This window comes from Streptomyces sp. NPDC059874, assembly GCF_042731135.1.
Classification (GTDB): Bacteria; Actinomycetota; Actinomycetes; order Streptomycetales; family Streptomycetaceae; genus Streptomyces.
This window is the reverse complement of the sequence record NZ_JBHWJY010000004.1, coordinates 165,557-206,984: the sequence shown is the minus strand read 5'-3', so window position 1 is coordinate 206,984 and position 41,428 is coordinate 165,557. Positions and strand designations below refer to the sequence as shown.

At 72.3% G+C, this 41,428-nt stretch carries 36 protein-coding genes (1 of these 36 only partly in view); 18 read left to right on the top strand and 18 right to left on the bottom strand.

The annotated features are described in order from the left end of the window. Positions 1–66: 66 nt before the first annotated feature. The 6 genes from ACFV9H_RS04285 to ACFV9H_RS04260 are packed head-to-tail and all read right to left on the bottom strand — an operon-like array spanning position 67 to position 6,478. Entirely contained in the window at positions 67–1,254 is a 1,188-nt protein-coding gene (locus ACFV9H_RS04285) for an acyl-CoA dehydrogenase family protein (protein WP_385393059.1), read from the bottom strand. 54 nt (positions 1,255–1,308) lie between these two features. Continuing rightward, positions 1,309–2,478: an acyl-CoA dehydrogenase family protein gene (locus tag ACFV9H_RS04280; RefSeq protein ID WP_385393056.1), complete on the bottom strand. Its 1,170-nt coding sequence runs from the start codon at positions 2,476–2,478 to the stop codon at positions 1,309–1,311. Positions 2,479–2,522: 44 nt separating this feature from the next. Continuing rightward, positions 2,523–4,592 carry an acetate--CoA ligase family protein gene (locus tag ACFV9H_RS04275; RefSeq protein WP_385393053.1) on the bottom strand — a complete coding sequence of 690 codons (2,070 nt, stop codon included), beginning with the start codon at positions 4,590–4,592 and terminating at the stop codon, positions 2,523–2,525. Position 4,593: 1 nt separating this feature from the next. Beyond that, positions 4,594–4,785 carry a ferredoxin gene (locus tag ACFV9H_RS04270; RefSeq protein ID WP_385393051.1) on the bottom strand — a complete coding sequence of 64 codons (192 nt, stop codon included), beginning with the start codon at positions 4,783–4,785 and terminating at the stop codon, positions 4,594–4,596. Further along, the gene (locus ACFV9H_RS04265) at positions 4,782–6,080 is read right to left on the bottom strand and encodes an NADH-ubiquinone oxidoreductase-F iron-sulfur binding region domain-containing protein (protein WP_385393048.1); all 1,299 of its coding nucleotides are present in this window, start codon (positions 6,078–6,080) and stop codon (positions 4,782–4,784) included. Before ACFV9H_RS04265 ends, ACFV9H_RS04270 begins: the two co-directional genes overlap by 4 nt. After that, positions 6,077–6,478, bottom strand: a complete 402-nt coding sequence (locus tag ACFV9H_RS04260; RefSeq protein WP_385393046.1) for a hypothetical protein — start codon at positions 6,476–6,478, stop codon at positions 6,077–6,079. The genes ACFV9H_RS04265 and ACFV9H_RS04260 overlap by 4 nt, the downstream gene beginning before the upstream one ends. Before the next feature lie 426 nt (positions 6,479–6,904). Between ACFV9H_RS04260 and ACFV9H_RS04255 the strand changes: the two genes are divergently transcribed. The 10 genes from ACFV9H_RS04255 (at position 6,905) to ACFV9H_RS04210 (ending at position 17,478) form a co-directional block, all read left to right on the top strand. Next, entirely contained in the window at positions 6,905–8,077 is a 1,173-nt protein-coding gene (locus tag ACFV9H_RS04255; RefSeq protein WP_385393044.1) for an aromatic ring-hydroxylating dioxygenase subunit alpha, read from the top strand. 92 nt (positions 8,078–8,169) lie between these two features. Further along, positions 8,170–9,300: a spermidine/putrescine ABC transporter substrate-binding protein gene (locus ACFV9H_RS04250; RefSeq protein WP_385393041.1), complete on the top strand. Its 1,131-nt coding sequence runs from the start codon at positions 8,170–8,172 to the stop codon at positions 9,298–9,300. Between the two features lies 1 nt (position 9,301). Then, positions 9,302–10,207 carry an ABC transporter permease gene (locus tag ACFV9H_RS04245; protein WP_385393039.1) on the top strand — a complete coding sequence of 302 codons (906 nt, stop codon included), beginning with the start codon at positions 9,302–9,304 and terminating at the stop codon, positions 10,205–10,207. Further along, entirely contained in the window at positions 10,204–11,064 is an 861-nt protein-coding gene (locus tag ACFV9H_RS04240; RefSeq protein WP_385393037.1) for an ABC transporter permease, read from the top strand. Before ACFV9H_RS04245 ends, ACFV9H_RS04240 begins: the two co-directional genes overlap by 4 nt. 5 nt (positions 11,065–11,069) lie before the next feature. Next, entirely contained in the window at positions 11,070–12,164 is a 1,095-nt protein-coding gene (locus ACFV9H_RS04235) for an ABC transporter ATP-binding protein (protein ID WP_385393035.1), read from the top strand. A gap of 33 nt (positions 12,165–12,197) precedes the next feature. Next, the gene (locus ACFV9H_RS04230) at positions 12,198–13,514 is read left to right on the top strand and encodes a flavin monoamine oxidase family protein (protein WP_385393033.1); all 1,317 of its coding nucleotides are present in this window, start codon (positions 12,198–12,200) and stop codon (positions 13,512–13,514) included. A 55-nt stretch (positions 13,515–13,569) separates the two neighbouring features. Then, on the top strand, positions 13,570–14,907 hold the full coding sequence (locus ACFV9H_RS04225) for an aldehyde dehydrogenase family protein (protein ID WP_385393098.1): 1,338 nt from the start codon (positions 13,570–13,572) through the stop codon (positions 14,905–14,907). A 67-nt stretch (positions 14,908–14,974) separates the two neighbouring features. Continuing rightward, positions 14,975–15,187 carry a hypothetical protein gene (locus ACFV9H_RS04220; RefSeq protein ID WP_385393030.1) on the top strand — a complete coding sequence of 71 codons (213 nt, stop codon included), beginning with the start codon at positions 14,975–14,977 and terminating at the stop codon, positions 15,185–15,187. A gap of 170 nt (positions 15,188–15,357) precedes the next feature. Then, complete coding sequence (locus ACFV9H_RS04215) at positions 15,358–16,551, top strand: glutamate--cysteine ligase (RefSeq protein ID WP_385393027.1); 1,194 nt, start codon at positions 15,358–15,360, stop codon at positions 16,549–16,551. An 87-nt stretch (positions 16,552–16,638) separates the two neighbouring features. Then, the gene (locus ACFV9H_RS04210; protein WP_385393025.1) at positions 16,639–17,478 is read left to right on the top strand and encodes a class II glutamine amidotransferase; all 840 of its coding nucleotides are present in this window, start codon (positions 16,639–16,641) and stop codon (positions 17,476–17,478) included. Between the two features lie 9 nt (positions 17,479–17,487). Here ACFV9H_RS04210 and ACFV9H_RS04205 read toward each other — a convergent pair whose 3' ends face one another. Continuing rightward, positions 17,488–17,850, bottom strand: a complete 363-nt coding sequence (locus tag ACFV9H_RS04205) for a hypothetical protein (protein ID WP_385393023.1) — start codon at positions 17,848–17,850, stop codon at positions 17,488–17,490. A 219-nt stretch (positions 17,851–18,069) separates the two neighbouring features. Here ACFV9H_RS04205 and ACFV9H_RS04200 point away from each other — a divergent pair, with 219 nt between their 5' ends. Then, entirely contained in the window at positions 18,070–18,519 is a 450-nt protein-coding gene (locus ACFV9H_RS04200) for an SRPBCC family protein (protein WP_385393020.1), read from the top strand. Positions 18,520–18,628: 109 nt separating this feature from the next. Here the strand turns inward: ACFV9H_RS04200 and ACFV9H_RS04195 are convergent, their stop codons facing one another. After that, a complete protein-coding gene (locus tag ACFV9H_RS04195; RefSeq protein WP_385393018.1) occupies positions 18,629–18,979 on the bottom strand; it encodes a cofilin family protein in 351 nt (116 codons plus the stop codon). 242 nt (positions 18,980–19,221) lie between these two features. On the opposite strand from ACFV9H_RS04195, the gene ACFV9H_RS04190 reads away from it, so the two are divergent. Beyond that, complete coding sequence (locus ACFV9H_RS04190; protein WP_385393096.1) at positions 19,222–20,511, top strand: AI-2E family transporter; 1,290 nt, start codon at positions 19,222–19,224, stop codon at positions 20,509–20,511. A gap of 33 nt (positions 20,512–20,544) precedes the next feature. Here the strand turns inward: ACFV9H_RS04190 and ACFV9H_RS04185 are convergent, their stop codons facing one another. From ACFV9H_RS04185 to ACFV9H_RS04155, 7 genes are all read right to left on the bottom strand, one after another. Next, positions 20,545–21,345 carry an SDR family NAD(P)-dependent oxidoreductase gene (locus ACFV9H_RS04185; RefSeq protein WP_385393015.1) on the bottom strand — a complete coding sequence of 267 codons (801 nt, stop codon included), beginning with the start codon at positions 21,343–21,345 and terminating at the stop codon, positions 20,545–20,547. A 43-nt stretch (positions 21,346–21,388) separates the two neighbouring features. Next, on the bottom strand, positions 21,389–21,655 hold the full coding sequence (locus ACFV9H_RS04180; protein ID WP_385393012.1) for a DUF4235 domain-containing protein: 267 nt from the start codon (positions 21,653–21,655) through the stop codon (positions 21,389–21,391). 220 nt (positions 21,656–21,875) lie between these two features. Continuing rightward, positions 21,876–23,024, bottom strand: a complete 1,149-nt coding sequence (locus ACFV9H_RS04175; protein WP_385393010.1) for a substrate-binding domain-containing protein — start codon at positions 23,022–23,024, stop codon at positions 21,876–21,878. A 30-nt stretch (positions 23,025–23,054) separates the two neighbouring features. Then, complete coding sequence (locus ACFV9H_RS04170; RefSeq protein ID WP_385393007.1) at positions 23,055–24,098, bottom strand: ABC transporter permease; 1,044 nt, start codon at positions 24,096–24,098, stop codon at positions 23,055–23,057. Beyond that, positions 24,095–25,660 (bottom strand): sugar ABC transporter ATP-binding protein, encoded by a 1,566-nt coding sequence (locus ACFV9H_RS04165; protein WP_385393005.1) that lies wholly within the window; start codon positions 25,658–25,660, stop codon positions 24,095–24,097. The genes ACFV9H_RS04170 and ACFV9H_RS04165 overlap by 4 nt, the downstream gene beginning before the upstream one ends. A gap of 97 nt (positions 25,661–25,757) precedes the next feature. Then, positions 25,758–28,535, bottom strand: coding sequence for a SpoIIE family protein phosphatase (locus ACFV9H_RS04160; RefSeq protein ID WP_385393093.1), 2,778 nt, complete (start codon positions 28,533–28,535; stop codon positions 25,758–25,760). Positions 28,536–28,659: 124 nt separating this feature from the next. After that, positions 28,660–29,595, bottom strand: a complete 936-nt coding sequence (locus ACFV9H_RS04155; protein ID WP_385393003.1) for a cyclase family protein — start codon at positions 29,593–29,595, stop codon at positions 28,660–28,662. Positions 29,596–29,744: 149 nt separating this feature from the next. On the opposite strand from ACFV9H_RS04155, the gene ACFV9H_RS04150 reads away from it, so the two are divergent. Next, positions 29,745–30,902: a PP2C family protein-serine/threonine phosphatase gene (locus tag ACFV9H_RS04150; RefSeq protein WP_385393000.1), complete on the top strand. Its 1,158-nt coding sequence runs from the start codon at positions 29,745–29,747 to the stop codon at positions 30,900–30,902. A 30-nt stretch (positions 30,903–30,932) separates the two neighbouring features. On the opposite strand, the gene ACFV9H_RS04145 is transcribed toward ACFV9H_RS04150, so the two are convergent. Next, entirely contained in the window at positions 30,933–32,192 is a 1,260-nt protein-coding gene (locus ACFV9H_RS04145; protein ID WP_385392998.1) for a globin domain-containing protein, read from the bottom strand. 514 nt (positions 32,193–32,706) lie between these two features. Here ACFV9H_RS04145 and ACFV9H_RS04140 point away from each other — a divergent pair. The 3 genes from ACFV9H_RS04140 (at position 32,707) to ACFV9H_RS04130 (ending at position 36,279) form a co-directional block, all read left to right on the top strand. Next, positions 32,707–34,059, top strand: a complete 1,353-nt coding sequence (locus tag ACFV9H_RS04140; protein ID WP_385392996.1) for a uracil-xanthine permease family protein — start codon at positions 32,707–32,709, stop codon at positions 34,057–34,059. A 130-nt stretch (positions 34,060–34,189) separates the two neighbouring features. Continuing rightward, complete coding sequence (locus ACFV9H_RS04135; protein ID WP_385393090.1) at positions 34,190–35,572, top strand: amidohydrolase family protein; 1,383 nt, start codon at positions 34,190–34,192, stop codon at positions 35,570–35,572. Then, positions 35,569–36,279 carry a sulfite exporter TauE/SafE family protein gene (locus ACFV9H_RS04130; RefSeq protein WP_385392993.1) on the top strand — a complete coding sequence of 237 codons (711 nt, stop codon included), beginning with the start codon at positions 35,569–35,571 and terminating at the stop codon, positions 36,277–36,279. The genes ACFV9H_RS04135 and ACFV9H_RS04130 overlap by 4 nt, the downstream gene beginning before the upstream one ends. Here ACFV9H_RS04130 and ACFV9H_RS04125 read toward each other — a convergent pair. Together ACFV9H_RS04125 and ACFV9H_RS04120 are read right to left on the bottom strand one after the other, a co-directional pair. Then, the gene (locus ACFV9H_RS04125; RefSeq protein ID WP_385392990.1) at positions 36,263–37,339 is read right to left on the bottom strand and encodes a LacI family DNA-binding transcriptional regulator; all 1,077 of its coding nucleotides are present in this window, start codon (positions 37,337–37,339) and stop codon (positions 36,263–36,265) included. The genes ACFV9H_RS04130 and ACFV9H_RS04125 overlap by 17 nt on opposite strands. 199 nt (positions 37,340–37,538) lie before the next feature. Beyond that, positions 37,539–38,219 (bottom strand): helix-turn-helix transcriptional regulator, encoded by a 681-nt coding sequence (locus tag ACFV9H_RS04120; protein WP_385392987.1) that lies wholly within the window; start codon positions 38,217–38,219, stop codon positions 37,539–37,541. Between the two features lie 88 nt (positions 38,220–38,307). Between ACFV9H_RS04120 and ACFV9H_RS04115 the strand changes: the two genes are divergently transcribed. Continuing rightward, on the top strand, positions 38,308–38,739 hold the full coding sequence (locus tag ACFV9H_RS04115) for a hypothetical protein (RefSeq protein ID WP_385392984.1): 432 nt from the start codon (positions 38,308–38,310) through the stop codon (positions 38,737–38,739). A 391-nt stretch (positions 38,740–39,130) separates the two neighbouring features. Further along, on the top strand, positions 39,131–41,428 hold the 5' portion of the coding sequence (locus ACFV9H_RS04110) for a type I polyketide synthase (RefSeq protein WP_385392982.1). Its footprint extends 6,930 nt past the window's final position; only the first 2,298 of its 9,228 coding nucleotides appear in the window; it begins with the start codon at positions 39,131–39,133; its stop codon lies beyond the right edge, outside the window.

The window sequence follows — 41,428 nt, the reverse complement described above, 5'->3', positions numbered from 1 at the left end:
GGCCGGCGGCGGTCACGCGCCCGCCGCCGGCCGGCCGTCCACCACCGGTGGCCGGTGCGTCGTCGGTCACCGGGCCCCCGCGCCCTCGCCGGCCGGCATCCGCAGAACGCCCGTGCCCCGCTTGACGAGTTCGCCCGCGATGATCAGGCGCTGGATCTCGGAGGTGCCCTCCCAGATGCGGTCGACGCGCAGTTCGCGGTACAGCCGCTCGACGGGGTACGAGCGGTCGTAGCCGCGACCCCCGAAGATCTGCAGGCACCGGTCGATGACGCGGCCGGACGCCTCGCTCGCCGACAACTTGGCGATGGCGGCCTTGGCGTGCAGCGTCTTGCGGTCGACGAGCCCCTCGTCGACCTCCCAGGCGACCTGGTGGGTGTAGGCGCGGTTGACGGCGATGTCGACGGCGCAGTCGGCGAGCATGCCCTGGATCAGTTGGAAGTCGGCGATGGGGGAGCCGAACTGGCGGCGCTCCACCGCCCAGTCGCGGGCGAGCTCCAGGGCCCGTTCCGCCGCTCCGATCGTCCGGGCGGCGATCATCAGCCGTTCCTCGGTGAACCAGGAGCGGGTGATGTCGTAGCCGTCGCCCACCTCGCCGAGCACGGCGTCGTCCGGCACGTGCACCTCGGTGAACGTGAATTCGGGGTGCTCGTAGACGAACGTGTGCATCCAGCGCGGTACCCGGGTCATCTCCACGCCCGGCGTGTCCTTGTCGACGAGGAACAGGGTCGGTGCCCGCTCCTCCCCGGCCGCCGCGAGCACGATCATGAAGTCGGCGTGGTCGCCGACCGTGACGAACCACTTCTCGCCGTTCAGCACCCAGCCGCCGTCGGTCCGCGTCGCCGTCGTCCGGATGCTCTGCGGGTCCGAGCCGGCCTCGGGCTCGCTCACCGCGTAACAGTCGCGGCGCCGGCCCCGGATCACCGGCACGAGGTACCGGTCGCGCTGCTCGGGGGTGCAGTGGGACAGGGCGTTGGCGGGCCGCCACACCATGTCCCAGAGCGCGCCGGTGAGCCGGCCGAGCTCCGCCTGCACGATGACCTGCTCCAGGATGGTGAGGCCGGCGCCGCCCCACTCGGCGGGCATGTTGACGGCCTGCAGTCCGCTGTCGAGTACGGCGTCACGGATCTTGGTGTGGGCCTGCGGGGGCAGACCGTTGTTCTCCTCGCAGCCGAGTTCGTACTTCATGATGAACTCGGTGAGTTCGCGGGCAGCGCCCTGGAGCTCCTGCTGCCGTGCGGTGAGTCGGAAGTCCATGGGGTCCTCTGGGTCCTTTCGGTGGGTGGGGCAGGTGCGGTCGTACGGGCGGTCTCAGTGGGGGAGGGCCAGGACCCGGGTGCCGCGCTTGACGAGTTCGTTCGCGATGATCAGGCGCTGGATCTCGGAGGTGCCCTCCCAGATGCGGTCGACGCGCAGTTCCCGGTACATGCGCTCGACCGGGTACGAACGGTCGTAGCCGCGGCCCCCGAAGATCTGCACGCACCGGTCGATGACCCGCCCGGCGGCCTCGCTCGCGGCGAGCTTCGCCGTCGACGCCTTGGCGTGCAGGGTCTTGGGGTCGGTGTGCGGCTGATCGGCCTCCCATGCGACCTGGTGGGTGTAGGCGCGGTTGACGGCGATGTCGACGGCGCAGTCGGCGAGCATGCCCTGGATCAGCTGGAAGTCGGCGATGGGGGAGCCGAACTGGCGGCGCTCCACCGCCCAGTCGCGGGCGAGCTCCAGGGCCCGTTCCGCGGCCCCGACGGTCCGGGCGGCGATCATCAGCCGCTCGTCGGTGAACCACTCCTTGGTCAGCTCGTAGCCGTTGCCGACACCGCCGAGCACGTCCTCGTCGGGGACGAAGACGTCGTGGAAGGTGAACTCGGGGTGCCCGTTCACCGCGGAGTGCATGAACCGGGGGACCCGCGTCATCTCGACCCCCGGCGCCTGCTTGTCCACGAAGAACAGGGTCGCCGCCCGCTCGGGCCCCGCGTCGGCCTGCACCAGCAGGAAGTCCGCGATGTCACCGCAGGTCACGAACCACTTCTCGCCGTTCAGCAGCCAGCCGCCCTCGGTGCGGGTGGCGGTGCTCGTTCCCGAGCCGGGATCGGAGCCCGCACCCGGCTCGGTCACCGCGAACGCGTCGAACCGCTCGCCGCGGATGACGGGCAGCAGGTACTTCTGCCGCTGCGCCTCGGTGCCGTACGCCAGGACGTTCGCGGGCCGCCAGGGGATGTCCCAGAGGCAGTTGGTGACCTTGCCGAACTCCTCCTCGACGATGACCTGGTCCAGCAGCGACAGGCCGGCGCCACCCCACTCGGCGGGCATGTTGATGGCGTAGACGCCGGCGTCGATCGCGGCGCGGGTCAGCTCGCGGACCGTGTCGGCGGGCAGCGGGCCGCCGGCCACCTCGGACTCGTCCTCGTAGGTCATCAGGAGACGTGAGTAGGCGGCGGCGCGGGTCTTGAGTTCGGTCTGCTCGGGTGTGTAGCGGAAGTCCATGGTCCTCTTGATCTCCTTCGGGGGATGGGGGAAGGGGGTGGGCCTCAGCCCAGGACGGCCCGGGCGTCCAGGGCCAGCGCCCCGTCCGGGCGCACCAGCAGCGGGTTGACCTCCAGTTCGGCGATCTCCGGATGGGCGGCGGCGACCTCGGTGATCCGCTCGATCACGGCGGCCGCGGCGGCCACGTCCACCGCCGGCCGACCGCGTACGCCGTCCAGCAGGGCGCCGGACCGCAGCCCTCGCAGCAGCTCCGCGGCCCGCGCGGCCGGTACGGGCGCCAGGGCGAACGCCACGTCGCGCAGGGTCTCGGTGAGCACCCCGCCCAACCCGACCATGGCCACCGGCCCGAACCGCGGGTCCCGGTTCACCCCGACGATCAGCTCGACGCCGTCCGAGAGGTCGGCCATCGCCTCGACCGAGTAGGCGGGGGCACCGAGCCCGGCGTGCATCTCCCGGTACGCGGCGAGCAGCGCGGCCCGGTCGGGCAGGCGCAGGGCCACCCCGCCCGCGTCGGACTTGTGCAGCAGGTGCAGCGCCTTCAGCACGTACGGGCCCTCGAACTCCGCGGCCGCGGCGAGCAGTCCGGCCTCGTCGGTGACCTCGCGGGCGGCCGGGAACGGCACCCCCGCGGCGGCCAGCAGCGCCCGCACTCCGTGGTATCCGGGGTCCCCGAGCTCTACGGCCGGGGAGGGCAGCGGGACGATCCCGGGTGCGGGCCCGGCCGCCCGCCCCGTGATCGCCGCGAGGGCACGGGCGGCGTCCTCGGTCGAGGAGAACACCGGCACTCCGGCCTCGGCCAGCACCCGGCAGCTCGGCGACCGCGGGTACATCGACTGCACGACCAGGGGCTTCGCCGCGCCGGCGAGGTGCGTGACGATCTCCTTGGCGGCCCTGGTCTCGCCGTCCGCGAGTACGGAGCCACCGGCAGGGCCGCTGCCCAGGCCGCCTTCGGAGGCGGCGTACCCGCCGAAGTACCCGGTCATCAGGACGGCGTCGACCTCGTCGGCGGCGAGGAGCTCCCCGACCGTGTCCGCGTACGAGAGGGGCCGCTGTTCGCCCATTCCGGCCAGGTCCACGGGGTTGCCGACGGAGGACTGCTCCCACAGCACGGTCCGCAGTCCGTCCTGGGTCGCCGCGCCGAGTTCCGGCACGTCGAGCCCGGCGTCCTCGGCGGCGTCCGCGGCGATCGCTCCGTGGCCGCCGCCGTCGGTGAAGACCGCCGTACGCCGGCCGCTCGTACGGGCCCCCGCATTCAGCGCGGCCAGGACGACGGTCATCTCCCTCGGCGTGCGCACGAGTTCGACTCCGGCGTCGCGGCAGGCGGCCGCGACCACGTCGGCCGAGGTGGTGAGCGCCCCGGTGTGCGACTGGGCGCTGCGGGCCGACGCGGAGCCGCGCCCGGCGGTCAGCAGGACCACCGGCTTTCCCGCCGCGGCGGCGGCCCGGGCGAAGGCCCTGCCGTCGCCGAAGTCCTCGGCGTACACGGCGATCGCCGTGGTCGCCTCGTGGCCGGCGCAGTCCTCGACGAGGTCGACGAGGGTGACGTCGGCCTGGTTGCCGAGCGAGACGAACCGGGAGAAGCCCAGGCCGTGCGGAGCGCCGCGGAGTTGGAGTTCGAGGGCGAGGTTGCCGCTCTGGCTCAGCAGGGCGACACCGCCGGGCGCGAAGCGGTCCGAGGCGAGGTAGAGCTCGGTCGTGTTGTCGGCGATGCCCAGACAGTTGGGTCCGACGAGGACGGCTCCGGCTTCCCGGACGCGTGCGACGACCGCGCGTTGCCGGGCCAGTCCGGCCGGGCCGGCCTCGGCGAAGCCCGCGGTGATGCCGACGATCGCCTTCGCCCCGCAGGCCAGGGCGTCTTCGACGGCGGCCTCGAAGCCGCTGCCGGGGACGGAGATCACCACCAGCTCGACCGGTTCGCCGATGGCGGCGAGGGACGGGGCCGCGCGCCGGCCGAGGACGGTGCCGCCGCGCCGGTTCACCAGGTGCACCGGGCGGCGCCCGTCGGCGCGCAACGCTTGGGAGGCCACCGCGTGGCCGTACTTCGCCGGGTCGTCGCTGGCGCCGACCACGGCCACGGAACGGGGGTCGAAGAGCGCGGTCAGATCGCGTCCCATGTCACTTCTCCACTCGGAGCGCGGAGTTGGGGCAGCTCGCGGCGCAGGCGCTCGCCGCTTCCTCGGCGCCGGGCGGGACGGCGACGGCGATGACCTTCGCGTAGCCCCATTCGTCGAGTTCGACCAGGTGGGGTGCGTGCTCCTGGCACAGCCCGTAGCCCTGGCAGCGGGTGGAATCCAGCAGGAGTTTCACGGTGTCCCTTTCAGTACGGGCAAGCGGGTGAGGGACGCGGGTGCGTCGGCGACCTCCGGTACGGCCACCACCAGGCGGCGCCCGCGACCATCCCCGGGCGGGCCGGCGGCGCAGTCGGGGCACGGCCCGCGCAGGTGGGACCGGACGAGTTCGGGGAAGGTGCGCAGGAGGCTGCCGGCGGTGGCCGCGGCGGCGTCGAGCAGGCCGCACGCGCCGCGCCCGGGCAGGCCCTGCGACCACCGCTCCAACCGGTCCGGGGCCTCCGGTCCGGCGGTGCCCGCGGCGAGGGCGTGCACGGTGTCGCGGATCGCGGTGGTGCCCGACACGCAGACTCCGCACTGTCGTGCGCTCTCGTCGGCGAGGTGGCCGACGGCGTCGGCGGCGGTGCCCACCGGGCAGGCGTCGGCGGCGAGGAAGCGGATCGCCCCGCAGCCCAGCGCGGTGCCCGCCGCGGCGAGTGCGTCGGGTTCGAGCGGGAGGTCCAGGGCGCGGGCGTCGATCAGGCCGCCGAACAGCCCGCCCATGAGGGCCCCGGCGGCTTCGGGGGTGCCGTGCGCCGCCGCCAGGGTGCGCAGGGGGACGCCGTAGGGGACTTCGGTGAGCACGGGGTCCGCGTTCCCGCCGGACAGCGTCACCAGGGTGGAGCGGGCGATCGTCCGGCGCAGGTCGGGGTGTGCGGCGGTCAGGGCGATGCGGGCGAGGGTCTCGACGTTGGAGACCAGGGTCGGCGCGCCGCCGACGCCCCGCTCGAAGGGCCGGGGCGGCTTGGCGGTGGGCAGGGCCGGTCCGCCGTCGATCCGGCGGACGACCGCGCTCTCCTCACCGGCCACGTAGGTGCGGGCGGTCTCGACGACGTCGACGGGCAGGTGCGGCTCCCGTTCGGCGAGGGCCCCGCGGACGCGTGCGGCCGCTTCCGGGTCGGAGAGGTAGACGTAGCCCCGTACGGCGCCGGTGACCGCGGCGGCGTGGGCGAGGCCGTCGAGGACCAGATGGGGCCTGGCCCGCAGGAGCCAGCGGTCCTTGACCGAGCCGGGTTCGCCCTCCTCGCCGTTGGCCACCACCACCGGAGCTCCGCCGCGATCGCGGACGGCGCGCAGCTTGACGGCGGCGGGGAAGCCGGCCCCGCCGCGTCCGCGCAGACCGGATGCGGCGAGGTGGCGAAGCAGCGCTTCCGGGCCGGGGGTGTCGGCGTAGCCGCCGGTCGCGCGGTAGGCCTCGACGCTCTCCGTGACGCCGGGTGCCGCTCCGAGTACGGAGCCGGGACACCGTGGCGTCGGGAGTCGGATGGTGGTCATCGGCTTCTTCCTGTCCGGTCGTCGGTGCGCAGGCGCCGTACGGCGCGCTCGAGTGCGGCGCGGTCCTCGGCGGTGCGGTCGTATCCCGGTCCCGGGAGACCGATGAGCATGCGGTGGTGGTCGAGGACCACCTCGGCGGCGTGCAGGGCGGCCACGCGGCCTTCCTGTTCCGCGGCGGTGGCCGCGGTGGTCACCAGCTCGGTGACCTCGGCCAGGTAGCGGAGCCAGCGGTGCCGGCTGCCGTGCAGGACGAGGCGTTCCACGCGCCGCCGCTCGGCGGCGGCCAGCTCGGCCCGCTCCGTACGCGCCGAAGCGCGCAGGGCGGCGACCGCTGCGGGGAGCTCCCGCTCGGGCTCGGGGGTGAGCCCGAGCCAATCCAGACGCCGACGACCGCTCATGCGTGCCTCCGGGGAGGAGTGGGGGGTTGGTGGTGCACACGGTGCAGGCGATGACACACGGTGCAGAAGATGCATTTCGTGCATGCGGTGCAAGTGGTGAGGGTGTGAGGGTGGTGCGGGCCCGGGCGGATGCCGGGGCGGTGCCTTCCGGCTTCGGTCGGTCCCGGAAGCGGGACGAAACCTCGTACATGCCGGAGGGGCGACAGGCGGCACGCTCACTGACCGATCGGTCAGCCACGAATGACGCTAGCTGACCGATCGGTCAGCGCACAAGTCTTGACCCGGCGGAAACGAGCCAGCAATCTGACTGTCCAATCGGTCAGCGAGATTCCGGCGCCCGTCCGGACCGTCATGCCGTAACCGGTTCGGCCTCGACACCGACCGCGGACACCGATCACCTCACGGCAGGCACGGAGGAGTCATCCGATGCAGTCCAGAGCCCCCGAAACCCAGCTCGGCCCGCCCGGTCAGGACATTCCCGGCCCCGCGTTGCCGGCCCGCTACTACACCGACCCCGACACCGCCGCAGCGGAGACGCAGCACGTCTTCGCCCGGTCCTGGCAGCTCGTCTGCCACGAATCGGACCTGCCGGCCACCGGAGCCAGGCTCGCCGCCACGGTCGCGGGCCGCGAGGTCCTGGTGGTCCGCACCGAGGACGGTTCCCTGGCCGCCCACCTCAACGTGTGCCGCCATCGCGGAACGCGCCTGGTCAACGCCCCCGAACCGGCCGGCAAGGCGATCCGCTGCCCCTACCACGGCTGGACCTACCGCCTCGACGGAAGCCTGGTCGGCGCCCCGGAAGCCCGGCAGATCCCCTGCCTCGACAAGCCCAGACTCGGCCTGTTCCCGGCCCGCGTCGAATCCTTCCTCGGCTTCGTCTTCGTCAACCTCGACCCGGACGCCGTACCGCTCGCCAAGAGCTGCGCCGGACTCGCCGAGGCGGTCGGCCACTACGCCGACGCCGACCTGGTGCCGGTCGGCCGCGACCGGATCCACGACCTTGCCCGTGCCGAGGTACAGCAGGCCAACTGGAAAGTGGCGGTCGACAACTACCTGGAGGGCTACCACGTCCCGGTGGCCCACCCCGGACTGATGCGACTGCTCGACTACCAGGGCTACACCTGCGAACTGGAGGAGTCCTACGCCCTGTTCGCATCGCCGCTGCGGGACAAGCCGTCCTCGAACTGGGCCGAACGCCTCTACCAGCGGGTCGCCGCGCCCATGCCGGGTCTCGCCGAGGCGGACCGCCGGGTCTGGCGGTACGCCGTCATCTACCCGAACACCCTCATCGACTTCTACCCCGACCACGTGCTGGCCTGGACCGCGATCCCGACGGCGGTCGACCGCGTGGCGGTACCCGGAGCGTTCTACACGCGCCGCGGCACCGGTCTGCGCACCCGGCTGGCCCGGCGCCTGAACATCCACATCGGCTGGATCACCAACGACGAGGACGCCGAGCTGGTCGCCCGCGTACAGAAGGGGCTCACCACCCCCGGGTTCGAACCCGGGCCCCTGTCCCGCCGCGAATCTGCCGTCGGCTGGTTCGCCGCCCGTATCCGCGCCGACCTCGACACCGCTGCCGACGCCGCTCAGCCCTGAACCGCACCCGGCAGTAGCAACCCCCCACGCCTGACGCACCGTCGTCCGAGCCCCCGCCGTTCCCCACGGCCCCCCTACGGAGAGGACCCCCGATGTCCCCCGAGGCACACTCCCTGACCAGACGCTCCTTCCTCCGCGCCGGCAGCGCCGCCGCCCTCGGCCTCGCCGCGGCCGGCTGCGGATTCGCAGCCGATGACGATCCGGCCGGCAAGGCGACCGAAGACACGCCGATCGACGTCAAGGTCGACGGCGACCTGGTCTATTTCAACTGGGCCGACTTCGTCGATCCCGCCGTCTTCGAAGGCTTCGAGAAGGAGTACGGCGTCAAGGTCATCCAGTCGAACTTCGACTCCATGGAAGGCATGGCCGCCAAGCTCAACGCCGGAAACCGCTACGACATCGTCTTCCCCACGGCGAAGTGGTCGCAGCGCCTCGCCGCCGGCGGCAAGCTCCGCACGATCGACCACGGCCGACTGAAGAACGCCGAAGCCGTATTCGGCGGTTACGACTACTTCGCCAACCCCTGGTACGACCCCGGCTCCCGGCACACCGTCCCCTTCACCATGTACAAGACCGGCATCGGCTGGCGCCGGGACCGGCTCGGAGACCTGACAGGCTCCTGGGACGACCTGTGGAACGAGCAGGCCAAGGGCAAGGTCTTCGTCCTCGACGACCGCGACGAGGTGCTCGGCATGGGCGCGCTCAAGCTCGGCGTCGGCCTCAGCACCGAAGACCCGCACGAGCTCGCGAAGGTCACCGAGACCCTGCGCTCGCTCCGCCCCCGTCTGCGCGGCTTCTCCAGCGACAGCTACAACAACCTGCTCAACGGCAACGCCGACATGACCCAGGCATGGAGCGGGGACATGGCCGCCATGCTCGCCCAGGCGGAAGACCCCGCCGTGTTCGGCTTCGAAGTCGCCCAGGAGGGCGCCCCCGTCAACTCCGACTGCTACGCCATCCCCGCCAACGCGCAACACCCCGGCACCGCGATGCTCTTCATCGACTACATGCTCCGCCCGGAGAACGTGAAGAAGAACATCGAGTACATCGGCTACCCGATGCCCGTCCGCGGCAGCGAGGACACCTACACCGCGCTCGTGGAACCGTTCCCCCAGTGCCTGGTGACGGCGGACGACCTCAAGGACGACCACTACTTCCGCAACGCCACCGCGAAGGGCGAACAACGCCGCGACACCGCCTGGACCGACGTGAAGGCCGGCTGACATGGCCCGACGCGACCGATCCGCGGCCGCCCGTCGGCCGCGCGGCGGGCCGGCGGTCTCGGAGGCGGGGCTGTGGACCCGGCTCATGCTCCCCGGCACCCTTTGGATGACCGGATTCCTCCTCGCCTCCCTCCTGCTGGTGGCCACCCTCGCCTTCGGCACCACCGATCCGCTCGGAAACCCGCGTTTCGGGCTCAACTTCGAGAACTTCGCCGCACTCGCCGATCCGGCCTACCGCACCGTCCTCCTGCGCTCCCTGGGCTACGCGCTGATCACCTGCCTCATCTGCCTGGTCGTGGCCTACCCGGTCGCCTACGCCATCGCCCTGCGCGGCGGGCGGTTCAAGAACCTGCTGATCGCCGCGATCGTCGTGCCGTTCTTCGCCAACTACCTGGTGCGCATGTACGGCTGGTCCGTCGTCCTCTCCGACGACGGACCGCTGTTGGAGGCCCTGCGCACGATCGGCCTCGCCGACGACGGCACCAAGATCCTCCAAACCGGCCCGGGCGTCATCGCCGGACTTGCCTACGGCTTCATCGTCTTCATGATCATCCCGCTGTACGCGGCCATGGAACGCATGGACACCTCGCTCATCGAGGCCGGCCGCGACCTCTACGGCGGCCCCTTGCGGACCTTCCTGTTCGTCACAGTCCCCGCCACCCGCCAAGGCGCTGCCGCCGGCTGCGTCCTCGTGTTCCTGCCCGCCATGGGCGACTTCGTCAGCGCGCAGCTCATGGGAGGCCCCGACCAGATCATGATCGGCAACCTGATCCAGGACAAGTTCTTCCAGGGCCAGAACTGGCCGCTCGGCTCGGCCCTGACCATGCTGCTGATGGCGGTCCTGCTGCTCGGCATGCTCGGCTACCTGCGGCGCGCCCGCAAGGACGAAGCGGAGGCGGCCCGATGAAGCTCCGCCCTCGCCCCGGCACGGGCCGGCGCCCGCGCCCGCGCCGGGGAGCCGACCGCCGTCCCCGCTTCGCCATCGCCGTCACCGCGCTCTTCTTCGGGCTGCTCTACCTCCCCGTCGGCGTCGTCGTCCTGTTCTCCTTCAACGCTCGGAAATCCCTCACCGTCTTCGACGGCGTCAGCCTCCGCTGGTACACGGCGTTCCTCCACGACGACGTACTGATCGACTCGCTCGGCATGAGCCTGCAGGTGTCCCTGGTCGCCATGGCCGGCTCGCTCGTCCTCGGAGTGAGCCTGGCCCTGGGCCTGGTCCGGGCCCGCTCCCGACTCGGTTCGTTCGCCGGACTGGTCATGCTCGTCCCGCTGATCACACCGGAGATCGTCACCGGCGTCGCGGCGATGATGCTCTTCAAGGGCCTCGGCATCACCCTGTCCACGACCACCGTGATGCTCGCCGAGATCACCTTCTCCATCTCCTACGTGACGGTCATCCTGCGCTCCCGCATCGCCGCCCTCAACCCGGAGGTCGAGGAGGCCGCGATGGACCTCGGCGCCACCCGCCGGCAGGCCCTGTTCCTGGTGACCCTGCCCGCGCTGCTCCCCAGCATCCTGGCCTCCGGAGTGCTGATCTTCGCCCTGGTCTTCGACGACTTCGTCCTCGCGTACTTCACCACCGGCGTCGACCCGCAGCCCCTGTCCGTCCGCATCTACTCGGCGATCAGGTTCGGCGTCCAACCCACCATCAACGCCGTGGGCACGCTGATGCTGGCCGGCTCCGTCGCCCTGATCGTCCTCGCACTCGCCATCCCGCGCCTGTTCGGGCGCCGCGGCGGCCTCGACCTGCTTTCCGGGAAGTGATCCCCATGTACCCGACAGCCGTGCACCCGACCCCCGCCGTCCGCCTCGATCGCGTCAGCAAGCAGTACCCGGGCGCGGGCGGCACCTACGCCGTGCGCGAGGTCGAACTCGACGTGGCGCAGGGCGAGTTCTTCTCCCTCCTCGGCCCCTCCGGCTGCGGCAAGACCACCCTGCTGCGCATGACCGGCGGCTTCGCCGACCCCACGGAAGGCAGCGTCCTGCTCGACGGTGAGGACGTCACCGGCCGCCCGCCCAACAAGCGCAACGTCAACACCGTCTTCCAGAGCTACGCGCTCTTCGACCACCTCTCGCTCGCCGACAACGTGGCCTTCGGCCTCAAGCGCAAGGGCGTCGCCCGCGCGGAGATCCGCCAACGGGTCACCGAGATGCTCGACCTCGTACAGCTCGGGGGGCTGGCCGGCCGCAAGCCGCCCACGCTCTCCGGCGGCCAACGCCAGCGCGTCGCCCTCGCCCGGGCCCTGGTCAACCGGCCCCAAGTCCTGCTCTTGGACGAACCGCTGGCCGCCCTCGACCTGGGGCTCCGCCGCCAGATGCAGGTCGAGCTCAAGCAGATCCAGCGCGAGGTCGGCATCACCTTCGTCTTCGTCACCCACGACCAGGACGAGGCCCTGACCATGTCGGACCGCCTCGCCGTCATGAACGACGGCCGCATCGAGCAGTGCGGCACGCCCGAAGACGTGTACGAGCGCCCCACGAGCCGCTTCGTGGCCTCCTTCATGGGCACCTCCAACCTCGTCCCCGGCACCTACCGCTCCGGCCGGGTCGTCCTGGACGAGGGCCCGGCCCTGTCCGTCGGCGTCCGCACCGGTGTGGAGGACGGCAGCCGGGTCAGCCTCTCCATCCGCCCGGAGAAGATCTGGCTCTCCGACTTCGAGCCGGGCATGGCCACGATCGGCGGAGTCGTCCGCGAGACCGTCTACTCGGGCCCCACCACCACCTACCTCATCGAACTGGCCCCCGGCGTCACGGTGTCCGTCCTCGAGCAGAACACCATCCGCTCCCGCATGGAGGACCGCTGGAGCGGCGGCGAGCGGGTCGAGATCGCCTGGAAGCCCGAGCACTGCCTCGTCCTGGACTGACCGGACCGAACGGACCGAACGGAGGAACACCCGATGAACCACGACGTCATCGTGCTCGGCGCCGGACTCGCCGGCCTCACCGCCGCACGCGACCTCGCCGCAGGCGGAGCCGACGTCCTCGTCCTCGAGGCCCGCGACCGGGTCGGCGGACGCGTCGAGCAGACCGAACTCGCCGACGGCCGACTCGTCCAGCTCGGCGGCGAGGTCGTCGGCCGGGGACACACCGCCTACACGGCCCTGACCGCGGAACTGGGCCTCACCCTGGTCCCCAGCTACGTCGCCGAGCCCGGCGCGCTCACCCGCGACACCCCCGAAGGAACGTCCGCCGGAGACCCGCCCCACTGGTTCGGTCCCGGCGACGGCGCCTGCCACCAGAAGGTCACCGCCGCCTTCACCGAGCTCGCCCGGACCGTCGATCCGGCCGACCCCTGGTCCCACCCCGACGCCACCGCCCTCGACCGGCTCTCCGTCGGCGACTGGCTACGCTCCCAGGGCGCCGGCCCCGCCGTCGTACGCCTCTGGGAAATAGGCCAACTCGCCCTCGCGGACGGCTCGTACGAACGCACCTCCCTCCTCGCCGCCCTGCGCAAGCACGCCGCCGTACCCGGCCCCGGCCACTACGACTACGAGGCCTGGGAGGGCCTGCGGGTCGCCGAGGGCTCCGCAACGGTCGCGCTGCGCATGGCCGAGGATCTCGGCGCGCGCATCCGCACCGGCGTACCGGTCGAGGCGATCGCGGTACGGCAGCCGAGAGGATGCGCCGTGCGGATCGCGGGCGGTGAGACCCTCACCGCGGCCGCCGTCGTCAGCGCCCTCCCCGCCGGCCCGTTCCGGTCGGTCGCCGTCACCGGCGTCTCCGAGGCGCGCCTGGCCTCGCTCCACCGCCAACGCCACGCCCTCGCCGCCAAGTTCGTCGCCGCCTACGACACACCCTTCTGGCGGGCCCGGGGCCGGAGCGGACTCTCCGAATGCGAAGGGGTCCTCGGCAGCACCTGGCCGCAGAGCGACGGCATCCTCTCCGCCCTCGTCCCCCCGGAACGCTACGGCGTTCTGCTCGGCACTCCCGGCCCGCTGCGCACCCCCGAGCTGCTGGCCGCCATCGCCCGCCTCTACGGCGAGGAGGCCCACCGGCCGCTCGCCACCCACCTGCGCCTGTGGGGCACCGACCCCTGGACCCAGGGATACGTCACCCAGTGGACCCCCGGCGACGTCACGGCTGTCGGCCCCCTGCACGGCACCCACGAACCCCCCTTCTACGTCTGCGGATCCGACCAGTGGGTGGCCGGCTACATGGAAGGCGCCGTACGCACCGGACGCGCCGCCGCCGAGGAGGCACTGCGCCGTGGCTGACGCCCTGCACAACCACATCGGGGGAGTGGACCGCCCCGCCGCGTCGGGCGCGTCCATGGCCCTCACCGACCCCGCCACCGGCCGGGTGCACCGCCACGCCCCGCGCTCCGGCCCCGCCGACGCCGACGCGGCCTGCTTCGCGGCGGCAGCGGCGTACGCGCACTGGTCCACCACCACCCCGGCGGTCCGGCAGCGCGCGCTGCTCGGCATCGCCGACGCCATCGAGGCACACGCGGAGGCCTTCGTGGCCGCCGAAACCGGCGACACCGGCAAGCCTTCGGACCAGTTCCGCGACGAGGAACTGCCCGCGATCATCGACACCGTCCGCTACTTCGCCGGAGCCGCCCGGAACCTCCCGGGCGCCGCCGCGGCCGAGTACACCGAGGGCCGTACCTCACTGCTGCGCCGCGAACCGGTCGGCGTCTGCGCCCAGATAACCCCCTGGAACTACCCGCTGATGATGGCCGCGTGGAAGATCGCCCCGGCGATCGCCGCCGGAAACACCACCGTGCTCAAGCCCGCCGACACCACCCCCTCCTCGTCCGTGCTGCTGGCCCGGATCGCGGCGCGGCACCTACCGCCGGGCGTACTCAACGTCGTCTGCGGCGACCGCGACACCGGCCGGGCCCTCACCGTCCACCCGGCCGTCGCCCTGATCGCCGTCACCGGCAGCGTCCGCGCGGGCCAGGAGATCGCCGCGGCCGCCGCGGCCGGCCTCAAACGGGTCCACCTGGAGCTCGGCGGCAACGCCCCCGTCATCGTCCACGAGGACGTGGACGTCGAGCCCACCGCCGCCGCACTCGCCGCGGTCGCCTACTACAACGCCGGCCAGGACTGCACCGCACCCACCCGGCTCCTGGTCCACCGCCGGATCCACGACGCTTTCCTCGCGGCCTTCGCCACCGCGGCGGGCAGGCTCCGCACCGGCACCGACTTCGGCCCGCTCAACAGCGCCGCCCAACTCGCCTCGGTACGGGCCCTGCTGGACCGCCTGCCGCCCCACGCCGAGATCGTCACCGGAGCCGGCCGGCTCCCGCGCCCCGGCTTCTTCCACGAGCCGACGGTGGTCGCCGGCGTGCGCCAGGAGGACGAGATCGTGCAGGAGGAGATCTTCGGCCCCGTCGTGACGGTGCAGCCCTTCGCGGACGAGGCCGAGGCGCTGTACCTCGCCAACGGCGTGCGCTTCGGCCTGGCCGCGAGCGTGTGGACCACCGACCACGACCGCGCGATGCGCGCCACCCGAGCCCTCCACACCGGCATCGTCTGGGTGAACACCCACGGCACCACCGTCTCCGAGATGCCCCACGGCGGGGTCAAACACTCCGGCTACGGCAGCGATCTCTCCCTGTCCGGCCTCCTGGACTACACCCAGGTCAAGCACGTCATGCTGTGACCGTTTCGGCGGACGGGAGCCGGGCAGCCGCCACGCGGGGGTCGGAACGGGAACGAGGAGGGCCACCATGGACGAGCAGGGCGGAGCAGGAGGAATGCCGCACCACCACGGATCGGAGGCCCGGAGCCACGAGCCGCGCGGCGATCGCCACGACGACGAGAAGACGGCCGCCGCCGACACGGACGAGGCCAGCCGTCTCGACCGGCCGCAGCAGCCCGAGAAGCTGACAGGCAAGGAGAGCGGGAAAGGGACACACTGGGTGAGCCCGAAGGACGAGTGAAACGAGCGGGCCCCGCGCGCCGCGAACAGGCTGAAGCCGCCGCGTGACTGTACGCACACCCCCTTCCACGAAGCCGTCGGGGAGCCGTAGCCGGGCGTGTCGCAGCAGCCCACCGGGGTAGCCGCACACCAGCACCCCTAGACCTGCCTGTTCTCACGAAGGGACCGCACATGACGGCGACGGTGTCAGCGGCGGCCGGCGGCATCGCGGGGGACGGCCCGGCACGTCGCAAGGAGCCCGTGCGGTCCGTACGCATGCCCGATCGGACCCTGCTGACCATGGGGGTCGAGGAGGAGTTCCTCCTCGTCGACCGCGGCAGCCGCGCGCCGGCGGGCCGCGCACCGCAGGTCATCGCGGCCACGCGCGGAATCCTCGGCGGGCAGGTGCAGCAGGAGTTCTACACCACGCAGGTGGAGACCTGCACCCGCCCCACGTCGGACAGTGCCGAACTGCGGGCGGAACTCGCCCGGCTGCGGGCCATCGTGAGCCGTGCGAGTGCGGACGCCTGCTGCCTGCTGGTGGCTTCGGGCACCCCGGTGCTCCCGCCGGAACAGCCACTGGAGGTCACGCACGACCCGCGCTACCAGCGGATGGCCGCCCGCTACGCACACGTCCTCGGCGACCGCCGCCAAGTGGTCTGCGGCTGCCACGTCCACATCGGCATGCCCGACCGGGCCCGGGCCCTGGCCCTGTCGAGCCACATGCGCCCCTGGCTGCCGGTCCTCCAGTCCCTCGCCGCCAACTCGCCGTTCAATCGGGGCACGGATTCCGGGTACGCGAGCTGGCGATGGGTCGAGCACGCCCTCTGGCCCACCGTCGGGCCCGCACCGGTCCTCGACGAGGCCCGGTACGAACGCACGGTGGAAACCCTGCTGCGCACCGGCCGGCTCATGGACCGGCGGATGATCTATTGGTTCGCGCGGCCCTCCGAACACGTGCCCACCCTGGAGATCCGCGTCGCCGACGTGAACTCCGACCTCGACGTGCCGGTGCTGCTGGCCGTCCTCGTACGGGGACTCGCCACGGTCCTCTGCCGGGACGTCGAAGCAGGTCTCCAGCCGACGCCGGTCGGATCGAGGGCGCTGCACACCGCACACCGCCTCGCGGCCCTCCACGGCCTGGCGGGGGACGGACTCGACCTGCGCAGCGGCCTGCGGGTGCCCGCCTGGGACCTGGTCGGCGCGCTCGTGGAGCGGGCCGCCCCGGGTCTGGAAGGGGCCGGAGACATGCCGATGACGGTCACCCTCCTCGACCGCCTGCGGGCCAACGGCGGCGGCGCCGACCGCCAACGCCGCACCCACCGCCGCCTGCGCAGCCTCCACGCCGTCGTCGACGCCCTCGCCGAGAGCACCGCGGCTGGCTGAACCGGCGGCCCGCCGCGGAGCACGCCTGCGGCGACGTGAGCACCCTCGGGGTTAGGCTCGAAGTCAGCCACGAAAGGGATGATGCGCATGTGTCGCTGGCTGGCCTTCTACGGCTCGCCGGTGCTCCTCGACACGCTGCTGTACCGCCCGGAGCACTCGTTGATCAACCAGAGCCTGCGCGCCCGGCTGGGCGTGGAATCCACGAACGGCGACGGTTTCGGGATCGGCTGGTACAGCGTGGACGGCGACAGCACGCCGGCCGTCTTCCGGGACATCGGGCCCGCCTGGAACAACCGCAATCTGCGGGAGCTGGCCGCGCATGTGCGCTCACCCCTCTTCTTCGCGCACGTCCGTGCCTCGACGGGTTCGGCGATCCAGCAGACCAATTGCCACCCGTTCCGGCACGGCCGGTGGCTGTGGATGCACAACGGTTCCATCGCGGAGTTCGAGCGGCTGCAGCGGGACCTGTGCATGGCGGTCGACCCCGCGCTGTTCCCCTCCATCGAGGGGTCCACCGATTCGGAGGTGATGTTCTACCTCGCGGTGACCTTCGGCCTGGACCAGGACGTTCCGGGCGCGGTCGCCAGGATGGCGGGTCTCGTGGAGCGGCTCGGGGAGCAGCACGGTGTCGCCGACCCCCTCCAGATGACGGTGGCGGTCAGCGACGGCATCCGCGTATGGGCCTTCCGCTACTCCAGCCAGGGCAAGACGCGGTCGCTGTTCTACAGCAGCAAGGCCGAGACCGTACGCCGTCTCTATCCGGAACTGGACTACCTGAGCAACGTGTCCGACACGTCCCGCATCGTGGTCTCCGAGCCGCTGGGAGACCTGCCCGGCATCTGGAACGAGCTCCCCGAAGCCAGCTACACGGTCATCCCGTCCGGCCCGGACTCCGACTACCTGCCCTTCGTCCCCGAGGTTCCCTGAACATCCGGATCAGGCTCCTTCGTCATAGCTTCCCCCCTCGATTTCGAGGGCGAGTTCCTGAAGGACTTCCATCGAGGTGATGTCCGTCCGACCGGCGTCGTGCGCCATGGCGAGGCTGGTGAACGCCAGGCTGAACCCCGAGACCATCGTGTGCAGGGCCGGACCGAGCGCCTCGGCGACGAGGCCGGCCACCTCCTGCGGCGTCGCGTCGGCGGGGACACTGATCGACGGCAGCATCTCGTTCAGCAGCTGGGTCGCGACTCCGGCGTTCCCCCCGCCGTCGTTCTCCTCCCCGGCTTCGGCCATCCGTCGGATCTCCTGTGCCTCGGTGAGGATGCCGATCACTCGCTTGAGAACCTCCGCGCGTTCCATGCGCGGAGCGTAGGGCACACGACGGTCCTCCGTCGTCTCCATGCCGAAGGGCCGCGGCAGCGCCGGCCGGGGTGGGCCGGTCGCCGCGGACACGCCGCCCACGCCGTTCCCCGGGGTGGTTGTGGTACCGGAACGCGGGCAGGCGCGTGCAGTCGGGGGAGGGATGAACCGAACGCCGCAGGCCACGGCCGCGGACGACAGGCGAAAGGGAGCTCTCTGATGTCGCAGGTGAAGGAATCGATCGAAGTTGACGTGCCGGTGACGACGGCCTACAACCAGTGGACGCAGTTCGAGTCGTTCCCGCAGTTCATGGATGGTGTGGAGCGGATCGAGCAGCGCACGGACACCCTCACGCACTGGGTGACGAAGATCGCCGGGGTCGAGCGGGAGTTCGACGCGGAGATCACCGAGCAGATCCCCGACGAGAAGGTCGCCTGGGTCACCGTGGGCAGCGAGACCGAGCAGTCGGGCTTGGTCATGTTCCGTCCGATCGACCCCGCCCACACCGAGGTCACGCTGATGATGGACTTCGACCCGGAGGGCATGGCGGAGAACATCGGCGACAAGCTCGGGTTCGTCGACCGGCAGGTGAAGGGCGACCTGAAGCGGTTCAAGCACTTCATCGAAGACCGCGGCACGGCCACCGGGGAATGGCGTGGAAAGGTCTGACCCGACCGCCTGACACCAGTGGGCGAATCAGCCGCCGGCCGCCGCGCGGAGCACCGCGCGGCGGCCACCGGTGCGCCGTGCACCCCGGCCGTGGCGGACACCGGCCCCCTCAACCGGCCAGGGCGACGAGCCTTCGGTACTCGAGCTCGGCTTTCCGCCGGGCCGTGAGGTGGACGTGAACGTCGGTGAGGAACTCCTTCAGGGCGGTGAAGCCGACCGTGTACATCTCCTCCTGCCCGCCGGCGCCCGGGGGCATCCAGAAGATCAGCAGCCGCTCACTCCTGCGCGCGCCCTCCGGGGTGGCGAAACACAGCTCGTGTACCACCAGACGCGGCTCGTCCGCGGGCAGGGACTGGAGCAGCTCGTCATGGGTCAGGTTGGCTTCCGCCTCCAGTACCAGGACATCCGCGATGTCCGTGCAGCGCAGGACCACGGTGTTGATCTCCCGCGTCTCCTTCACGTGATGGAGGGCGTCAAGGCACTCTGCCGAAAGCCGGACTGGGCTGCTCACAGGTTCCTCATCTCGGTCGTGACGGTCACTTGGGGATCAACGGCGCAGCCCCCGCCGAGGATGCGGTGGGCCGGCTCCCCGGGGCTCGCGCCCGGGCCTCCCGGGGTGCCGAAGGGCGGAGCAGCCGCCAGCCTGGAAGGAGTCTTCCTGCCAAAAGCGTTCGGAGGGACCGTGAGGTGAACCGAACACGACTGCCCAACGTGCGTGGCTGGCCCGGGCGCCTGAAGAAGAGGGCCGCGGTGCTCGCCGAGCGTCGCGCGCTGCTCCAGGCCGAACGGGACGCGGAGGACGCCGGAGGGTGGGGCGAGTCGGCGCCTGCGGCCGTGCCACGCGGTGCTCGCCCCCGACTGAGGGACCCCGCCGCCGCGGTGCCCTGGGCGGTCAGGGTGGCCGCGGAGGCCGGTTGGCGGTTCCTGGTGCTCGCCGCCACCCTCTGGGTGCTGATGCGGGTCATCGGGGCGGTACGGCTGGTGGTGCTCGCGTTCGTCGTCGCCCTGCTGGTCACCGCGCTCCTGGAGCCGACGGTCGGCCGGCTCCAGCGAAACGGACTTTCCCGGGGCGGGTCGACGGCGCTCACCGCGACCTGCGGATTCGTGCTGCTCGGATTGGTCGGCTGGTTCATCGTCTGGCAGGTGCTCGACAATCTCGGCAATCTCTCCGAACGGGTTCAGGAGGGCATCGAGGAGCTCAAACAGTGGCTCGTCGACAGTCCCCTGCACGTCACGGAGAAACAGATCAACGACATCGCCGACGCCCTGAGCGACACCATCGGCACCAGTACGAGTGAGATCACCTCCACCGGCCTGCGAGGCGTGACCGTGCTGGTGGAGGTGATCACCGGCCTGCTGTTGGCCATGTTCGCCACCCTCTTCCTGCTGTACGACGGCAGGCGCATCTGGCTGTGGACGCTCAGGCTGGTCCCCGCGAACGCCCGCCCCGGGGTCGCGGGCGCCGGCCCGCGTGCCTGGCGGACACTCACCGCGTACGTGCGCGGCACCATGATCGTCGCGCTGATCGACGCGGTCTTCATCGGCGTGGGCATCTACTTCCTGGGCGTGCCGCTCGCCGTCCCCATCGGCGTCGTGATCTTCCTGTCGTCCTTCGTGCCCCTGGTCGGCGCCGTCGTCTCCGGAGCACTCGCGGTCGTCGTCGCGCTCGTCACCGAGGGGGTCTTCACCGCGCTGATGGCGTTGATGGTCGTCCTCGTGGTGCAGCAGATCGAAGGGCACGTCCTGCAGCCGTTCATCCTCGGCCGGGCCGTTCGGGTCCACCCGCTGGCCGTCGTCCTGGCCGTCGCCACGGGCGGCACCATCGCGGGGGTCGGCGGGGCCGTCGTGGCGGTCCCGCTCGTGGCCGTGGGCAACACCGTGGTCGGCTACCTGCGCGCCCATCCTCCCGCGAGCACGACCGAAGCGGCGCCCCCACCCGTTGCCCCGACCGGGGAGCGGCCCGCCGGCGGGGAGGAGGACACGAACGGCTGAGCGTGCCCCGCGGCCGATCCGCTCCGGGCGTCGTCACAGGTGACTGTGGCTGCCGTGCGGCTGTGCCCATCGGCGGTGCAGGGCCGCGCGTGCGCCCAGCGGGGCGAGGCGGGTCACCGAATGCCGTGTCCGGGTGCGCAGGGATCCCGCGACCTTGCGCGTTCTGCGGTGCACGAGCGCCCGGTAGCCCTGGCGCGCCACCAGCGCGGGATCGTCCTTCTTCGCCCGCCCGAGGCGGGTGTCCAGCAGGCCCGCACGCACGAAGAACCGGGTGTCGGTGGCGCCGGGCAGCAGCACGGTGACGGACACGCCGGAATCCTCCACCTCGCTGTGCAGGGCTTCCGCGAAGGACTCCAGGAAGGCCTTGGACGCGTTGTAGACCGCGTGGTACGGCCCGGGGAGCTCGGCGGCGACCGACGACACGATGAGCAGCAGCCCCTCGCCACGCCGGGCCATGCCGGTCAGCAGGCGGTGGGCCAGGTGCACGGTCGAGGAGACATTGAGGTCGATGACGCGGGCCAGGTCCCCGAAGTCGGTTTCCAGGAAGGCGCCACCCCGACCGATTCCCGCGTTCAGGACCGCCGCGCTCACCGGTCGACCGAGCGTACGCAGCTCCGCCAGCAAGGTCTCCACGCCGCCGGAGGTCGCCAGATCGGTCCTGGTCGAGTGGACTCTGGTGCCGAACGACCGCAGCCGGGCCACCGCGTCCTCGAGGGCTTCGTCCTCCGCGGTGACCATCAGGTCGTATCCGTGACGGGCGAACTCCCCGGCCAGCTCGAAACCGATGCCGCTGGAGGCGCCGGTGACGACGGCAAGGGGTGGTGACGTGTCCATGGCCTTCTCCGACCTCTCGTAGGGCGGACCGTGGGCGGGCAGGTCAGGCGGGCCACGTACCGGTGAGCCGTTTGGTGGCCACTGCGCCGCTGCGGTCGATCAGCGCCTTGACGGCGGCGAACACGGCACCCTGCAACGCCGCGGCGATGAGGACTTCCCGCCACGAGCGGTCCTCGTCGGTGGCGCTCGGTGCGTCGTCCTCGTGACCGAGCCGCTTCCAGATCTGTTTGAACGCGATGCCGGCCAGCGCGCCTCCGGTGGCACCGAGGGCCATGCCCACGGGCTTGTAGGCGATCTTCGAGCCCTTCACCGGTGCCTCCGTCCCGTGACCTGCCGGGCCGACAGCCACACCATGCATGCCGCGCCCACGGCCGGCAGCCACCTGTCGCGCCGCACCGCCCGCGACGCCGTCCGGCTCACCTGGCCCTTGACGTCCCTGTTCATCGGTGGACCCTTCCCCTCGACTCTCCCGGCGCCTGCCCAGTCGCACGCGCGGCTAACGTACGCACTCCGTCCGGTACACGCGGTGCTCACTCCCCGCGCCAGACCCGCTGGTACGCCTCCCGGTAGCCCTGCGGGTCCCAGGACGTCGCCCCGCCGCTGTTCTCCGCCGTCACCACGTGAACGGCCGCGACGTAGCCGCTGGCGGGCCGGCCGGCGAAGGACCGGTTGAACTCGTCGATGATCTGCCAGCCCTGCTGGGCCAGCGGTTCGGGGACCGTGGCGGCCTGGAAGCGTCGGCTGTTGATGCGTTGGAAGGCGGAAGGATCTCCGTCACCCGCACCGATGTTGAAGGGCGGCCCCTCGCCGGGGCGCCCGGCGGCACGCAGCGCCGGAGCGGCGTCGGCGAAGTAGAGGTCGTTGATCGCGATGGAGTGGGTCCACCGGTCCCGGAAGCGGGACACCAGGGAGGAGACCTGCTGCGGGGTGCGCTGACTCGCGTCCGGGATGGGGATGTTCTCGGTCGTCAGCAGCCTCACCCCGGGGCAGGTTCCCAACTGCCGCTTGATCAGCTCGGACTTGTTGTGGGCGAACGCGATGGAGTCGTCGGTGAAGACGACGACGCCGGCGTCGCCGTCGGACCGGGCGATGACCCAGTCCGCGCTGATCCTCGCCACGTCCTCCACCTTCGTGGTGATGTTGGTGAAGAGCCGGGGACTCGTGCTCGGTCCGGGGGCGGCGACCGCGTGCCAGCCGATCAGCGCGATGCCCGCCGTCTCGGCCCGCGCCGTCTGCTGCGCCGTGAGCAGGGGATCGAAGCCGCCGATGACGATGCCCGAGGGCCTGAGGGTGACCGCCTGGCTGAGCGCGGCCTGGATGCCCGCCGGGGTGCCCTCCCCGTCGATCACGCGGACCTGCCAGCCGATGGCCGCCGCGGCTTCCCGGACGCCCTTGGCGACTCCGGCGACACCGGGGTTCGTCATGGTCTGGGCGACGTAGACGATCGTCTTGTCGGCAACCGCCTCGGGGCCGGTCGTGGGGCCGTTCCAGGTCGTGTCCGTACGCTCGGCCAGCGCCACGGCCTCCTTCGCCCGCGCGAGTACGGCCGGGCAACCGACGGCCGAGGGCGAAGCCTCGGTGGAAGTCTCCGACGAGCCCCCTCCGCAGCCCGCGACGAGGGTGGAGAGGGCCGCCCACAGGGCCGCGGCCGCGAGGACGCCGTTGCGGTTCGGGTACACAGTGCTCCTGACCGGGGGTGCGCTGGGGGTCTACGGGGCGTCGGCCGCCCGCGGCGCCGACGCCCCGGGCGGTTCTTCGGGCGGGTGCGTGTCCGTCGCGGCCCGCGTGCGCAGCCGCCGCCTGGCCGCGTAACCGGCCAGGCCCACCGCCAGCAGCAGCGTGCCGCCGTTGAACAGCGGGGTGGCCCAGAACTGGGCGCCGAGCTGGCCGATCCCGGCGAGCCCGACGGCGAGCACGCCGACGGCCACGAGGGTTCCGAGCGCGTTCGCGCGGCCGGGCTTGATCGTGGTGGAGCCGAGCAGCGCGCCGACGAAGGCGGGCAGCAGGTAGTCCAGGCCGACACTCGGGTTGCCGATCTGCTGCTGCGCGGCGAGCAGGACGCCCGCGATGCCCACGACCAGGCCCGATCCGGCGAAGGCGTAGACGGAGTACCTGCGGATGGGGATGCCGATGATGCCGGCGGCGCGGGGGTTGGAGCCGACGACGTACAAGTACCGGCCGAACGGCAGCCGTTCCAGCACCACCCACAGGACGACGACGGCGCCGAGGACGTAGAAGGCGGGCACGGGCAGCCCGAGGAAGCGGGCGTCGTAGAGACCGGTGAAGGCGGCCGGCAGACCGTCCGGGCCCGGCACGATCCTGCTGCCGTCGGTGAGCCATCCGGTGAAGGCGTACATGATGCTGCCGGTACCGAGCGTGGCGATGAAGGAGTCGATCCTGGCGAACTCGACGACGACACCGTTCAGGGCGCCGACCAGCACCCCGCCGCCGACGACGGCGAGGCAGGCGAGCGGCCAGGGCGTCCCCCCGTCGACGATGAGGTACATCACCAGGACGTGCGCCAGTCCCAGGCCGTAACCGATGGACAGGTCGAACTTGCCGGCGGCGATGGGGATCGTCGCACCGAGCGCGAGGAGGGCGGTGATCGACTGGTTGGACAGGATCGAGGACACGTTGTCCCGAGTGGGGAAGGTGTCCGGCAGGGCGACGGAGAAGAGCAGGAAGAGCAGGGCGGTCAGGGCCGGCAGGCCGTAGTTCCCGACGATGTGCCCGCGCGGGGACCAGCGGGTCACGAGGCGGTCGTGCTTCCGGTGATCGCGGGCATGGCCGAGGCGGCGCGGGTGAGTTCGGCCGGCGTCAGAGCGGCCCCCGCAGGCTCGGCCGCCACCGAACCGCGTACGAAGACCAGCGCGCGGTGGCAGAGGTCCGCGACCTCTTCGAAGTCGGTGGACACCAGCAGGACCGCCAGGCCCTCGGCCGCCGCGTCGTCGAGCAGCCGGTGGATCGACGCCTTGGCGCCGACGTCCACGCTCGCGGTCGGCTCCTCGAGGATCAGGAGCCGCAGCCGCCCGCGCAGCGCCCGGCCCAGGACGACCTTCTGCTGGTGGCCGCCGGACAGGGTGGCGACGGGCACCTCGCTGTCGCGGGGGCGCACCGAGAACCGTTCGATCAGGGCGGCGGCCTCGCGCCGCTCGCGCCGGGGACCGAGCGGGCGCCACGCCGGCACTCCGGCCGCCCGGGGGTTGGCCAGGAAGTTCTCCCGGACCGTCAGATCGGGGGCGCAGCCCTCCTCCTGACGGTTGGCGGCGACGAGACCGACCCCCCGGCCCAGGGCGGCCGCCACGGAGCGGGGGCGGTACGGCCGGCCGTCGAGCAGCGCCCGCCCGCCGAGCAGCGGCAGCGCGCCGGCGAGGGCGCGGCCCAGGTGCATGTGCCCGGCGCCGGTCAGTCCCACCATGCCGAGGATCTCCCCGGGCCTCAGATCCAGGGTGACGGGCGCGGTGCGCCGCGTCGTCACGGCGTCGAGGCTCAGTACGGGAGGACGCCCGGCGGGCACGGGGGCAGCGGGACCGCGCCCGGCCGGTACGCCGCCGGTGATGTCACGGACCAGGTGGGCGGGCCCGTATCCGGCGAGCGGTCCTGCGCTGACCACACGGCCGTCGCGCAGGACGGCGAACGCGTCGGCGACCCGGTACACCTCGTCGAGCCGGTGGCTGACGTACAGGATTGCGTGCCCCCGGTCGCGCAGGGTGTGCAGGACGTCGAAGAGCCGGGCGCAGTCCGCGGCCGGCAGCGTGGCGGTCGGCTCGTCGAGGACGAAGAGCTCCGCCCGGCGCGCGAGGGCCCGGGCGATGGCCACCAGGGAACGCTCGGCGGGCGCGAGGTCCGCGATCCGGGCCTCCGGGTCCAGGTGCCCGGCGACGATCCGCAGGGCATCGGCGCAGCGCTCCCGGGTCCGCCGCCAGGAGATGAGGCCGTGTCGGCGCGGGTAGCCCGTTCCCAGGGCGATGTTCTCGGCGACCGTCATCCACTCCACCAGGCCGAGGTCCTGGTGGATGAAGGACATCTTCCCTGAGGCCGCTTCGGACCCGAGCGGGTGCCCGGCCACCGTCACCTCGCCCGCGTCGGCCCGGTGGACCCCGGCGAGCACCTTGATGAGGGTGGACTTCCCGGCGCCGTTGGGGCCGAGGAGGGCGAGCACGCTGCCGCGGTGGAGGTCGAGGCTGACCGCGTCCAGCGCGACGGTGCCGCCGAACCGCTTGCCGAGACCGCGTATCCGCACGAGCGGTTCCCCGTCGGAGCGCCGGGGCGGGCGGCTCGTCGAGGTGTCGGATGGGTCATGGGCGTCATGCACGGACGTCTCCGGGGCCGACCTCGGATCCCCCTCTCGGGAGGGTGGGACAGGGAGGATGCTACTGGCAGTCAAGGGGCAATTCCGTGCATGACGGTGCTCATGCCGCTTCCAAGGCGCATTCGGCCCAAATGACCTTGCCGCGGGGGGTGTAGCGGGTGCCCCAGGACTGGGCCAGCTGCGCGACGAGGAACAGGCCGCGGCCGCCCTCGTCCGTGTTGGCGGCCCGCCGCAGGTGCGGGGCGGTGCTGCTGCCGTCGGAGACCTCGCAGATCAGGGCCCGATCGTGGATCAGGCGCACCTGGATCGGCTCGATGCCGTAGCGGACGGCGTTGGTGACCAGCTCGCTGAGCAGCAGCTCGGCGGCGAACGAGAGCTCGTCCAGCCCCCAGTGGGCCAGCTGCCGGGTGGCGGCGGCCCGGATGTCGGAGACCCGCGCGGGATCGGCCGGCAGGTCCCAGACGGCGATCCGGTCGGCGGACAGGGTGTGGGTGCGGGCGACGAGCAGGGCGATGTCGTCGGTGGGGTGCTCGGGCGCCATGGCGTCCATGACCGCCTGACAGGTGTCCTCGGGGCTCCGGTCCACGTGGGCCAGTGCGCGGCGGAGCTGGTCGAGGGCGACGTCGATGTCGCGGTGGCGGTCCTCGACGAGCCCGTCGGTGTAGAGGACGAGCGTGCTGTCCTGGGGGAGCTCGATCGCGGCCGTCTCGAAGGGCAGGCCGCCCAGGCCCAGCGGGGGCCCGGCGGGGAGATCGGCGAACTCCACGCCGCCGTCGGGATGGACCAGGGCGGGCGGCAGGTGGCCCGCCCGGGCCATGGTGCACTGCCGCGACGTGGGGTCGTAGATGACGTACAGGCAGGTGGCGCCGACGATGCCGATGCTGCCCGTGGCGTGGTCGTCCCCCTCTTCCCGGTCCAGGCGCACCAAGAGGTTGTCCAGGTGGGTGAGGAGCTCGTCGGGGGCGAGTTCCAGTTCGGCGAAGTTGCGTGCGGCGGTCCGCAGCCGCCCCATCGTGGCGGCGGCGTGCAGCCCGTGGCCGACGACGTCGCCCACGAGGAGGGCGACGCGGGTACCGGACAGCGGGATGACGTCGAACCAGTCGCCGCCCACTCCGGATTCGGCGGGCAGATAGCGGTGCGCGACCTCGACGGCGCCCTGCTCGGGCAGACCGCGCGGGAGCAGGCTGCGCTGGAGCGCCAGGGCCAGTGTGTGCTCCCGGGTGTAGCGGCGGGCGTTGTCGATGCACAGGGCGGCGCGGGCGGTGAGCTCCTGGGCCAGGCGGGCGTCGTCGTCACCGAAGGGGGCGGGGTCCTGCGCGCGGTAGAAGCTCGCGATGCCGAGCAGGACGCCGCGGGCGAGCAGCGGGACGACGATGAGGGAGTGCACGCCGTGCGCCATGATCCGCCGCGCGTGCCGGGCGTGCGCCGGGTTCGCGGTGATCCAGCCGGCCGCGGGGTCGAACTCGGCCTCCAGGACCGCCTGCCCTTCGGCCAACGCGCGCATGTGGGGGGATCCGGATTGGAGTTCCACGTGCTGTCCGACCGGGAAGAAGGGGCTGTCGGCGCGGAGCCCGTGGCGCACGGCACGCTGCAGTTCGGCCTCGGGATGGGCGGACTCGTCGCCCCGCAGTACGGCCTCGGGCAGGTCCACGGTGACGTAGTCGGCCAGCCGCGGGACCGCGATCTCGGCGAGTTCCCACGCCGTGCGGCTCACGTCCAGGGTGGTGCCGATGCGGCTGCCGGCCTCGGCCAGCAGCTCCAGCCGGCGCCGTGCCTCCACGGCGTACTTCCCGACCTCCGGCTCGCCGACCAGCACCAGGCCGCGGACCGTGCCGGGGCGGGGGACCGCGCTGTCGGCCGGTGCTCCGGCCGGCGTTCCGGACGGTGGCGGTCCAGGGCGGGGCGAGAGGGGGAGGTGGTGGACGGGTGGGGTGTCGCTGCTGAGCACGGCCTCGACGACCATGCCCGCCACCCCGGAGCGGCTGGTGACCGGGCGGCTCAGCAAGGTGGCCTCCCGGCCGTGCTGGAGGGTCACGTCGACTGCGGCCCGCCGGAAGGAGGAGATCAGCTCGGTCGCCTTCTCCTTGAGCACCGTCTGATCGTGCGGGTCCAGTTCGAGATCGACCAGTTCGTCGAGCTCGGCCGACCCGGCCGACTCGACCGGGAGGGTCGCCCCGACGTGGTGCCCGTCGTGGGTGTCCCCGCCCGTCCGGGCCCGTCGTTCGGCATCGAGGTACGTCCGCAGCAACCGGCGTTCGCGGGCCGAGCTCTCCTCCATCATCCGCCGTTCGATCGTCTCGGCCGCCCGACGGAGCAGTACGGCGAGGGACGGGTGCTCGTAGGAGTGCGGGTACCCGAAGCAGAGCACGCCCACGATGTGCCCGCTGAGCTGGTCGCGGATGGGTACGGCGCAGCAGGCGTTCGACTGGGCGCGCTCGGCGAAGTGTTCCGCGCCGTAGACCTGGATGGGCCCGCGTTCGGCCAGCGCGAGGCCGATGCCGTTGGTCCCGCCGAAGCGCTCGGCGAAGACGAAGCCGGGCACGCTCTGGATGGGGGGCAGGCTCCGCGCCAAGGAGGGCTCACCGAAGCGGCGTTGCAACACGGTGCCGTTGGAGTCGGCGACCGAGATGTTCATCTGGCTACCCGAGAACCGGGACTGCAGCTGGTCGAGGACGGGTACGGCGGCCCGTACGAGCCGACTGTCCGGATCGAAGTCGTCCCGGTACGGCAGCTCGGTCTGGTCCGGTGACAGTCCCAGCAGTCGGCAGCGCAGCCACGAGTTCAGGATCGGGCTCCGCACCCCGCTCTCGACCGGCTCGCCCACCAGGAAACGCTCACGGGAGCGTGCGGGGCCGATCTGCTCTCCCGTGACCCCCATCTGCATCACTTCCCCTTGCCGGTGCGCCCTCGCCCGTACCGGGATGATCGCTCTGGTCCGCGTGGTGCCGTGCGGTAAAAGTTGAATCAGCGCGTTTTGAGTATATTCCCGGCCATTTGCGGCTTCACAGGAGAGCGACCGGGTTGACCGGTGAGCCCGTCCCGCCGGGGACGTCGAGGGGCGTCACGACGATCATGAACTCGTGGCGTCCGGCTTCCGCGCACGCGGCGGACAGCGCCTCCAGGTCCAGGTTGTCCAGCAGGGGCACGCCCATGGCCGCGATGGCGAGGGCATGGACGGGGGAGTGGAGGCCCTCGACCGGGGAGGGGCGCACATCACTGTCCCCGTCCGCGCCGAGCAGACTGATCGCACGCTCGGCCAGCAGCGGCACCGCGTCCACGTGGAAGCCCGCACCGGCGGCGCCGACGTCCCACGGGCCCAGCTCGCGGCGGCGCCGGAACCGGCCGGAGCGCAGCAGCACCGCGCACCCGTCGTCGATCTCGACGCCGAGCGCCCGCTCGGCGGCGATCACGTCACGGGCGCGGACCGCGTGCCCGGGCTCCAGCCAGTCCACCCCGAGGACGGCGGGCAGGTCGAGGAGCACGCCCTTGGTGACGAGCGGGCCGAGGGCCGCCACCGAGCCGAAGCGGGCGCCGCCCGCGCCGATGGTCTCGCGCGCCGGGTGGCCCTCGTACAGCAGCCCTCGGTACGCGACGTGTGACAGCGCGTCGAGGTGGGTGACGGCCTTGCCGTGGTAGTCGACGGCGAGGAAGTCCTTGTGGGTGGCCGGTTCGGGCGGCTCCACGTCACCGAGGTCGGTCATGTGGTGCAGGGCGGGCTTGCTGTTGTCGGGGCCGGGCCGGGTGTTCCAGGGCAGGCCCATGGGTACCGTCCTGCCGTCCCGGACCAGGGCGGCGGCCCGGCGCACGTGGTCCGGGGTGACCCGGTTCCAGGCGCCCCGGTCGGCCGGATCCCAGCGGCCCCACGTACGGACCGAGGCGAACAGGGCGTCGAATTCCTCACGGGAGACCCGGGGAACCTCCGCGGGGTCGGTGCTCATGGCAGTGCGGTGCTCCAGACTCTTCAGGATCGGTGGGGGCGGCCCGCCGCTACCGCATGCATACCCGCTCGGGCGGGGACCGGACGTCCCCCGGGCCGGAGCCGGCGATTGAGTGGCGGCCCCGCGCCCGGGAGAGGCAGGCTGTACACATGAGAGCGCCCGTGCGCTCGCCCCCGGGACCGGGAGCCGGCGGCCACCACCAGGTCCTTTTCGCCCTCGCGGAGTGCGTGCCCTTCGCGATCGCCCTGCTGGTGCTCAGCATCGAGCTCACGCCCCTCCACGTCGTCTACACGGGTCCCCTGCTGGTCGCTACACCCGCGCTGGCGGCCGTGACGATGGGGCCCAAGGGCACGCTCGCGGCCGCCGGGGTGGCCGTCGGGGTCAGCGTGGCCACCGCCACCCACAATCAGGCCTGGGGCGGACAGCAGGTCTACACGAACTTCCTCGCCCTGTTCCTGGTGTCGGTGGCGAGCGTCATGACCAGCCGCACCGTGCGCACGCGCCGGGAGAACGAGCTCAACCAGGTCCGCCGGATCGCCGAGGCGGCCCAGGAGGTCCTGCTGCGGCCGGTGCCCGACCGGCTGGGCCCCGTCCGGGCGGCCAGCATGTACCTCGCGGCCGAAACGGGCGCGCAGATCGGCGGCGACCTGTACGACGCGGTCCAGACCCGGTACGGCGTCCGGATGATCGTCGGGGACGTGCGGGGCAAGGGACTGCCCGCCGTACGGGCCGCCGCGGTCGTGCTCGGCGCGTTCCGGGAGTCCGCGCACTACGAGGACGACCTGGTGGAGGTCGTCAACCACTGTGGAGAGGCCCTGCGGCGGGACGCCGCCCTGGCGGGCGCGGGCGTCGGCGCGGCACTGGCCGACGGTGACGAGGCCGGCCTGGAGGGCTTCGTCACCGCGGTCGTGGCCCAGATCCCGGACGGCCCCGACATCGAGATGATCAATCGGGGCCATCCGCCCCCGCTGCTGCTGAGCAACGGCACGGTCCGGGCCCTGATGCCCAGCGGCCCGCTGCCGCCGCTCGGTCTGGAGGAGTTCATCAGCGGTCCCCTCGGGCGGACGGACCGCTATCCGTTCGCGCCGGGGGACCGGTTGCTGCTGCACACCGACGGCGTCATCGAGGCACGCGACGGCGACAGGACCTTCTTCGACCTGCCCGAAGCCATGGCCGCGATGCGAGACCACAGCAGGCCCGCGTTCCTGGAGGGTCTGCGCCAGGCGTTGTTCCGCCACACGCAGGGCGCTCTGGCGGACGACGTCGCGGTCATCCTCGTCGACCGACTCGACCCGGACCATCTCTAGTGCTCTGGCCCGGGTGCGCGCTGCCGCGGTTCAGGGAGTGGCCAGGACCGGGGTGTCGAACGGGTCGTGGTGGATGCGGTCGGGCGAGGTGCCGCCGAGGGTGAGCGTCTCCATGGCGGAGACGACCATCGGGGCCGGACCACTGAGGTAGACGTCGTGCTGGTACCACGGCCCGTACTCGGCCAGGACCTGCGGCAGCGATCCGCGGATGCCCGGGATGTACTCGTGGGAGACCGCTCCCCGGAAGGTCAGCCAGTGATGCCGCTGCGCCAGTCTCAGCATGTCGTCGACCCCGTACAGCTCGGCGCCGGTGCGGGCGCCGAGGAAGAGTTGCACCTGGTGTCGGCCGTCGCGACGGGCCACTTCCTCGACGATCGCGCGGATGGGGGCGAGGCCGGTACCGCCGGCCACGCAGACCAAATCGTCGGAGACGGCGGCGTCCAGCACCATGTCGCCCATCGGCGGGCCGAGTCGGAGTACGTCTCCCACCGCGGCCCTGTGCACCAGCGCGGTGCTGACCGAGCCGCCGGGCACCGCGCGGACGTGGAACGTGAGGGTGCCGTCCTCGCGGGGCGCGTTGGCGGGGGAGTAGTAGCGCCACTGCTTGGGGTGCCAGGGGGTTTCGATGCTGACGAACTGGCCGGCGGCGTACTCGTAGGGCATGTGGGGACGTACCGTGACCTCGGCGATGCCGTGCCCGTGCGGTACGAGGCGCACGACCGTGGCCGGCCAGACGGCGGGCCGCACCGCGGCGTCCTGCTCCGCGGCGTCGATCATGACGTCGGCCACCGCGCCGTACGCCTTGGTCCACGCGGCGGCGATGTCCGCGGTCCACGCGGGGCCGGCGTAGCGGGCCAGAGCGGCGAGGAGGCACTCGCCCACGGCGGGGAAGTGTGCGCGGAGCGCGCCGAACTTGCGGTGGTCACGCCCGAGGTGGCCGCAGAAGCGCACGAGGTTCTCCGGGTCGTCGACCAGGTCGACGATGTGCAGCAGCGAACGCAGCAGCCGGCCGCGCTGGGCGTCCATGCCCGGCGGGAACATCGGCCGCACCTCGGGGTAGCGGGCGAAGAGGATCGCGTAGAAGTAGACCGTCATGTCGGCGGCGAGTGGCTCGACCACCGCGACGGAGGCGCGTATGAGGGCTGTCTCGTGGGGCGACAGGGGTGGATCGGCGGGCTCCGGCGGGGAGGGGCGTACGGCGGAGGCCGGAGCGGGAGCGGGTGCGGGTGCGGGATCCTGCGGATACGGGTTCGCGGGCGTGCCGCCTGAGCGTTTGATCCGGAATCTCAAGGGGCCAGAGCTCCTCCGCCCGGTATGCGAGACGGATGGTCCGGGGCGGACCGGCGGGTGGCCGCGTGCGCGGGGAGGCGCACGTGACGGGCGCTGCGGGTGGGGACTTCACGGGCAGGCATGGGTCCTCGAAGCGGGTCGACGGCACAGAAGTGGATCGAGCGGTTCCGGACGGTACCCGATCACTGAGGTGACTCAGAAGTAACCAAGGCTCTTTTTGAGACGGTGGTCCGTCCGCTCGGCCCGCCTCGCCCCAAAGGGGAGCGGATGCCGGGGTGTTGTCCGCCGCGCCGAAGCGGGGTGGCGGCCGCTCCGTCGCCCGGACGCCCGTCGGGCATTCGGCGGAAGCCGTGCGTCCACAACCCTTGACGGGCCTCCCGGGCCCTCACATACTGGCGGCCAAATCGATTTGGCCAAATCGATTTGGCCCCTGCCCGGAGCCGGATCGTGGCCAAAACCGGAGCGAGCCGAACGGAGCTCGAACGTGTCCAGTCCCAGCACTCTCCCTCACCCCGTGGACCAATCCCGCCCGCTGAGCAGGATCCTCCTGTTCGGTCTCCAGCACGTCCTCGTCATGGCGGCGACCCCCGTCTCGGCGATCTTCCTGATGAGCGCCACCCTCCACCTCGACACCGGCCTGACCGTGAACCTGCTCTCGGCGGCCTTCGTGCTCTCCGGGGTCGGTTCCCTGATCCAGTCGCTGGGACCCTGGAAGTTCGGGCCCCGACTGCCCTTCGTCATGCTGCCCGGCGGAGCCCCGCTGATCCTCTTCCTGGCGATCGCCGAACAGCACGGCGTGCGCACCGCCACCGGCGCGGTGATCATCAGTGCCGCCTTCTACTTCGTCGTCCTGCCGGTCTTCTCGCGCCTGTTGAAGTTCTTCCCCACCCTGGTCATCGGCACGATGATCGTCATCGTCGGGGTCAACCTGGTGAAGGTCGGCGCGCTGCTCGTCACCGGTCGGCCGGGCACCCCCGGATTCGCGAACCCCACGAACCTGGCGCTCGGCATGGCGACGATCGGCTTCACCGTCGCCCTCTACTGGCTGTTCACCGGCGTCGTGCGGCAACTGGCCGTGATGCTGGGCCTGATCGCCGGCAGCGTGCTGGCCTTCGCCCTCGGCCGGATCGACTTCAGTGGGGTCACCGAGGGCGGGGTCCTGAGCGCGCCGCAGTTGATGCCGTTCGGCTCGCCCGAGTTCCAACTCGTCGCCGCGCTGCCCCTGATGCTCTACGGACTGGCCTCCATGGCGGAGGCCACAGGGCAGACCGTCATCAACGCGGAGACCGTCGGCAAGGAGATCGACAAGCGGACGGTGGTCCCCCGGACCATCCGCGGCGACGCCCTCGTGTCACTCTTCGGCGGATTCCTGGGACTCCCGCTGATGGTGACCAGCGGCGAGAACATCGGCATCGTCCGCGTCACCGGCGTGCGCAGCCGGTTCGTCACCGCGGCCGCCGGCGTCGTGCTCATCGTCATCGGCTTCCTCGCCCCCGTCATCCGGGTCATCAGCGCCATCCCGTCCGCCGTCGTCGGCGGCACCGCCATGGTGGTGTTCGCGGTGATCACGGTGCTGGGCATCCAGATGCTGGGGAAGGCGGAGCTGGAGCGGCACTCCCACGGGTTCATCTGCGCCGTCGCCATCGCGCTCGGCCTGCTGCCGATCCTCGTCCCCGGCGTCTACGCCGGCCTGCCGTCCAACGCGCGGATCCTGCTCGAAAGCGGCGTCGCCGTGGGCGCGTTCACCGCCGCCTTCCTCAACGTCCTCTTCCACCACGTACGGCCCCGGCTCGCCCGGGGGCGCTCCGGCGAGCCCGTCCCCGCCCTCGTCGACGCGGGCGAGTCCCGCGCCGTACCCCACGCATGACCCGTACGGAAAGAGTGAGATGACCGACCTGACGCAATACGAACCGAACGCGGGAGGCGGCCCGGCCACGGACGGCCTCCGTCCCCACCACCTGGCCGACGAGGTCCAACTCCTCGCCCCCGCCGTCGTGATGACACCAGACGGCCCGAAGGAGCGGTACGCGGCCGTCGTGGCCGACGGCGCCTTCCGCGCGGTCGGGCCCGCCGCACAGGTGGAGCGCGACCACCCGCACCTCACACCCGTTCGACTGCCCGGACACGTACTGATGCCGGGGTTCGTCGACGCGCACCACCACCTGACGCAGAGCTTCGGTGCCGCGCTCGCCTTCGGTGAGCCCTCCGAGATCTTCCGCCGGGTATGGGTCCCCCTGGAGGGGGCCCTGGACGAGGAATCCGCCTACGTGGCGGCGAAACTCGCAGCCCTCGAGTCGCTGCGGGGAGGATTCACCACCGTCGCGGATGCCGGTACCCGGGCGTCCGTGGACGTCGACGTCGTGGCCCGGGCCACCCGCGACGCCGGAATCCGCTGCGTGCTGGGACTCGTCTGCAACGACGCCGACGACGCCAACGGCGGCGGCGATGACGACAGGGGCGGTGGGGACGGCACCACCGACCCGGCCTCCATGTCGGCCGACGTCCTGGCCCGGGCCGAGAAGCACCTCGCCCGGTACGAAGGGGAGGAACTGGTCCACCCGTCGCTGGCGATCTCCGTCCCCGAGGCCGCGACGGCGAAGACGTTGCGGGCCACCGCCCGGCTCGCCGCGGAAGCGGGCGCCGTCGTGCAGATCCACGTCAACGAGCACCTCGCCGGCGTGGAGCGCTCCCTCGTCCGGCACGGCCTGCGTCCACTGGAGTACCTACGCGAAGTCGGCGCGCTGGGACCACAGTTGCTCGCCGCCCACGCCACCCTCGTCACGCCCGCCGAGCTGACCCTGCTCGCCGACACCGGCGCCGCGGTCAGCTACAACCCCGTCGCCAGCGCCTGGAAGGGCAACGCCGTGGCGCCGGCGACCACCATGGCCGAACGCGGGATCCGCTTCGGGCTGGGCACCGACGGCACCCGTGGTGACGGGTTCCGCCTGGTGGAGGCGGCGGAGTTCGCCCAGCGCCTCACCTACGGCCTGGCCACCGGGGACTCCTCGTGCGGCGCCGGCTGGACCTGGCTGGAACACGGAGGTCCGGGCGGCGCGGACGCCGTCGGCCTCGGAGCGCTCACCGGCCGGATCGCCGCGGGGGCGGCGGCCGACTTCCTGCTCGTCGACGCGAGCGGCCCGGAGATGCGCCCGTCCTGGGACCTGCCGTGGGAGCTGGTGCGGCGCGGCAACCGCGATCAGATCACCGCCGTGTTCGTCGCCGGAAGGCTGCGGATGTTCCAGGGCCGGCCCGTCGGCTGGGACGGACCCGCGCTGGTGCGGCGGGCGGCCGAGCTGGGCAGGGAGGTGGTCGAGCGGGCCGGGGTGAAACGCGTACACCGCACGTCCACCGACGCACGCGCCCGGAGCGCCGCGCGGTGAGCGTCGCAACGGTGGCGATCCTCGCCCTGGTGGTGGCCGCCGCCGCGTTCGTCCAGGGGACCAGCGGCCTCGGGTTCGCACTGGTCGTCGCCCCGGTGGCCGGACTGCTCGAGCCCGCGCTGCTCCCGGTGTTCGTCCTCGCGTCGATGATCCCGTTGAACGTCTACGTGGCCTGGCGCGAGCGGCACGCCCTGGACCTGCGGGGCGCGGGCTGGATCACGGTGGCCCGACTGGTGGCGACCCCGGGGGGACTCGTACTGCTCTGGGCGGTCCCGGAGCAGCGGCTCGGGGTGGTCGTCGGCGCGGCGACCGTACTGGCGGCGGTGGTGAGTCTGGCCGCGCCGACCTTCGTGCCCGGCCGCGCCGCGTACCTCGGAGCGGGACTCGTCACTGGTCTCACCGAGACCGCGACGGGCGTGGGCGGTCCGCCGCTGGCCCTCGTCTACCAGCACCGGCCGCCGGCGGAGCTGCGGTCCACGGTCGCCGTGTGCTTCCTCGTCGGCGAGGTCGTCTCGCTCGCCCTGCTGCTCGCGACCGGCCAGGGCAGCCCGGCTCAGCTGGGCTGGGCCGCGCTGCTCCTGCCCGCCCTGGCCGTCGGGGCGTGGCTGAGCAAACTGGCGCACCACCGGGTCGACGCGGCGAGGATGCGGCCCCTGGTCCTGGTCTTCGCCCTGGTCTCCGGCGTGGTGCTCATTCTGGCGCCGTGACGCGCAGCGACGACGCCCGCGCGATGACACGGGGCTCGGGCGCCGCGGTCGCCCCCGTCGTCGCGGGCGCGTCCGCGATGGCGGTGTCCTCGTCACGCAGGCGGGCGAGGAGCAGTTCCACCGCGTCGGTGGCCGCGCGGTCCAGTTGGAGGTCGACCGCCGTGAGCGGGGGCTCGCAGGTGCGGGCCCGCGGCCCGTCGTACCGGGTGACCACCATGACGTCGTCCGGGACCCTCCGGCCGCTGTCCCGGATCGCGCGGACGGCGCCCACCGCGAAGGCGTCCACGAGTGCGCACACGGCGTCGATCTCGGGGTGTTCCGCCAGCAGGGCCGCGCAGCGGTCGTAGCCGGCCTCTTCCCCGCCTTCCTCCGGGGCGGTGGCGACGAGGGGGGTCCAGCCGTACTCGGCGGCGGCGCGTTCGTACGCGGCGCGGGCGTCGACGGCGGAGTGACGGGTGCCGGCGCCGATGATGAGCGCCGGATGGCGGGCCCCCTGGCCGCGCAGGTGCTCCAGCAGCAGCTCGGCGACCAGGCCGCCGCGCAGGTCGACGTACGGGGCCTCCGTGCCCGGCTGCATCTCGCGGCCGAGCGCCACGTACGGCAGGCCCCGCTCACGCAGCTGCGCGACAGCCGCGTCGTCCTCCGCGGGCTCCACGACGATCGCGCCGTCGATGTCGAGGGAGTGCAGCGGGGACCCGGACTGGACGGGAGGCACCAGGACGAGCGCGTACCCGTGGAGCAGGGCGCGCTCGGCCGCGGCCGCGGCGACTTCCATGTAGAAGCCGAGCCGGGAGGGGCCGCCGGCCACCGCGAACGGCATCGACGAAGCGAGCGCGATGGCTTTCGCGTGGCCCTGGCGAAGGCGCTGCGCGCGCAGATTGGGCCGGTACCCGAGTTCGGCGGCCACCTGCTTGATGCGTTCGCGGGTCCGGGGGTCGACCTTGCCCAGCCCGTTCAGGGCATGGGACACGGTCGTCCGAGAAACCGAGGCGGCCAGGGCGACATCGGCAATCGTCGGCGGCCGCCTGCGGGAACCGGAGCCGGAACCGGGGCTGGACATCGGCAGGACGCTCCTCGATCGATCGATCGGTCACTCGCAACGCTGACGAGTGACGAGTGGCGAGTGATGGGTGACGGGTGACGGGTGACGGGTGACGGGTGATGAAGCCATCTTCGCCGACGCGCCCCCCGTCCTCCAGCCCCGCCAACACGCCCGGCCCGCCGCACCGTCGGCGCGGGGTCTTCCGGCGGGCGGGGTGTCAGTCGACGGCCTCCAGTCGGACACAGCAGCGGCCTTGGGCGGGGGCCAGGACCGCCGTGTAGGTGAGGTCGCCGATGCCCTTGAGCACTCCCCGCAGGAGGTGGAGGTTCATCCCGCAGACGGTCTCGGTGTGGCGGCGGGCCAGCTGCCGGAACGGGCAGTTGAGGAGGACGACGGCGTCGTCCTCGTGGCGCGGTTCGAACCCGCAGAGTTCCAGCAGCCCGGTCAGGTCGGCGTCGCCCTTGCCGGTGGCGCCGGCGAGGCCCATCTCCCTGCCCAGCTCGTCGGCCTCGCGGTGCAGCACGGCCCGCACCGGCTCACCCGTCGACTCGGACCGCTGAACGGCCCGCGCGAGCAGCTCGGCGGCGAGCTCGTAGCGCCGCGCGGGGACACTGACGGTGATCTCCCTGTCCGGGCGCCGGTAGAGCTTCGCCGGCCTGCCCGCGCCCGGGCCCGTACGGCCGCTGCGCCGCGCGTAGACCACGTCGAGCAGGGATGCCTCGGCGAGGCGGTCCAGGTGGAAGGCCGCCGTGCGCAGGGCCAGGCCCAGGGCCGACGCCGCCTCCTCGCGGCTGACCGGCTCTTCCTGGCGCACCACGTGCTCGTACAGCCGCCTTCGCGTCGGCTCGGCGAGCGCGGCGAGCGCCGCGACGTCGTGTGCTTCGTTCGCTCGGTCCACGCGCCCATTCTAAAACCAAAACTCATTGACGAAAGAGCGGGCGAGTGCTTCTATCGGAAGTGAAAGCTGTGTATAGAAGGAGGGCGTCATGCCGTTCCTGACTCACACCGCCCCCGCCGGCCGCTCCGGGCGGGCAGCCCTGGCAGACCCGGGCTACCAGGCCTTCCTGATCCTGCGCACCGGCTTCACGGTCGCCCCGATCCTGTTCGGACTGGACAAGTTCTTCAACCTGCTCGTGGACTGGCCGATCTACCTCGCGCCCTGGATCGACGACATCGTCCCGGGAAGCGCCCAGAGCGCCATGTACGCGGTGGGCGCGATCGAGATCGTCGCAGGCCTCGTCGTCGCCATCGCCCCCCGCTTCGGCGGCTGGCTGGTCGCCGCATGGCTGGCCGGCATCATCGTCAACCTGCTGAGCATCCCCGGCTACTACGACATCGCGCTCCGCGACTTCGGCCTGCTCCTCGCCGCCGTCGCCCTCGCTCGACTCGCCGCGGCCCATCGCTCGCCGCCCCGTTAGGGGGCACCGGCCTGCCGAGAGGGTCGTCCCGCAGTGCGGGACGACCCTCTCGTGTCGCCCGCAGACATCTGGACGGGCTCCGGCCCCGTTCGTGCCCCCGTGGTGCCGCGCACGCGTCGGCCCCTTCGGGATCCAGCAGTGCGTGATCATGAACCCCGGGATGCCTTCCGTCGGCCTTCCGCCCAGGGGCATCCTCTTCACGTGGGCATCAAGGCGTGCCGGCGGGTCCACCAAATCGCCTTGTGCGGAGCGCACTTGAGGTGCTCGCCTCCTGAGGGTTCGCGCCCCCAAGGGGGGTAATTCTCGCAACCGAACTCACTGTCCGGTGATTTCGGCATGCCCTTCCGGTCATTCGTCGTCTGATTGTCTGAGTTCACTGCGGAGTGCATCGATGATGGACATTGCTGGTCATGGCGTGCGGGATCTCCCTTCACGCGCGGTCGCGGTCGTCGGGATCGGCTGCCGGTTTCCGCAGGCGGACGGGCCGGGCGCGTTCTGGCGGCTGCTGCGCGGCGGCCGTGACGCGGTCACCGATCGGCCTGACGGCCGGGGTCCGGCGCGCGGTGGATTCCTCGATCGGGTGGACGGGTTCGATCCCGAGTTCTTCGGGATCTCGCGACGTGAGGCCGTGGCCATGGACCCGCAGCAGCGGCTGGCCCTCGAACTGGCCTGGGAGGCCCTCGAGGATGCCAGGACCTTGCCGGGCGACCTGGAGGGCAGCCGGACGGGCGTGTTCATGGGGGTGATCGCCGACGACTACGCGACGCTGCTGCACGGCCTGGGTCCCGACGCGGTGACCGGGCACACGCTGACCGGGTTGCAGCGCGGTGTGATCGCCAACCGGATCTCCCACGCGCTGGACCTGAACGGTCCGAGCATGGTGGTGGACACCGGGCAGTCGTCGTCGCTGGCCGCCGTACACCTGGCGTGCGCGAGCCTGCGGGACGGCGAGTCCGAGCTGGCCTTGGCCGGCGGGGTGAACCTCATGCTCGCGCCGCAGAGCACGCTGGTTCTGGAACGGGCCGGGACGCTGTCGGCGGACGGGCGCTGCTTCACCTTCGATGACCGCGCGAACGGCTACGTCCGGGGCGAGGGCGGCGGGGTCGTCGTCCTCAAGCTCCTGGAAGCCGCCGTCCGGGACGGCGACCGCATCCATGCCGTCATCCGCGGCAGCGCCCTGAACAACGACGGTGCGACCGAGACGCTGCCGACGCCCGGCCGTGCGTCGCAGGAGAGGGTGCTCCGCGCTGCCTGTACCGACGCGGGCGTCGAGCCGGGCGAGGTCCGGTACGTCGAGCTGCACGGGTCGGGGACGCGGGTCGGCGACCCGATCGAGGCCGCCGCGCTCGGTGCGACGTTCGGCTCGGCCCGCACCGAGGGCGCCCCGCTTCTGGTCGGGTCGGTGAAGACGAACATCGGTCATCTGGAGGGCGCGGCCGGGATCGCCGGCTTCATCAAGGCCGTCCTGTGCGTCAGCGAACGCGAACTCGTACCCAGCCTGAACCACTCCGAGCCCGGTGAGCGGATCCCGCTCGACGAGCTGCGTCTGCGGGTGAACACCGAGACCCGGTCCTGGCCGTCACTGGAGGGGCCGCTGGTCGCGGGAGTCAGCTCGTTCGGGATCGGCGGCACCAACTGCCATGTGATCCTCTCGGACTGGCAGGGCGCGGAGCGTGCCGCCGGCGAAGCCGATGCCGGGGCGCTGCCCTGGGTCCTGTCGGGGCGTGACGAACACGCACTGCGTGACCAGGTCGAACGGCTGCGCGTTCACGTCGAGGCGCGTCCGGAGCTCGGCGTGGCCTCGGTGGGCCGGTCGCTGGCCGTCACCCGCACCACGTTCGGACACCGCGCCGTCGTCGTCGCCGACGACCGGGACGCCTTCCTCGCCGAACTGGAGGGACGGTCGGCCGGCTGGCCGTCGGCGGCCGTGGTGGAAGGCCGTCACGAGGGGCCGCCCGTCCGGCCGGTCTTCGTCTTCCCCGGTCAGGGCTCGCAGTGGGCGGGCATGGCAGCGGAGCTGATCGAGACCTCCCCGGTCTTCGCCGACCGGATCGGCGCATGTTCCGACGCTCTGCGCCCGTACATGGACTGGTCGCTGACCGATGTCCTGCGCGGTGTCCCCGGTGCGCCGCCGCTGGAGGGCGACGAGGTGATCCAACCCGCTCTGTGGGCGGTGATGGTGTCGCTGGCCGCGCTGTGGCGCTCGGCCGGGGTGGAGCCCGCCGCCGTGGTGGCCCACTCGCAGGGCGAGATCGCCGCCGCCACCGCCATGGGCGCCCTGTCGCTCCAGGACGGCGCGCGGATCGTGGCCCTGCGCAGCAGGGTGCTGAACCGGATCGCGGGCCGTGGCGGGTTGCTGTCGGTGGAACTGCCTGCCGAACGGGTGGCGCGGGACCTCGCGGTGGTGGAGGGGTCGCTGTCCATCGCGGCGGTCAACGGCCCCGCGCACACGGTGGTCGCCGGTCCGGTCGCCGCGCTCGACGCGCTGGCCGCCCACTACGGGCAGGAGGTGCGGACCCGGCGGGTTCCGGTCGATTACGCCTCGCACAGCGCGGATGTCGAGGAACTGCGGGAGGAACTGCTCGGCGCGTTGGCCGGGATCGCCCCGCGCTCCATCGACGTGCCGTTCCACTCGACCGTCACCGCCGAACCGATCGACACCGCCGAGCTCGACGCTGAGTACTGGTTC

Excerpts from the sequence above, each read along its gene's own strand:
- ACFV9H_RS04285 (WP_385393059.1), bottom strand. The coding sequence starts at position 1,254 with ATGGACTTCCGACTCACCGCACGGCAGCAGGAGCTCCAGGGCGCTGCC.
- ACFV9H_RS04280 (WP_385393056.1), bottom strand. The coding sequence starts at position 2,478 with ATGGACTTCCGCTACACACCCGAGCAGACCGAACTCAAGACCCGCGCC.
- ACFV9H_RS04275 (WP_385393053.1), bottom strand. The coding sequence starts at position 4,592 with ATGGGACGCGATCTGACCGCGCTCTTCGACCCCCGTTCCGTGGCCGTG.
- ACFV9H_RS04265 (WP_385393048.1), bottom strand. The coding sequence starts at position 6,080 with ATGACCACCATCCGACTCCCGACGCCACGGTGTCCCGGCTCCGTACTC.
- ACFV9H_RS04260 (WP_385393046.1), bottom strand. The coding sequence starts at position 6,478 with ATGAGCGGTCGTCGGCGTCTGGATTGGCTCGGGCTCACCCCCGAGCCC.
- ACFV9H_RS04255 (WP_385393044.1), top strand. The coding sequence starts at position 6,905 with ATGCAGTCCAGAGCCCCCGAAACCCAGCTCGGCCCGCCCGGTCAGGAC.
- ACFV9H_RS04250 (WP_385393041.1), top strand. The coding sequence starts at position 8,170 with ATGTCCCCCGAGGCACACTCCCTGACCAGACGCTCCTTCCTCCGCGCC.
- ACFV9H_RS04245 (WP_385393039.1), top strand. The coding sequence starts at position 9,302 with ATGGCCCGACGCGACCGATCCGCGGCCGCCCGTCGGCCGCGCGGCGGG.
- ACFV9H_RS04240 (WP_385393037.1), top strand. The coding sequence starts at position 10,204 with ATGAAGCTCCGCCCTCGCCCCGGCACGGGCCGGCGCCCGCGCCCGCGC.
- ACFV9H_RS04235 (WP_385393035.1), top strand. The coding sequence starts at position 11,070 with ATGTACCCGACAGCCGTGCACCCGACCCCCGCCGTCCGCCTCGATCGC.
- ACFV9H_RS04230 (WP_385393033.1), top strand. The coding sequence starts at position 12,198 with ATGAACCACGACGTCATCGTGCTCGGCGCCGGACTCGCCGGCCTCACC.
- ACFV9H_RS04225 (WP_385393098.1), top strand. The coding sequence starts at position 13,570 with ATGGCCCTCACCGACCCCGCCACCGGCCGGGTGCACCGCCACGCCCCG.
- ACFV9H_RS04220 (WP_385393030.1), top strand. The coding sequence starts at position 14,975 with ATGGACGAGCAGGGCGGAGCAGGAGGAATGCCGCACCACCACGGATCG.
- ACFV9H_RS04215 (WP_385393027.1), top strand. The coding sequence starts at position 15,358 with ATGACGGCGACGGTGTCAGCGGCGGCCGGCGGCATCGCGGGGGACGGC.
- ACFV9H_RS04210 (WP_385393025.1), top strand. The coding sequence starts at position 16,639 with ATGTGTCGCTGGCTGGCCTTCTACGGCTCGCCGGTGCTCCTCGACACG.
- ACFV9H_RS04205 (WP_385393023.1), bottom strand. The coding sequence starts at position 17,850 with ATGGAACGCGCGGAGGTTCTCAAGCGAGTGATCGGCATCCTCACCGAG.
- ACFV9H_RS04200 (WP_385393020.1), top strand. The coding sequence starts at position 18,070 with ATGTCGCAGGTGAAGGAATCGATCGAAGTTGACGTGCCGGTGACGACG.
- ACFV9H_RS04185 (WP_385393015.1), bottom strand. The coding sequence starts at position 21,345 with ATGGACACGTCACCACCCCTTGCCGTCGTCACCGGCGCCTCCAGCGGC.
- ACFV9H_RS04160 (WP_385393093.1), bottom strand. The coding sequence starts at position 28,535 with ATGGGGGTCACGGGAGAGCAGATCGGCCCCGCACGCTCCCGTGAGCGT.
- ACFV9H_RS04155 (WP_385393003.1), bottom strand. The coding sequence starts at position 29,595 with ATGAGCACCGACCCCGCGGAGGTTCCCCGGGTCTCCCGTGAGGAATTC.
- ACFV9H_RS04150 (WP_385393000.1), top strand. The coding sequence starts at position 29,745 with ATGAGAGCGCCCGTGCGCTCGCCCCCGGGACCGGGAGCCGGCGGCCAC.
- ACFV9H_RS04135 (WP_385393090.1), top strand. The coding sequence starts at position 34,190 with ATGACACCAGACGGCCCGAAGGAGCGGTACGCGGCCGTCGTGGCCGAC.
- ACFV9H_RS04125 (WP_385392990.1), bottom strand. The coding sequence starts at position 37,339 with ATGTCCAGCCCCGGTTCCGGCTCCGGTTCCCGCAGGCGGCCGCCGACG.
- ACFV9H_RS04115 (WP_385392984.1), top strand. The coding sequence starts at position 38,308 with ATGCCGTTCCTGACTCACACCGCCCCCGCCGGCCGCTCCGGGCGGGCA.